The sequence below is a fragment of the Luteibacter yeojuensis genome (assembly GCF_011742875.1).
In the GTDB taxonomy this organism is placed as follows: domain Bacteria; phylum Pseudomonadota; class Gammaproteobacteria; order Xanthomonadales; family Rhodanobacteraceae; genus Luteibacter; species Luteibacter yeojuensis.
The window spans coordinates 2,102,106-2,159,776 of record NZ_JAAQTL010000001.1; the positions used below are offsets into that span (position 1 = coordinate 2,102,106).

49 protein-coding genes (2 of these 49 cut by a window edge) are annotated in these 57,671 nt (G+C 67.0%); 32 read left to right on the forward strand and 17 right to left on the reverse strand.

From position 1 onward, the window contains the following. The 3 genes in view from minD to HBF32_RS09640 are tightly spaced (at most 16 nt apart) and all read left to right on the forward strand, a layout consistent with a single transcriptional unit that may run on beyond the window. Positions 1-367, forward strand: partial view of a septum site-determining protein MinD gene (minD, locus tag HBF32_RS09630; RefSeq protein ID WP_166699419.1) — the final stretch only. The gene continues 446 nt to the left of window position 1, outside the view; only the last 367 of its 813 coding nucleotides appear in the window; the start codon falls outside the window, past its left edge; it ends in the stop codon at positions 365-367. A gap of 2 nt (positions 368-369) precedes the next feature. Then, complete coding sequence (gene minE, locus HBF32_RS09635; RefSeq protein WP_166699420.1) at positions 370-642, forward strand: cell division topological specificity factor MinE; 273 nt, start codon at positions 370-372, stop codon at positions 640-642. Positions 643-658: 16 nt separating this feature from the next. Further along, on the forward strand, positions 659-1,168 hold the full coding sequence (locus tag HBF32_RS09640; protein ID WP_425482193.1) for a hypothetical protein: 510 nt from the start codon (positions 659-661) through the stop codon (positions 1,166-1,168). Between the two features lie 33 nt (positions 1,169-1,201). On the opposite strand, the gene HBF32_RS09645 is transcribed toward HBF32_RS09640, so the two are convergent. Further along, positions 1,202-2,470: a multidrug effflux MFS transporter gene (locus HBF32_RS09645; protein ID WP_166699421.1), complete on the reverse strand. Its 1,269-nt coding sequence runs from the start codon at positions 2,468-2,470 to the stop codon at positions 1,202-1,204. A gap of 112 nt (positions 2,471-2,582) precedes the next feature. On the opposite strand from HBF32_RS09645, the gene crcB reads away from it, so the two are divergent. The 4 genes from crcB to HBF32_RS09665 all read left to right on the forward strand — a co-directional run bounded on the left by crcB (position 2,583) and on the right by HBF32_RS09665 (position 5,644). Continuing rightward, positions 2,583-2,972: a fluoride efflux transporter CrcB gene (crcB, locus tag HBF32_RS09650; RefSeq protein ID WP_166699422.1), complete on the forward strand. Its 390-nt coding sequence runs from the start codon at positions 2,583-2,585 to the stop codon at positions 2,970-2,972. Between the two features lie 53 nt (positions 2,973-3,025). Next, on the forward strand, positions 3,026-4,150 hold the full coding sequence (gene cfa / locus HBF32_RS09655) for a cyclopropane fatty acyl phospholipid synthase (RefSeq protein ID WP_166699423.1): 1,125 nt from the start codon (positions 3,026-3,028) through the stop codon (positions 4,148-4,150). 48 nt (positions 4,151-4,198) lie between these two features. Further along, complete coding sequence (locus tag HBF32_RS09660; protein ID WP_166699424.1) at positions 4,199-5,353, forward strand: MFS transporter; 1,155 nt, start codon at positions 4,199-4,201, stop codon at positions 5,351-5,353. An 81-nt stretch (positions 5,354-5,434) separates the two neighbouring features. After that, positions 5,435-5,644 carry a hypothetical protein gene (locus HBF32_RS09665; protein ID WP_166699425.1) on the forward strand — a complete coding sequence of 70 codons (210 nt, stop codon included), beginning with the start codon at positions 5,435-5,437 and terminating at the stop codon, positions 5,642-5,644. On the opposite strand, the gene HBF32_RS09670 is transcribed toward HBF32_RS09665, so the two are convergent. The 7 genes from HBF32_RS09670 to HBF32_RS09700 all read right to left on the reverse strand — a co-directional run bounded on the left by HBF32_RS09670 (position 5,625) and on the right by HBF32_RS09700 (position 19,370). Then, a complete protein-coding gene (locus tag HBF32_RS09670; RefSeq protein WP_166699426.1) occupies positions 5,625-6,053 on the reverse strand; it encodes a hypothetical protein in 429 nt (142 codons plus the stop codon). The genes HBF32_RS09665 and HBF32_RS09670 overlap by 20 nt on opposite strands. 87 nt (positions 6,054-6,140) lie before the next feature. Next, the gene (locus HBF32_RS09675; protein WP_166699427.1) at positions 6,141-8,576 is read right to left on the reverse strand and encodes a GH92 family glycosyl hydrolase; all 2,436 of its coding nucleotides are present in this window, start codon (positions 8,574-8,576) and stop codon (positions 6,141-6,143) included. Positions 8,577-8,589: 13 nt separating this feature from the next. Next, positions 8,590-9,957 (reverse strand): glycoside hydrolase family 125 protein, encoded by a 1,368-nt coding sequence (locus HBF32_RS09680; RefSeq protein WP_166700495.1) that lies wholly within the window; start codon positions 9,955-9,957, stop codon positions 8,590-8,592. A gap of 53 nt (positions 9,958-10,010) precedes the next feature. Next, positions 10,011-12,638, reverse strand: a complete 2,628-nt coding sequence (locus HBF32_RS09685) for a beta-mannosidase (protein ID WP_166699428.1) — start codon at positions 12,636-12,638, stop codon at positions 10,011-10,013. Then, the gene (locus HBF32_RS09690) at positions 12,638-15,247 is read right to left on the reverse strand and encodes a TonB-dependent receptor (protein WP_193570462.1); all 2,610 of its coding nucleotides are present in this window, start codon (positions 15,245-15,247) and stop codon (positions 12,638-12,640) included. The genes HBF32_RS09685 and HBF32_RS09690 overlap by 1 nt, the downstream gene beginning before the upstream one ends. Before the next feature lie 745 nt (positions 15,248-15,992). Next, positions 15,993-18,464, reverse strand: coding sequence for an acyl-CoA dehydrogenase (locus HBF32_RS09695; RefSeq protein ID WP_166699430.1), 2,472 nt, complete (start codon positions 18,462-18,464; stop codon positions 15,993-15,995). A gap of 24 nt (positions 18,465-18,488) precedes the next feature. Then, a complete protein-coding gene (locus tag HBF32_RS09700; protein WP_166699431.1) occupies positions 18,489-19,370 on the reverse strand; it encodes an alpha/beta hydrolase in 882 nt (293 codons plus the stop codon). Positions 19,371-19,510: 140 nt separating this feature from the next. Between HBF32_RS09700 and HBF32_RS09705 the strand changes: the two genes are divergently transcribed. From HBF32_RS09705 to HBF32_RS09725, 5 genes are all read left to right on the forward strand, one after another. Beyond that, positions 19,511-20,101: a TetR/AcrR family transcriptional regulator gene (locus HBF32_RS09705; RefSeq protein ID WP_166699432.1), complete on the forward strand. Its 591-nt coding sequence runs from the start codon at positions 19,511-19,513 to the stop codon at positions 20,099-20,101. A gap of 87 nt (positions 20,102-20,188) precedes the next feature. Then, positions 20,189-21,979 (forward strand): phosphoenolpyruvate carboxykinase (GTP), encoded by a 1,791-nt coding sequence (locus tag HBF32_RS09710; protein WP_166699433.1) that lies wholly within the window; start codon positions 20,189-20,191, stop codon positions 21,977-21,979. Positions 21,980-22,187: 208 nt separating this feature from the next. Then, positions 22,188-22,742, forward strand: a complete 555-nt coding sequence (locus tag HBF32_RS09715) for an RNA polymerase sigma factor (protein WP_240147949.1) — start codon at positions 22,188-22,190, stop codon at positions 22,740-22,742. After that, entirely contained in the window at positions 22,739-23,155 is a 417-nt protein-coding gene (locus tag HBF32_RS09720) for a hypothetical protein (protein ID WP_166699435.1), read from the forward strand. Before HBF32_RS09715 ends, HBF32_RS09720 begins: the two co-directional genes overlap by 4 nt. Positions 23,156-23,179: 24 nt before the next feature. Further along, the gene (locus HBF32_RS09725; RefSeq protein ID WP_166699436.1) at positions 23,180-24,088 is read left to right on the forward strand and encodes a DUF4097 family beta strand repeat-containing protein; all 909 of its coding nucleotides are present in this window, start codon (positions 23,180-23,182) and stop codon (positions 24,086-24,088) included. A gap of 124 nt (positions 24,089-24,212) precedes the next feature. Here the strand turns inward: HBF32_RS09725 and HBF32_RS09730 are convergent, their stop codons facing one another. Further along, positions 24,213-25,133: a hypothetical protein gene (locus HBF32_RS09730; RefSeq protein ID WP_240147811.1), complete on the reverse strand. Its 921-nt coding sequence runs from the start codon at positions 25,131-25,133 to the stop codon at positions 24,213-24,215. 288 nt (positions 25,134-25,421) lie between these two features. On the opposite strand from HBF32_RS09730, the gene HBF32_RS09735 reads away from it, so the two are divergent. Beyond that, positions 25,422-28,316: an EAL domain-containing protein gene (locus tag HBF32_RS09735; RefSeq protein WP_166699438.1), complete on the forward strand. Its 2,895-nt coding sequence runs from the start codon at positions 25,422-25,424 to the stop codon at positions 28,314-28,316. Between the two features lie 120 nt (positions 28,317-28,436). Here the strand turns inward: HBF32_RS09735 and hslO are convergent, their stop codons facing one another. Further along, a complete protein-coding gene (gene hslO, locus HBF32_RS09740; protein WP_338039756.1) occupies positions 28,437-29,357 on the reverse strand; it encodes an Hsp33 family molecular chaperone HslO in 921 nt (306 codons plus the stop codon). Positions 29,358-29,463: 106 nt separating this feature from the next. Here hslO and mtgA point away from each other — a divergent pair, with 106 nt between their 5' ends. Genes mtgA through HBF32_RS09765 form a run of 5 tightly spaced genes read left to right on the forward strand, consistent with a single transcriptional unit; the run spans position 29,464 to position 33,331 of the window. Continuing rightward, positions 29,464-30,204 (forward strand): monofunctional biosynthetic peptidoglycan transglycosylase, encoded by a 741-nt coding sequence (gene mtgA / locus HBF32_RS09745; RefSeq protein WP_166699439.1) that lies wholly within the window; start codon positions 29,464-29,466, stop codon positions 30,202-30,204. A 10-nt stretch (positions 30,205-30,214) separates the two neighbouring features. Beyond that, complete coding sequence (locus HBF32_RS09750; RefSeq protein ID WP_166699440.1) at positions 30,215-31,186, forward strand: glycosyltransferase family 2 protein; 972 nt, start codon at positions 30,215-30,217, stop codon at positions 31,184-31,186. 53 nt (positions 31,187-31,239) lie between these two features. After that, complete coding sequence (locus HBF32_RS09755) at positions 31,240-32,043, forward strand: formyltransferase family protein (protein ID WP_166699441.1); 804 nt, start codon at positions 31,240-31,242, stop codon at positions 32,041-32,043. After that, positions 32,040-32,855, forward strand: a complete 816-nt coding sequence (locus HBF32_RS09760; protein ID WP_166699442.1) for a polysaccharide deacetylase family protein — start codon at positions 32,040-32,042, stop codon at positions 32,853-32,855. The genes HBF32_RS09755 and HBF32_RS09760 overlap by 4 nt, the downstream gene beginning before the upstream one ends. 47 nt (positions 32,856-32,902) lie before the next feature. Continuing rightward, complete coding sequence (locus tag HBF32_RS09765) at positions 32,903-33,331, forward strand: CBS domain-containing protein (protein ID WP_166699443.1); 429 nt, start codon at positions 32,903-32,905, stop codon at positions 33,329-33,331. Here the strand turns inward: HBF32_RS09765 and HBF32_RS09770 are convergent. Beyond that, positions 33,316-34,617: an NTP/NDP exchange transporter gene (locus HBF32_RS09770; protein WP_338039757.1), complete on the reverse strand. Its 1,302-nt coding sequence runs from the start codon at positions 34,615-34,617 to the stop codon at positions 33,316-33,318. The two genes, HBF32_RS09765 and HBF32_RS09770, sit on opposite strands and share 16 nt — an antisense overlap. Before the next feature lie 159 nt (positions 34,618-34,776). Here HBF32_RS09770 and HBF32_RS09775 point away from each other — a divergent pair, with 159 nt between their 5' ends. Continuing rightward, on the forward strand, positions 34,777-36,120 hold the full coding sequence (locus HBF32_RS09775; protein ID WP_166699444.1) for a serine hydrolase domain-containing protein: 1,344 nt from the start codon (positions 34,777-34,779) through the stop codon (positions 36,118-36,120). A 146-nt stretch (positions 36,121-36,266) separates the two neighbouring features. On the opposite strand, the gene HBF32_RS09780 is transcribed toward HBF32_RS09775, so the two are convergent. Both HBF32_RS09780 and metJ read right to left on the reverse strand, forming a co-directional pair. Further along, positions 36,267-37,289: an energy transducer TonB gene (locus HBF32_RS09780; RefSeq protein ID WP_166699445.1), complete on the reverse strand. Its 1,023-nt coding sequence runs from the start codon at positions 37,287-37,289 to the stop codon at positions 36,267-36,269. Between the two features lie 256 nt (positions 37,290-37,545). Beyond that, positions 37,546-38,130, reverse strand: a complete 585-nt coding sequence (gene metJ, locus HBF32_RS19480) for a met regulon transcriptional regulator MetJ (protein ID WP_166699446.1) — start codon at positions 38,128-38,130, stop codon at positions 37,546-37,548. Between the two features lie 126 nt (positions 38,131-38,256). Between metJ and HBF32_RS09790 the strand changes: the two genes are divergently transcribed. Further along, positions 38,257-38,568 carry a hypothetical protein gene (locus tag HBF32_RS09790; RefSeq protein ID WP_166699447.1) on the forward strand — a complete coding sequence of 104 codons (312 nt, stop codon included), beginning with the start codon at positions 38,257-38,259 and terminating at the stop codon, positions 38,566-38,568. Here HBF32_RS09790 and gcvH read toward each other — a convergent pair. After that, the gene (gcvH, locus tag HBF32_RS09795) at positions 38,562-38,957 is read right to left on the reverse strand and encodes a glycine cleavage system protein GcvH (RefSeq protein ID WP_166699448.1); all 396 of its coding nucleotides are present in this window, start codon (positions 38,955-38,957) and stop codon (positions 38,562-38,564) included. The genes HBF32_RS09790 and gcvH overlap by 7 nt on opposite strands. Before the next feature lie 282 nt (positions 38,958-39,239). Between gcvH and HBF32_RS09800 the strand changes: the two genes are divergently transcribed. Continuing rightward, the gene (locus tag HBF32_RS09800) at positions 39,240-40,445 is read left to right on the forward strand and encodes a DUF3103 family protein (protein ID WP_166699449.1); all 1,206 of its coding nucleotides are present in this window, start codon (positions 39,240-39,242) and stop codon (positions 40,443-40,445) included. 58 nt (positions 40,446-40,503) lie between these two features. Here the strand turns inward: HBF32_RS09800 and gcvT are convergent, their stop codons facing one another. After that, positions 40,504-41,610, reverse strand: coding sequence for a glycine cleavage system aminomethyltransferase GcvT (gcvT, locus tag HBF32_RS09805; protein ID WP_166699450.1), 1,107 nt, complete (start codon positions 41,608-41,610; stop codon positions 40,504-40,506). A 118-nt stretch (positions 41,611-41,728) separates the two neighbouring features. On the opposite strand from gcvT, the gene HBF32_RS09810 reads away from it, so the two are divergent. The 4 genes from HBF32_RS09810 to HBF32_RS09825 are packed head-to-tail and all read left to right on the forward strand — an operon-like array spanning position 41,729 to position 45,193. Then, positions 41,729-42,871: an MlaE family ABC transporter permease gene (locus HBF32_RS09810; protein WP_166699451.1), complete on the forward strand. Its 1,143-nt coding sequence runs from the start codon at positions 41,729-41,731 to the stop codon at positions 42,869-42,871. Continuing rightward, positions 42,868-43,647, forward strand: a complete 780-nt coding sequence (locus tag HBF32_RS09815) for an ABC transporter ATP-binding protein (RefSeq protein ID WP_338039758.1) — start codon at positions 42,868-42,870, stop codon at positions 43,645-43,647. The genes HBF32_RS09810 and HBF32_RS09815 overlap by 4 nt, the downstream gene beginning before the upstream one ends. Before the next feature lie 5 nt (positions 43,648-43,652). Further along, positions 43,653-44,591: an MlaD family protein gene (locus HBF32_RS09820; protein ID WP_166699452.1), complete on the forward strand. Its 939-nt coding sequence runs from the start codon at positions 43,653-43,655 to the stop codon at positions 44,589-44,591. Then, on the forward strand, positions 44,588-45,193 hold the full coding sequence (locus HBF32_RS09825; protein ID WP_166699453.1) for an ABC-type transport auxiliary lipoprotein family protein: 606 nt from the start codon (positions 44,588-44,590) through the stop codon (positions 45,191-45,193). Before HBF32_RS09820 ends, HBF32_RS09825 begins: the two co-directional genes overlap by 4 nt. 95 nt (positions 45,194-45,288) lie before the next feature. Here the strand turns inward: HBF32_RS09825 and HBF32_RS09830 are convergent, their stop codons facing one another. Then, complete coding sequence (locus HBF32_RS09830; protein ID WP_338039759.1) at positions 45,289-45,837, reverse strand: alpha-ketoglutarate-dependent dioxygenase AlkB family protein; 549 nt, start codon at positions 45,835-45,837, stop codon at positions 45,289-45,291. A 38-nt stretch (positions 45,838-45,875) separates the two neighbouring features. Then, the gene (locus HBF32_RS09835; RefSeq protein ID WP_166699454.1) at positions 45,876-47,276 is read right to left on the reverse strand and encodes an amidase; all 1,401 of its coding nucleotides are present in this window, start codon (positions 47,274-47,276) and stop codon (positions 45,876-45,878) included. Between the two features lie 160 nt (positions 47,277-47,436). Between HBF32_RS09835 and HBF32_RS09840 the strand changes: the two genes are divergently transcribed. The 7 genes from HBF32_RS09840 to HBF32_RS09870 form a co-directional block, all read left to right on the forward strand. After that, entirely contained in the window at positions 47,437-49,044 is a 1,608-nt protein-coding gene (locus HBF32_RS09840; protein ID WP_166699455.1) for an electron transfer flavoprotein-ubiquinone oxidoreductase, read from the forward strand. Positions 49,045-49,046: 2 nt separating this feature from the next. Beyond that, positions 49,047-51,203 carry a hypothetical protein gene (locus HBF32_RS09845; protein WP_166699456.1) on the forward strand — a complete coding sequence of 719 codons (2,157 nt, stop codon included), beginning with the start codon at positions 49,047-49,049 and terminating at the stop codon, positions 51,201-51,203. A 6-nt stretch (positions 51,204-51,209) separates the two neighbouring features. Further along, a complete protein-coding gene (locus HBF32_RS09850; protein WP_338039760.1) occupies positions 51,210-53,291 on the forward strand; it encodes a glycosyltransferase in 2,082 nt (693 codons plus the stop codon). A 2-nt stretch (positions 53,292-53,293) separates the two neighbouring features. Then, positions 53,294-55,324 carry a glycoside hydrolase family 99-like domain-containing protein gene (locus HBF32_RS09855; RefSeq protein ID WP_166699457.1) on the forward strand — a complete coding sequence of 677 codons (2,031 nt, stop codon included), beginning with the start codon at positions 53,294-53,296 and terminating at the stop codon, positions 55,322-55,324. A 65-nt stretch (positions 55,325-55,389) separates the two neighbouring features. Next, the gene (locus HBF32_RS09860) at positions 55,390-56,136 is read left to right on the forward strand and encodes an electron transfer flavoprotein subunit beta/FixA family protein (RefSeq protein ID WP_166699458.1); all 747 of its coding nucleotides are present in this window, start codon (positions 55,390-55,392) and stop codon (positions 56,134-56,136) included. Between the two features lie 22 nt (positions 56,137-56,158). Continuing rightward, entirely contained in the window at positions 56,159-57,097 is a 939-nt protein-coding gene (locus HBF32_RS09865; protein WP_166699459.1) for an electron transfer flavoprotein subunit alpha/FixB family protein, read from the forward strand. Positions 57,098-57,435: 338 nt separating this feature from the next. After that, on the forward strand, positions 57,436-57,671 hold the beginning of the coding sequence (locus HBF32_RS09870; RefSeq protein ID WP_166699460.1) for an acyltransferase family protein. The gene runs 823 nt beyond the window's last position; the window shows 236 of its 1,059 coding nt (coding positions 1-236); it begins with the start codon at positions 57,436-57,438; its stop codon lies off the right edge, out of view.

The window sequence follows — 57,671 nt, forward strand, 5'->3', positions numbered from 1 at the left end:
CGTGCGCGACTCCGACCGCATCCTCGGCCTGCTCGCGAGCAAGACCCGCCGCGCCGAGAAGGGCGAGGGTCCGGTGCAACAGCACCTGCTGCTCACGCGCTACAACCCGAATCGCGTCGAAGCCGGCGAGATGCTCAGCGTGAAGGACGTCGAGGAAATCCTCGGCATCTCCGTCGTCGGCGTCATTCCGGAATCGGAAAACGTGCTCGCCGCATCGAATGCCGGCGTGCCGGTGATCCTCGACGACGACTCGAACGCCGGCGCGGCGTACAAGGACACCGTGGCCCGCATCCTCGGCGAAGAGCGCCCCCTGCGCTTCCTCGAGCCGGTCAAGAAGGGCTTCCTCAAGCGCGTCTTCGGAGGTTGAGCATGGGTATCCTCGATTTCCTGAAGCGCAAGCCCGAGCCGAGCGCCGGCGTCGCCAAGGAGCGCCTGCGCATCATCGTCGCCCAGGAGCGCTCGACGCGCGGCGGCCCCGACTACCTGCCGCTGCTGCGCAACGAGCTGCTGGAAGTCATCCGCAAGTACGTCAACGTCGACGTCGAGGCCGTGAACATCAACCTCGAGCGCGATAGCGGCCACGAGGTGCTGGAGCTGTCCGTCGCCCTGCCCGACGGCAAGCCGGCCGCCTCGGCGGGTTGAATCCGTGGGCGGGAGCGTGAGTCACTGGGTCCCTGACGTCGCGGGGACGACGACGGCTTCCGGCGATCCCGCCGACGCGGTGCTGCGCGTCGGCGGGATCGGCTTCGATGGGCCGCGCGCGCTGCTCGCCCGGCACGGCCTGATGCTCGTGCCCGTCGCCGACGGCGAGGCCATTCCCGGCAGCTTCTGGGGCGACACCGAGGCCGGCATCATCGGTACGACGGTCTATGCACGGGCCGACACCCCGGTGCATTCCCTTCTGCACGAGGCCTGTCACCTCATCGTGCTGCCTGCGGAAAAACGCGCGCTCGTGCATACCGACGCCACCGATTCCATCGAGGAAGAGGACGCCACCTGCTACCTGCAGATCGTCCTGGCCGACCAGTTGCCTGGCGTCGGCTCCGCCCGACTGATGGAAGACATGGACCGCTGGGGCTACACCTACCGCCTCGGCTCGACGCGCGCATGGTTCGAGCAGGATGCGAGCGAAGCGCGGGCTTTCCTGCGCGCCCGCGGCCTGCTTTAGGAAAAAACCGCCCGCGGAAGGCCCGGAACCGGATCAACCGGGCTCGTTGCGCTCGATCTGCGCGACCACGTTCGTCGCCGCCGCGGCCTTCGCCGAGGCCAGCCGGCGGCGCTCCAGGTAGATATACCAGCCCCAGCCACCCAAGCCGATGGCGCACATCGCGGTGGCGCCCAGGGCGAGCGTCAGCATGCTGCCCGACAGCGCCGGCGACAGCACGCCCGCCACCAGGGCCGTGACCAACAGGCTGAAGAACGCCTGCACCGAGGACACGCCGCCGCGTTGTTCGGGGAATCGATCCAGCAAAAGCAGGGTCAGCGTGGGAAAGGCGAGCTGCACGCCGCAACCATAGAGCGCCAGCGGCAGCGTGGACCATGGCACGCGCGGCGTATCCATCGTCATCGACAGGACCAGGCTGATGGCGCAGGACGAGAGCATCGCCACGTAACCCCAGGTCACCGTGTTCGCCGCGCTGACCCGTCCCGCCACGCGGCCCGAGATGAACGCCCCCGAGACCATGCCGGTCACCACCGGCACGAACAGCCAGGGGAAACCGTCCACGCCCAGGTGCAGGTGGTTGCGGATCACCTGCGGCGCCGAGGCCACATAAAGGAACAACCCGGAGAAATTGACCGAGCTGGAGATCGCCAGTGGCCAGAACGGCAGGTCGCGGCCGATGCGCAGGTAACCGGCAAGCAGCGGGCGCGGCCGGAACACGGTGCGCTTCTCCACCGGATGCGATTCCATCAGGAAAGTCCACACGCTGAAGGTCAGCAACAGCGTGAAGCCCGACAATGCCCAGAAAATGCCGCGCCAGCCGTCGATGCCGAGCAGCCAGGCGCCGACGATGGGGGCGATGGCCGGCGCGACGCCGAAGATCATCATCACCTTGGACATCATCCGCTGGGCTTCTTCGCCGTGCATGGTGTCGCGTACCACCGCGCGGCCGACCACGATGCCCGCGCCGCCGCAGAGCCCTTGCAGCACGCGGCATCCCAGCAGGAACGCGAAGCTCGGCGCCATGGCCGCCCCCAGGGAGGCCACGGTGTAGAGCGCCATCGCGATCACGATGACGGGTTTGCGCCCGTAGGCGTCGGACAGCGCGCCGTGGAAGAGGCTCATCGCCGCGTAGGCCAGCAGGTACACGCTGAGCAGCTGCTGCAAGGCGACGTCGCCCACGCTGAATTCGCGGCCGATGTCCGGAAAGCCAGGAAAGATCGCGTCGATCGAGAACGGCCCGATCATCGACAGCGCCGCGAGCAACAGGGGAAGATGGCGACGCGGGTCGCGGGTCGCTGGCGACATGGTGCGGCAGTGCCCTACGGGGAAGAGCGCAAAGTATAACCGCAGGGTCTTGCGCTCGCGGTCCGGCGGCCATCGGTTCATAATCGGTCCAACGATCCTTCGCGGGGGTAACGTGGGTTACACGGGGTTCCTGGCCGTCGGCATAGGCGGCATGCTGGGTTGTTGGCTGCGCTGGTGGCTCGCGGTCGCCTTCAACCCCCTCTTTCCGACGCTGCCGCTCGGCACCCTCGCGGCCAATCTCACGGGTGGCCTGCTCATGGGCATCGCCCTGGGTGTCTTCGATCACTTCCAGACACTGCCGGTCGAGGCACGCCTGCTCGTCGCCACCGGCTTCCTCGGCGGCCTCACCACCTTCTCCACCTTCTCGGCCGAAGCCTCCGCGCTGCTGCTGCGCCAGCAGTACGCGTGGTTCGCCGCGCATGCGGGGCTGAACCTGGCGGGATCCATCGCCATGACGATCGCCGGCCTGGCGATCACGCGCGGAGTACTCCGGCACTTCTAGTCATACGACGCCGCGCGGTGCGGCAACGAGGGTCACAAGGAATCATCGACGCCATGAACCACGATTCTTCTTCTCTCCGGACACGCGCGCAGGAATTGCTGGAACACGCCGGCGTCACCATCGGCGGCGACCGCCCCACCGACCTCGTGGTGCACGACGAGCGCACCTACGCCCGCGTCTTCGCGCATGGTTCCCTTGGCCTCGGCGAGGCCTATATGGACGGCTGGTGGGACGTGGCCGACATGCCCGGCTTCTTTGCCCGCGTGCTCTCGTCGCACCTCGACGAGTCGCTGCGCACGCTGGACACGCTGATCGCGCACCTCAAGGCCCGCTTCCTCAACATGCAGCGCGGCGAGAACGCCTGGGAGGTGGGCCGCCAGCATTACGACCTCGGCAACGACCTCTTCGAGGCGATGCTGGGCAAGCGCCTGGTCTACTCCTGCGGCTACTGGGCCCAGGCGGACAACCTGGACGACGCGCAGGAAGCCAAACTGGACCTCATCTGCCGCAAGCTCCAACTGACACCCGGCCAGCGCATCCTCGACATCGGCTGCGGCTGGGGCGAGGCGCTGAAGTTTGCCGCGGAGCGTTATGGGGTGAGCGGCGTGGGCGTCACCATCTCCCGGGAACAGGCGGCTTTCGCGCGCGACCTGTGCAAGGGACTGCCGATCGAGATCCGGCTGCAGGACTACCACGAGCTCGACGAGCGCTTCGACGCCATCCTCTCGGTCGGCATGTTCGAACACGTCGGCGGCAAGAACCATCGCAGCTGGTTCGAGGTGGCCCGGCGATGCCTGCGGCCGGGCGGCCTCGCCCTGCTCCACACCATCGGCAGCAACGGTGCGCCGGGCCGGCCCGATCCGTGGATCGAAAAATACATCTTCCCCAATTCGGTCATTCCCGCCATGAGCCAGGTCGCCGCGGCCCTGGAAGGCCTGTTCGTGGTGGAGGACTGGCACAACTTCGGCGCCGACTACGACCGCACGCTGATGGCCTGGCGGGAGAATGTCGACGCCGCATGGCCGCGCCTCTCGGCGAGCTACGATGAGCGGTTCCGGCGCATGTGGCACTTCTACCTCGGCTGTTCGGCGGGCGTGTTCCGCAGCCGGCGCGACCAGTTGTGGCAGCTCACGCTCTCGGCGGAAGGCGTGCCCGGCGGCTATCGCGTGCCGCGCTGACGGAGCGAGCCGGACCTGCCGGCGATCCCACGGCATTGACGGAAGCGTATGAACGAACTCGTCGAAACGGACGTCCCTGCACGGCTCGACCGGCTGCGCTGGGGACGCTTCCACACCCTGGTCGCCACCGCGCTCGGCATCACCTGGGTGCTCGACGGCCTCGAGGTCACCATCACCGGCGCCATCGCCGGGGCGCTCAAGTCGAGCCCCGTACTCCACTTGAGCGATACCCAGGTGGGCCTCGCGGGCAGCCTCTACCTCGTCGGCGCCGTCGCCGGCGCGCTGGGCGCGGTGGTCCTGCTCGATACCGGATGGCTGCCGCCGGAGATCGGCTGGCGATTCACCTTCGGGCTCGGCGCCGTGCTTGGCCTGGGCATCCTCGTCCTGCGCCGCTGGATTCCGGAAAGCCCGCGCTGGCTCATGCTGCACGGACGCATCGGCGAAGCCGAGGCCATCGTCCGCCAGATCGAAGACCGCCTCGGCGCCGCGCCGCCGGACCGGCCGCTGCCGCGCCTCCGCCTTCGGCCGCGCGGCCTCACGATGGCCGACGTGGCCTCCACGCTGTTCCGGCTGTATCCGAAACGCACGCTGCTCGGCCTGGTGCTGATGGCGACCCAGGCCTTCTTCTACAACGCGATCTTCTTCACTTACGCCCTGGTTCTCGGGCGCTTCTATGGCGTGGCCGATGCCGATGTCGGGCTTTATCTCCTGCCCTTCGCGGCAGGCAACTTCCTTGGCCCGCTGCTGCTCGGCAGGTTGTTCGACAGTGTGGGCCGACGGCCGATGATCGCGGCGACCTATGCCCTGTCCGGTTTGCTCCTGTTCGCCACGGCGTGGCTGTTCGTCAACGGCTGGCTCGATGCGCGCATGCAGACGCTCGCCTGGAGCGCGGTGTTCTTCTTCGCCTCGGCAGCCGCAAGCTCGGCCTACCTCACGGTAAGCGAAAGCTTTCCCCTGGAACTTCGGGCCCTGGCCATCGCCCTGTTTTATGCCTTCGGCACGGCGCTTGGTGGCGTCGCGGGGCCGTGGCTGTTCGGCACACTCATCGGTACCGGCGAACGCGGCGCCATCGGCGGCGGGTACGCGCTGGGCGCCTCGCTCATGCTCGTCGGCGCCGTGGCGGCCTGGTGGCTGGGGCTCGCCGCCGAACGCCGGCCGCTCGAGGACGTCGCCACGCCGCTCGCTCACGCCGAGAATCCATAAGTGCGGACCACTCCTACAGCACTTTCTTTCGTGTCCCGCTAAACTGCGCCCACCTCAGCAGTTCACCAGGGAATCCAGGGCGTGCAGCAACGTAATTTCGCCGTATCGGTGGTCCAGCCCGGCGGCAAGGTCGCCATCGAGATCGAGTTCAACGAGAAGGTCCACGGCCTGTCCGGCGACACCGTGTGGCTGTCGCTCGAGGACGACGCCAGCCTCGAAGACGCCGAAGCCCTGCGCGCCCTGCTCGAGCGCATCGGTCACCGCATCACGGTCACGAACGTACGCTCCTGACCTGCGCGGCGGTGTCCTTCACGGCCACCGCAAGCGGCACGACGCGCGGCGCGAGCCGATGGTGGTTCACGCCGTGCACTTTCCCGCATCCGAGGCAATGCCGGGTCCGGCCCAGTCCGTGTCGCGCCGCGCGCGGCGGCCCGAGCAGACAACCGCACACATAGCAGCCGGCGATCGCACCGCGGTCCCATAGCCGGAGCTTCAGGGTCTGGATAGCGACCAGGACCAGGCCGATCGCCAGGCCGGCGGCGAACGTCCACGCCGGCAGGTTCGAATACAGGGAAAGGGTGCCGAGATCGCCCGGCATCCCTTGCGTCGCCTTCAGCGCGGCCGCCCCCAGGGTTCCGCCGGCAACCGCGAGCCCGGCGGGCAGGTACAACCGAAAAACCATGCGTCCCACGTACGACATGCGTATGCCCCCTTCTCCCTGCCGGATCCTCCCGGCGAGGGCAGATTGTCGGTAAGGGGGTCTATCGATTGTGAACGGCGGGAGGCATCAGGCTTTCGCGGGGCTCCCGAACGACGGCGGGCGGTCGGCGGCGGACTTGCCGAACGATTCGTTCGGCGTGTCGCCCATGACGAACGACAGCGTGCCGCCTGCCGTGAGCTCCTTGTGCGAAATCCAGCTCTTCGTCCACGGCTGGCCGTTCCAGGTCACCGACTGGATGTACGCGCGACCCGGCCCATTGTCCTTCGTCTCGATCACCAGCGTCCGGCCACCGCCGACCTTCAGTTCCGCGCGGTCCAGGATCGGGCTGCCGAACACGTAGTTCGTGCTCACTGGGTCCACCGCATACAGGCCCATCGCGCTCATCACGTACCAGGCGCTCATCTGGCCGCAGTCCTCGTTGCCGGGAAGGCCGTCGGGTTCGGGCAGGTACATCGTCTCGAGCAGCATGCGGACGCGCGCCTGCGTCTTGTGATGCGTGCCGCTGTATGCGTAGAGGTAGGGCATGTGGTGCCCCGGCTCGTTGCCGAAAGCGTACTGGCCCACCAGGCCGGCGATATCCGGCGGCGCATTGTCCGGCAGCGTCGGGTCGGCATTGAACAGCGCATCGAGTTTCTTCTCGAACGCCTGCTCGCCACCGAACAGTGCCATGTAGTTGTAGACGTCGTGCTGGTTGAGGAAGGTGGCCTGCCAGGCGTTCGACTCGGTAAAGTCGCGCCAGCGCTTCGAATGCCCGATGGAGACCGGGTCGAACGGCTCGATCCAGCTGCCGTCCTCCGCGCGCGGACGCACAAACTGCTTTTCCTTGTCGAAGACATTGGCGTAGTTCTTCGACTGCTTGCGCAGCAGCTCGGCATCCTCGGCATGCCCTAGCGCGTCGGCCATGTGCGCCACCGCCCAGTCGTCGTATGCGTATTCGAGCGTCTTGCTGACCGCCTCGCCTTCCTTGTCGCTGGGGATGTAACCGAGCTTGCGGTAATAGGTCAGGCCGAAATAATCGTCCTGCATCGCACGCCGGCGGAACACCGGCCAGGCCTTCGCGTAATCGATGCCGGTGAAGCCCTTGGCCTGCGCTTCGGCGAGCACGACGGCGGAGTGGTAGCCGATCATGCACACCGTCTCGATACCCTGCAGCGGCCACACCGGTGCGCCGCTGGGGCTTTCCACCGCGTTGCGGACGATGCCGTCGACGAGGTCGGGCACGCGCTCGGATTGGTAAAGCGTGAGCAGCGGATGCTCTGCGCGATAGGTGTCCCACAGCGAATAGGTGCTGTAATTGTGCCGCCCCTCGGGCAGCGTGTGCACCGCCTTGTCCATGCCGCGGTAGCGGCCGTCGATGTCGCTGAAGACCGTGGGCGCGAGCATCGTGTGGTAAAGCGAGCTGTAGAAGGTACGCTTGATCTTGTCGGACGACGAGTCGATATGGATCTTCGAGAGCTCTCCTTCCCACTCGGCCTCGGCCGAGGCGCGCACCGCCTCGAAGTCCCAGCCGGGAATCTCGCCGTCGAGGTTGCGCATGGCGCCGTCGATGTCGACGCCGGAAATGCCGACCTTGACCAGCAGCGGCGCCGACGACGCCTTGTCGAAGTGCAGCGCGGCCTTCAGGTGGTCGCCCTTCGCGGCCGCCGTGCCGGCGGGCAGTGCCTTGTCGTCCTTGTAGAGCGTGACGCTCGCGACCGGACGGGACAGCTTCATCGCGAAATAGATGACACGCCCGCTCGCCCACTGCCACACGCGACGACCGCCCACGAGGGTATCGTTGCCGACCAGCGTCAGCTCGGCATCCGTGACGTTCGTCGGCTTGTCCATCGCGTCCGCGAAGCCATGGGTCAGGTCGACGAGCAGGTGGGCATCGCCTTCCTTGCCGAAGGTGTAACGGTGCATGCCCGCGCGCAGCGTGGCGGTCAGCTCGGCGAGAATGTCGAAACGCGTGAGCTTGGCGCGGTAGTAACCCGGATGCGCCTGCTCGCCCGTGTAATGCGAGCGATAACCCTTCACGCCGCTCTTGTAGCCCTTCGGCGCCTTGTCGCCGCTGACCTTCTTCGCATCGAAGCGCGACACGTAGTTCACACCGTCGTAGTCGCGGTCGCCCGGCTGCAGCAGGACGGGTCCCATCGACGGCATGACGAGGAAGTCGAGCATGTCGCTCGCACCCGTGCCGGACAGGTGGGTATGCGAGAAACCCATGATCGAGCCGTCGCCCTGGTGGTAACCGGACGAGCCGTCCCACTGCGCGTTATACGTATCGGGACTCAGCTGGACCATGCCGAACGGCCGGGTCGCACCGGGAAACGTGTGACCGTGGCCGCCCGTGCCGACGAAGACGTCGACGTAACGCAGGACGCCCTCTCCGGCGGTGCCGCCGCCGGTAGAGGGCGCTTTCAGGCCTTCCTGCACGCCATCGGCCAGCGCGGTGAGGGAACCGAGCTGACCGATGGCCGTGACGGCAGCCATCCCTTGCAGAAAACGTCGACGGGTGACCATGCATTTGCTCCAGTTACAGGGTATCGGGGTGCTTGTCGGCGAGGTGGACCACCAGTTCGCCGAACAGCGTGTTGGCCCAGGCGAACCACGAACGCGTGAACGTCTTCGGGTCGTCCTGGTCGAAGGCCTCATGCATGAAGCCGGTGCCGGCGTGGGTGGTCTTCAGCCAGTGCAGGCACTGGCGGATCTCCGCCGCGTCGTCGGTGGTGAAGGCCTTCATCATGATCGACATGGGCCAGATCATGCGCAGACCTTCGTGCGGGCCGCCGATGCCTTCGCCGGCGCTGCCCTTGAAGAAATACGGGTTGTCCATGCTCCACACCTTCGCGCGGGTGCGCGCGTAACGCGCGTCGCGCGGCGTGCATTCAAGGTACGGCAACGCCAGGAGGCTCGGCACGTTGGCATCGTCCATGAACAGGCGATTGCCGTAGCCGTCCACTTCGTACGCCCAGTACTCGCCGGCCGGGTCCGGGATGGTGCCGTACTGCTCCACCGCGGCGGCAACCTCGTCGGCCATGGCGTTGCATTCCTTCGCGAAACCCTGGTCGCCATAGAACGTGGCGTGCATCTGTGCCAGGCGGCGCAGGGTGACGACGGCGAAGAGGTTTCCGGGGATGTTGAACGCGTACACCGTCGCGTCGTCCGACGGACGGAACATCTCGTGGATCATGCCCACCGGGCGCGTCGGCTGTCCGTAACCCTTCAGGAACTGGCTCTCGGTCGGGTTGGGCGACGGCCGCTGGAAATGGTACGGACCCGGGCCGTCCTTTCGCTGCTGTTCGCAGAAGGTGGTGAGGATCCGTCGCGTCGCCGCGCGCCAGGATTCGTCGAACGGTTCGCGGTCGCCCGTGGCCTGCCAGTAGCCGTGCGCGAGGCGCACCGGATAGCAGAGCGAGTCGATCTCCCACTTGCGCTCCGCCACGCCGGGGAGCATGGGCAGATCGGCCTGGGCCCAGTCGAGCTTGCTCGTGCCCTTCGGATCCGGCAGGAAGGCATTGGCGTACGGATCGATCGCAATGCAGCGGGCCTGACGGCGGATAAGGCCGCGAAACAGCTTGCGCAGCGCCTCGTCCTTGGCCACGAGCGGCAGGTACGGCCACACCTGGGCGGAGGAATCGCGCAGCCACATCGCATCGATGTCGCCGGTGACCACGAAGGTGTCCTCGTAGCCGTCGAGGCGGCCGACTTCCACCGTGGTGTCCAGCGTGTTCGGGAAGCAGTTCTCGAACAGCCAGGCCAGCTCGGGATCCCCGATCTTCTTCTTCGTCTTCGCGATCAGCGCTTCGACGGCTTTGCTGGTGAACTTGCGCTTGTCCACCGGCGGACGCTTGCTCGGGAAGCGCGAAGCGGCCACGGCGCTCATGCTGACGCCTCCGAGCATCGCCGCTCCCGGCACGAGCGAGAGCCACTTGACGAGGTTGCGGCGGCTTGGATTCACGGCGTGGTCTCCTTCAGGGCATCGACAAGGGAACGTACGTTCACGACACGACGGAGCGCATCGACGTCTACCTTACCCTCGATCGCGATGTCGATGCTCTCGCCCGGCAGCAGATCGAACGCGTTCTGCGCCAGGCGCACGTCGAGGTCACCCGTGTCGACCCACACGGCGCGCGCGAGACGCTTCGCGGTTACCGTGAGGACCAGACCGTGCCCGTCGTCGCGCAGCGAGGTGGACAGTTCCGGCTTCGGCAACGCGAGGGTGCGCGCCGCGCCGAAATACAGCAGATGGTGGGCCACGACCTTGCCCTGCTCGAGCAGGTCGAAGGACGCGACCGTCCGGCGCGGATCGGCCCCCTTCAGCAGCGTCGCGTCGTCCACCGTCACGGCCTTCGTGCTCGAAAGCGCGGCGGCACGGACCGGGCGGCTCGTCTCGCGCAGCAGCTTTCCGCGCATGTCGTACACGCGGGTGCGCAGCGTGGCCTCGAAATCCGCGGTGCGATCGGATACGGCGAACACGTCGGTCTTCCCGTCGCGGCGCAGCGGTACCACGTCCACCGGCGCGTAGAAGCGCTTCGCATGGAACTGCAGGGCCTTCCAGCGGTTGAAGTAGTCGACGCTGGCCCACGAGGCACCGGGCCACACGTCGTTCAATTGCCAGTAGAGCGAACCCATGCTGCGCGGACGGGCGCTGCGCAGGTGTTCGGCCGCAAGCTCGATGCCTTCGGCCTGCATCACCTGGCTCAGGTACACGAAGGACGGGAAATCCTTCGGTTCGCCGTATTCCTGGCGGATGTAGAGCAGCAGGCGCTGGTTGCCGTCGCCATTGGCGAACTTCTGGTGGGCGCGCATCACCTTCGATTCGGGCTGCATGTCGTCCTCCTTCGCGAAGGCCTTGATCGTGGCCATCACGGGGAACGACTGCAGGCCGTATTCGGACTGGAAGCGCGGCGTCATGTCGAGGTAGTGCGAGATCGGTTCGGAGCCGGACCAGACCTTCCAGTAGTGGTAGTCGCCGTCGTTCTCGACGTTGGCGGGCCCCTCGTAGTCGGTGCTCGGGGAGCTCGCCCAATACGGCACCTGCGGGGAAAGATCTGCCACCACCTTGCGCAATGTCTTGCCGAACAGCTCGCGCATGCCTTCGTCGATGCGCTTCACCTCGTCGGCGTTCACGAACTTGCGGAAGTCCTGCCGGTCCGGCCAGTCGTCCCAGCCGGTCTGCACTTCGTTGTTGCCGGCCCAGAGCACGATCGACGGGTGGTCGCGCAGGCGAGTGACCTGCTCGACGGCCTCGATGCGGGCGTTCTCGCGAAAGGCGGGGTCGTACGGTGTGATGGCACCGCCGTACATGAAGTCCTGCCAGATCATGATCCCGAGGCGATCGGCCGCCGCATAGAACGCGTCGTCCTGGTAGGTACCGCCGCCCCACATGCGCAACATGTTCATGTTGGCATCCTTCGCGGAACGAAGGACGGCCTCCATCCGCTCGGGCGTCACGCGCGAGGGAAAGCTGTCGAACGGGATGAGGTTCGCGCCCTTGGCGAAGATCGGCACGCCGTTCACGACGAAGGCGAAACTCCGTCCCCACTGGTCTTTCTCGCGGCGCAGTTCCACCGTCCGCAGGCCGGTGTCCTTGTCGACGCGAGCGATCGTGGCACCGTCGGCGGAGACCTCGGCATGGAAGCGGTAAAGGTTCGGCTCGCCATAGCCCACGGGCCACCAGCGCTGCGGATGCGCGATGGCGACTGGCAGCGACACATGGTTTTCGCCCTTGGCGAGCGCCACGCTGCGCTCCTCGTGGCCGTGGCTGCCATCGGGCGCCGTCCAGTCCACCTTGAGCATCACGGGGCCGCTCTTGTCCGCGCGCAGGTCGAACTGCGCATCGAGACGGGCGCTATCCGCGTCCACGTGCTGCTGGGCGACATGGAAGTCCGCGAGGCGCGTGGTGTCCCAGCTCTCCAGGCGCACCGGACGCCAGATGCCGAGGGTGACATAGCGCGGGCCCCAGTCCCATCCGTACTGGTAGTTCGCCTTGCGGACGTAGTTGGACGTCTGTTTGCCCTTCGGCTCGTCGCCGAAGGCGGAATCGAATTCGCCCGGAAGCGAATAAGGCTGCTTCATCAGCCAGGGGAGCAGCCGCGCGATGGGCGAGCGGAGGTGAACCTCCAGCACGTTGCCGCTCTTGCGCAGTACATCCCTCACCGGTACGCGCCAGCGACGGAACATGTTGTCCGTGACGAGCAGCTTCCTGCCATTGAGGGAGACGTCGGCGAAGGTGTCGAGGCCGTCGAAAACGAGATCGACGTGACCGCGCGCCAGGGTGGCCGCGTCCACGTCGAAGTCCAGCCGGTAGTCCCAGTCGGAAAGGCCGATCCATTGCAGGCCGGCCTCGTTGTCGCGCCAGAACGGATCCTGGATCCGCTTCAGCGCCAGCAAATCGGTCTGGACGGCTCCCGGCACATGGGCCGGGAGCCAGTCCTTCTTCAGTTCCTCGTGCGCATCCGCTTCCGTCCCTTGGGCGAGACGGAAGCGCCACCCGGAGGAGAGATCCCTCTCCCCCGGCGGGCTGGCGCTGGCCGCCCCGGCAAGAAGCCAGAACGCCAGGGCCAGCGACGCGCGGCGCATCACAGCTTGAAGCCCAACGTCAGCGTGTACGTGCGGCCGTTCTTGTACGAGTAGAGCGGCTGGCTCGGGCGATCGTCGTAGACCTGGTAGGTCTCGTCGAGCAGGTTGGTGCCGTCAAGCGAGATGCGCATGTGGTCGTTCACCTGGTAGCCGACGGAAGCGTCGAGTTCCCTGAAGATACCCGTGATCTGCTGCGTCTGCAGCGCGGCGATCGAGGTGAAGTACGACGAACGCCAGCTGTAGGTCACGCGGGCGCTCCACGGGCCCTGCTCGAAGAACGGCGAGAGGTTGAACGAGTTCTTCGAGTTGTACGGCAGCGGGAAGTCGTTGCTGGTGTCCGCGTCCGAGTAGGTGTAGTTCGCCAGCATACCGAAGCCGAGGCCGAAGTTCTGCTGGTAGGTCAGCGAGGCACCCTTCACCTTCGCCACGCCGGCGTTGATCGGCACCTGCATCTGGTACACGTCGTCGCGGGCGTTGGTCAGGTTGTAGTGCGTCTCCAGCACCTGGGTGTTGAGGATGTAACCCGAGATGCGGCGGAAGAACAGTTCGGCGGCCAGCACGCTGTTCTCGGAGAAGTACCACTCGGCCGAGAAGTCGTAGTTGGTCGACTTGTACGGACCCAGCTCGGTATTGCCGCGCGAGCCGGTGAGGCTGCGGTCGTCGAGGGCCACGTACGGGGTCATCTGCTGGTAGCGCGGGCGGGCGATGGTCTGCGCGTACGCGAAGCGCAGCGTGAGGTCCTGCGCCACGTCATAGGCGATGTTCAGCGACGGCAGCCAGTTGTGGTACGCGCTGCGCTTGTTCACCGGCGCGTACGTGTCCGTGCCGACCGCGTTGAAGCCGTCCACCGTGTCGCGCGTGCGGAAGTAACGGACGCCGAGGTTGCCGCGGTAGTTGTCGCCGGCGAAATCGCCCTGGATGTAGAACGCGCGGTTCTGTTCCTGGATGGCGTAGGTGGCCTTCGGATCGATCGGCGCGCCGTACTGGTCGACGAGGGCGTTCACGCCGTCCTTCAGCGCGCCCTTGCCGATGGTGGTCCAGTTGGCCATGCTCGGCGTCGAGTTCAGGCCGCCGAGGAAGCCGTCCGGGGTCTGGCCACCGGCAATGTTGGCGAGCGTGACGTCGCCGAGGCCGAGATCGGCGACCGACGGGAAGCGCGAAGCATAGGCGTCCTGGCCGTTGTAGTGGTTGGTCGCCTTGACGCCCACTTCGATCTGGTTGAGCGGACCCCAGGCGACGTCGTGAGCGAAGTCGGCCTGGAAGTAGCGCTCGCGGTCGTACGTCGGCGCACGGCTATAGCCGACGCCGTTGAGGACGGCCTGGGACGGATCGTTCGGGAAGTGGTAGTTGATCTGCGGATGCTGGCCGACGAGGTTCCAGTCGTAACCGCCCAGGGTCTTCACCTGCGCGTTCCAGATGCCTTCGGAGCCGCCGGTCGAACCGGTGTAGCCGACCTGGCTCGACGCGGTCCAGCCATCGCCGTACCAGTCGGCACGCAGCTGCGCCGCACCGGTGTTCACCTTCGACTCGCGCTCGTAGCCGTCGAGGTAGGTCGGCGCGTTCGGGCCGTAGTTGGCGCTGGTGATCACGCCGTCGTTGACCGTGGCCGAGGTGGCGTAAGGCGCCGAACCCGACCAGTCGCCGTAGCGGCTCTGGTTGAAGTTGTCGAACTTCTCCGTGACGTACAGGCCGGTGAAGTTCAGCTCGAAGGCGTTGTTCGGCTTCCACTGGAGGCCCGTGGACACGCCGTCGCGCTTGCGCTTCTGCTGGAACCACGCGCTGTTGATGGCGGTCGGGTACACCGGCTGCTGGTCGGCCGGCACGACGCCCGGTGCGAACTGGTGGTCCGGATTGGTGTCGGTCGGGTCGTTCGCGCGCTGGTAGCCGAAGATCTCGGTGCCCTGGCGGTCGATGATGCGCTCGGAATGCATCAGCGAGCCGAGCACGCCGAAGGTGTTGTCCTTGTTCTTCCAGCTGTAGAACACCGAGGCGTTCGGCTTGCCGGTGTCGGCGCGGTCGTTGTAGCCGTAGCTGACGTTGCCGGTGAGCGTGTTCGCCTTCAGGTCCAGCGGACGGCGCGTGTTGACGATGACGGTGCCGCCGATCGAACCCTCGTCGATGTTCGCCTGCGGGGTCTTGTAGACCTGGGCGTTACCGATGATTTCCGAGGTGAGCAGGCTGTAGTCGAACGAGCGGCTGTCCGGGTTGTTCGGGTCCGACGTCCAGTTGGTCGACGCGAGGGTCTGGCCGTTCAGGAGCAGGCGGTTCAGCGCCGGGTCCGTGCCCAGGATGCTGACCTTGTCGCCTTCGCCGAAGTTGCGGTCCACGCTGATGCCCGGCAGGTGCGAGAGCGACTCTGCCACATTGGTGTCCGGGAACTTGCCGACGTCTTCGGCCGAGATGGCGTCGACGATCGAGTCCGAGTTGCGCTTCAGGTCGAGCGACTTCTGCAGGCTCGCCCGGATACCCGTGACGGTGATGCCCTCGAGGCTTGCCGCGTCCTGGGTGCTGGCCTTGGCGTTGTCGTTCTTCTTCGCGGTGCTCGCGGCCGGTGCGGGCGTCGCCGCATCCTGAGCCATCGCGCTACCCGTGGCGAACAGCCCGGCCATGATGGCAAGGGAAAGTGCGCTAATACGGTGGTTCACTTCGATCTCCTGGGGAAGGGGGTTCGTTTTTCGCGGAACGAACGCCGCCGCGCAGGCCGGAGCCCGCGTTCGCTTCGTTTCGTTCCGTTTGCTGCGTTCTGGCCCTGCGTCTTGCCGCGGCCGCCCTGCCTTGCCGGCACGGCCCCACCGCGATCCGCTCGTTGCAGTGGTATTACCGGGTTGATTCTCCGAGCCAGCTGACAACGTTGTCAACTGATTTTTTAACTCGATCTAAAGTCCATGTGAACACTTTAGATGATTGATTACTTTGACATTTTCCGAAATTGCGAAATACTGCATTGCGGAAATTCTCAGGGGTGATTTGGATCGATCCACGCCAGGAGTCATTTTTACAAGAAGCCGCGTAAGCGGTTCTCCCCCGGGGAGTTTTCCAGGCCGTCCACACCGATCCGGAAGCGGATCGATCAACAATGCGTGAATGTTGCAGTGCAGCGAAAACGACCGCGATCTTCGCTTGGCCATGCGTGTCGTCCCCGTCGCCGATGGCCTCGGCTGCCGTAGGAGCCGCCATCCCGGCGAGAAGCGTACGGAGCGACGAAGCCGTGACGCAGGCCCCCTCGCCGCTATAGCGGCTCCTACGGCAGGCGCGGGCAATGCGGCAAGCCGATTGAAATGGGCCGCGCTGGCGGGCCGCAGGCAAAAAAAGCCGCGATCGCTCGCGGCCTTTTCGTGTCGCCTGTCGCGATGCTTACGCGGCGCGAACCGCCTTCGTCGCCTCGGCGTTGCGCACCACGTTCGCGCGCAGTTCCTCGCTGTCGAAGTCGTCGACCGAGATGAACTCGGCGACACCGTCGCGTACACGCTGCAGGAGCTCGCGCTCGGCGGCGGTGATGGCGCCGAGCTTCTCGGCTTCCACCAACTGCTCGTTGTACGTGTGCGCGCGCAGCTGGCCGCCCTTGAACGCCTTGAGGAACTTGCGCTCCACCGGCTCCGCCGCGATCACGTCCGGGAGGATCCGGTTCATGCGACCCACGGTGTTGTTCGCCGTCGGGGTGAGGTAGCTCCACGTGGTCAGCCGGTCGCGAGCCTCGCTCGGGGCGGTGATCAGCGCGGCCACGCGACGGCCGAGACGGTCCGACGGCGGCACCTCGCGGCGACCGAACGGGAACACCAGCGCGCGCAGGAGCCACGCGACCGGACGGACCGGGAAGTTGCGGATCACACCGTCCAGCGCCATCTGCATCTTCCACACACACTCGTGGAAGGCCCAGGCCAGCAGCGGACGATCCGCCTCGGGGCGGCCGGTGTCCTCGTAGCGTTTCAGCATGGCGCTGGCGATGTACAGGTACGAAAGGGTATCGCCGAGACGGGCCGACAGCTTCTCCTTGAACTTCAGCTTGCCGCCGAGGACGCCCATCGACACGTCGGCACACAAGGCCAGCGCGGCCGAATAACGGTTGAGCTTGCGGTAATAACGGCGCGTGTAGGCGTCGCCGGCCGTGTCGCCGATCTTCGCCGCCGTGACGCCGAGCACGAAGCTGCGCACCGCGTTGGAGACGCCGAAGCCGATATGTCCGAACAGGGCGTCATCGAAGGTCTTCAGGCGCTCGCGGTAATCCGCGATGTTCAGCGCCTGCATTTCCCTGAGGACGTAAGGATGGCAGCGAATCGCGCCCTGGCCGAAGATCATGAGGCTGCGCGTCATGATGTTCGCGCCTTCCACGGTGATGGCGATCGGCACGCTCTGCCAGCCGCGGCCCATGTAGTTCTTCGGGCCGAGGATCACGCCCTTGCCGCCGTGCACGTCCATCGCGTCGGACGCGATCTGGCGGCACCATTCGGTGGCGTGGTATTTCGCGATGGCGGAGGGTACGGCCGGCTTCTCGCCGCGATCCACCGCCGCGGCCGTAGCGCGCGACAGCGCCTGCGTGGCATAGGTGAGGCCGCCGATGCGGGCAAGCGCTTCCTCCACGCCCTCGAAGCGGCCGATGGCCAGGCCGAACTGCTTGCGCATGCGCGCATAGGCGCCGGTAGCGGCGACCGCCATGCGCGAGGCGCCCGTGGCGTTCGACGGCAACGAGATGGCGCGGCCCACGGAGAGGCATTCGACCAGCATGCGCCAGCCCTGCCCCGCCATGTGCGGGCCGCCGATCAGCACGGACAGCGGGACGAACATGTCCTTCGCGTGGATGGGGCCATTCTGGAACGGGGTGTTGAGCGGGAAGTGACGGCGTCCGATTTCCATTCCCGGCGTTTCGCGCGGAAGGAGGGCGAGCGTGATGCCGAGGTCTTCCTTGTCGCCCAGCAGCTTGTCCGGGTCGTACATGCGGAAGGCCAGGCCGACGATCGTCGCGACCGGCGCGAGCGTGATGTAGCGCTTGTCGAAGGTGAGGCGGATGCCGACGGTTTCCTCGCCGTTCCACATGCCTTTCGTGACGATGCCGAAGTCCGGGATCGAGGTGGCATCGGAACCCGCGTAGGGACCGGTCAGCGCGAAGCACGGGATCTCGCGGCCGTCGGCGAGACGCGGCAGGTAGTGGTTCTTCTGCTCGTCGCTGCCGTAATGCATCAGCAACTCGCCCGGGCCGAGCGAATTCGGCACCGCGACGGTGGAAGCCAGCGTCTGCGACATGCTGGAGAGCTTCTGCAGCACGGCGGAGTGGGCGAGCGCGGAGAAGCCGAGGCCACCGTAGCTCTTCGGGATGATCATGCCGAAGAACTTGTTCTTCTTGATGAACTCCCAGACGTTCGGCGGCAGGTCGGCCAGCTCGTGGGTGATCTGCCAGTCGTCGATCATGCCGCAGAGTTCTTCCACGGGGCCGTCGAGGAAGGCCTGCTCTTCCGTGGACAGCTCCGGCTTCGGCTGGCGCAGCAGTTCCGACCAGTCCGGCTTGCCCGAGAACAGCTGCCCCTCGAAACCGACTGTGCCGGCTTCGAGCGCGGTCTGCTCGGTGTCGGAGAGCTTCGGCGTCACCTTGGCGAACATCGACAGCAACGGGGCGCTGATCTTCTTCCGGCGGAAGTCGACCATCAGCAGCGGCACCGCGACCAGGCCCAGGAGGACCAGGAGCACGACGGAGGTGACCGGCGCGCCGGCGAGGAAGCCCACGACGACGATCGTCGCCGCGGTCGCGATGGCCCACGTCTTCAGGGACGTGCGGTGGTAGGCACAGGCACCGGAGGCGATGAGCGCCGCCAGCACAACCAGGATCGCAGACATCGGTATCACCTCGTTACAGTCGGATTAGCCAAGGGTATTCATGAAACCCGCGATCTCGCGCGTGAACGCGTCGTTCGCGTCGCCGGCCACCATGTGGGTGGCATCGGCAAGGGCCACGTGCCGCGCGTGCGGCACGAGGCGGAGGAACTCGTCGACGGTGTGGCTCGAAACCACGTCGCTGCGCGTGCCGGAGAGGAGCAGCACCGGTACCTTCACCCGCTCGGCGGCGGCGAACAGGCGCGGCTGGTAGCGCTCGCTTTCCTGGACCAGCCCGTCGAGCAACGCGGGATCCCAGTGCCAGCGGAGGCGTCCATCGGCATCCTGGCGCAGCAACGGCTTGAGCTGCGCCTCCGTCTTGCGCTCGCGGCGGTGCGGCAGGTACGCCTCGATCGCCGAAGCCGCCTCGTCGTAGCTCGCGAAACCTTGCGGATGGGCGCGCATGAAGCCGAGGATACGTTCCACGCCGGCGGTTTCCCACCGCGGCGTGATGTCGACCAGGATCAGTGCCGAGAACGGCGCCCTGCCCTCCTCCGCCTCGCCGGCGGCGACCAGGCCGAGCAGCCCGCCCATCGACGCGCCGACCAGGACCGGCGGCCGCCCGTCCACGGAACGCGCCTCGGCACCCACGGCCAGCAGGTCGCCCACGAACTGTTCCATGTGGTAGTCGCCACGCGGCATGCGCTCGCTTTCGCCATGGCCGCGGGCGTCGAACGTCGTGGCGTCGAAACCTTGCGCGGCGAGGGCCCTGGCCGCGCCGTTCCAGGCGTGGCGTGTCTGCCCGAAGCCGTGCGCGAACAGCAGCGACGGCGAACGTTCGCCCTGCCAGCGCTGGGTGGCCAGGGCGAGCCCGTCCAGCGAGACCAGGCTCGTGCGGGCGGAGCGGACATGAATGGGATCGGCAACCATACGGCCGAGTATGTGATGCCGGGAGGGGTGCGTCAATACGCTGGCGTACGGTCTGGTAAGCGCAGCCAAGTCAAGGTCTTATGCAGCAACCGCGATGCGACCCGGATTGCAAAGCCTCCCGTCTCGGCTACCATGCGCCGATGAACGATGGTGCTAAGAACGAACGAGCCCGCCTTTCCGCCGAGGACTGGGAAGATGGCGCCCTGGCCCTCATCGCCGAGCAAGGGGTCGGCGCACTCGCCGTCGAGGCCCTGGCACGACGGCTCGGGGTCACGAAAGGCAGCTTCTACTGGCACTTCCGTACCCGCGAAGCGCTGCTCCAGGCGGCGCTTGAGCGCTGGGAGGAATATGGCGAACGCGAGGTGCTCGCCGAGATCGAGCGCATCCCCGATCCGCGCAAACGCCTGCCGGAGCTGTTCCGCCGGGTCGCCCACGAACTGCAGCCGCACCGTGTCTATGCCGCGCTGCTGAAGGCCCTCGACCATCCGCAGGTGGTGCCGGTGATGTCGCGCGTGTCCCAGCGGCGCATCGACTTCCTTACCCGCATGTACACGGAAGCCGGCCTGGCGCCCGTCGTGGCCCTGCATCGGGCACGGCTCACTTATGCGGCGTACGTCGGGTTCCTCCAGCTGAATTTCACCCTGGGGCTGCCGCGGCTTTCCCACGAGGAATTCGACGCCTATGTGGAACACATGATCGCGACGCTGACGCCCGAGAAATCAAACGATTGATCCTGAACGGTTGTTGCGCCGTACCTTGCCAATACCAGGACTCGCAAACTACTGTCTCCGCTTGCGTTTAACTGGAGACCACCACGGATGCGTTCGCACGGCAGTTCACTGGAAGCATTGAATCGATGGGTCGACGACGTCGCCCGCCTCACCGAGCCCGCCGCCATTCATTGGTGCGATGGCTCGGATGCGGAGTACGCGGCGCTCGTCGAGACGATGCTGGCCAGCGGCGACCTCCTCCCGCTCGATCCCGAGAAGCACCCGCGCAGCTACCTGCATCGTTCGAGCCCTTCGGACGTGGCGCGCGTGGAGCACCTCACCTTCGTCTGTACGCCGGAGCAGGAAGACGCCGGTCCGAACAACCACTGGATGGCCCCGGCCGAGGCGCACGCGAAGATCGACGCCCTGTTCGCGGGCGCGATGCGCGGCCGCACGATGTATGTCATCCCCTACTGCATGGGTCCCATCGATTCGCCGATCGCGCGCTGCGGTGTCGAGATCACCGACAGCCCCTACGTGGTCGCCAACATGCGGATCATGACCCGCATGGGCGCGCAGGCGCTCGCGCGCATCGAGCGCGACGGCGTCTTCGTGAAGGGCCTGCATTCCACCGGCGACCTCGATCCGGAGCGCCGCTTCATCATGCATTTCCCCGAGGAACTTTCGATCAAGTCGATCGGCTCGGGTTACGGCGGCAACGCGCTGCTGGGCAAGAAGTGCCACGCCCTGCGCATCGCCAGCCACCAGGCGCGCCGCGAGGGCTGGCTGGCGGAGCACATGCTCATCGTCGGCATCGAGAACCCGAAGGGCGAGAAGCACTACATCGCCGCCGCGTTCCCGTCGGCCTGCGGCAAGACCAACCTCGCCATGCTCATTCCGACCGAGGGCTACCGCCAGGCCGGCTGGAAGGTCTGGACGGTCGGCGACGACATCTGCTGGATGACCCCCGGGGAGGATGGCCGCCTGTGGGCGATCAACCCGGAAGCCGGCTATTTCGGCGTGGCGCCGGGTACCAGCGCCAAGACGAATCCTTCGGCGCTCGCCACCCTCGGCCACGACGCGATCTTCACCAACGTCGCCGTCACCGCCGACAACCGCGCCTGGTGGGAAGGCCTGGGCGAAGGCGAGCCGGCGACCGACTGGCAGGGCCGTGCGTACGACCCGGCCAACGGCCCCGCCGCGCATCCGAACGCACGCTTCACGGTGAGCGCGAAGCAATGCCCGAGCTGGGCGCCGGAATCCGAAGCGCCTACGGGCGTGCCGATCTCCGCGATCGTCTTCGGCGGCCGCCGCCCGTCGCTGGTGCCGCTGGTATTCGAGGCGAAGGACTGGGCGCACGGCGTACTGGTCGGTGCCGCGATGGGTTCGGAAACCACGGCCGCCGCCACGGGTGCGGTCGGCGTGCTCCGCCGCGATTCGATGGCGATGAAGCCGTTCTGCGGATACAACTTCGCCGACTATTTCGCGCACTGGCTGTCGTTCGACAAGCCGGGTGCGAAGCTGCCGCGCATCTTCCACGTGAACTGGTTCCGCAAGGACGACGAAGGCCGGTTCATGTGGCCGGGCTACGGCGACAACCTGCGCGTGCTCGACTGGATGATCCAGCGTGTGGAAGGTCTTGCGAAGGGCACCGAGACGCCCATCGGCATCCTCCCGGCGAGGGACGAACTCAACGTCGAAGGCCTCGACATGCCCCCCGGCGCGCTGGACGAACTGCTCCGCGTGGACGTGGAAGGCTGGCAGGAGGAACTCAGCGCCATCGGCCTGTACCTCGAGGGTTTCGGCGAGCGCATGCCGGAACGGCTGAAGGCCGAGCGCCTGCGCGTCAGCAAGGCGCTGGACGCGGCCGTGGCCCGGCCCAAGGCCAGCGTGGCCTGATCGTCGCGCCCCTCCTGTAGGAGCCGCTATAGCGGCGAGGGAACCTGCCTCGCCGCTTCATCGCTCCGTGGGGCTTCTCGCCGCTATAGCGGCTCCCATACGGACTGGACCGGCCCCGCAAGGGTCCTGCCCTTCCTTAAACCGTTTGTCCCCTGCCGGCATCCAAGCTGGCAAGATGAACGCCCTATGCCTCGCCGCCACTTCCTTCATGCAGCCTGAGCTGCCCGCCGTCTCGTCGGACGACGACATCGTGCGCGCGGCAGTGGCCGGCGATCGCAAGGCCTTCGAAACCCTCTACCGGCGGCACGCCGACCGCGTCTACGGTGCCGTGCTGCGACTGGCCGCGTTCGACCACGCCCGGGCCGAGGACCTCACCCAGGAAGCCTTCGTGCGTGCCTGGCAGAAACTGGAAGGCTTCCGCTTCGAGAGCGCCTTCGGCACCTGGGTCTACCGCCTCGCGGTGAACGTGGCGCTCATGTCCATACGCGCCCGCAACGCGGATCCGGTGACCATCGTCGGCGACGAACAGCTTCCCGACATCACCGATACCGACAATCCCGTCCGCGCGTTCGAGCGCGAGGAACTGGAACAGGCCATCGCGGCATTGCCGCCGCGGGCTCGTGCCGTCCTCGTGCTGCACGACGTGGAAGGATGGAAACACGAGGAGATCGCCGTCGAACTGTCGATGGCGGTCGGTTCCTCGAAAGCGCAGTTGCATCGCGCGCGCGGCCTGCTCCGCCGCGCGCTGGGAGACAAGCCATGAACGAACTCGACTACCTGCGCCAGATGCGCTCCCTCAACCGCCCGGTCTCGCCGCGCCGCGACCTCTGGGCCGGCGTCGAGGCGCGCCTGGACGAATCCTCCGCCGCCTCGTCGCGCCGGCACCGGGCACGCCCCTGGCTGATGGCCGCGGCCATCGCCGGCGTGGCGGTGCTGGGCGGCGGCATCGGCCTGCACCTGACGGCACCCGGCGGCGGCGAGAACGTCGCCGCCGGGACGCCGTGGAAACCCTCCGACCCGCGCCTCACCGGTGCGGCGGTGGAACTCGACGCCGCGCGCATGGAGCTGACCCAGGCCATGCAGGATTCCCCCGATTCGGCCGCGCTGCAGCGCCTGCTGCTCCGTACCGAACGCCAGCGCGACCGTCTGCGCAACCTCGACAAGCAAGCCAGCTAATCGCGAACAGCCAGGAAATTCCCCATGAAGACGCTCTATCTCACTCCCCTGCTGCTGGCGCTGTCGATCGGCGAGGCCTTCGCCTCCACGCCGATCAACCTGTCGAAAGACATCCGTCCCAACGCCCGGATAAGCATCCAGAACGTCAAGGGCGAAGTCACCGTCACCGCCTGGGACAAGAACCAGATCCAGGTCTCCGGCACCCTCGGCGACGGCGCCCGCCCGCTGGAACTCGAAGGCGACGAGCGCAATGTCGATATCCGCGTGGAAGGCGACGAGAAGAAGGGCCGCTGGTTCAGCTGGGGCAACGACTCGAGCATGCAGCCCACCATCCTGAACGTGCGCGTCCCCAAGAGCGTCGAGGTGGACATCAACGTGGTGAGCGCCCCCGTCAGCATCGACGGCCTCGACGGCGGACGGATCGACGTGGAATCGGTCAGCGGCCGCGTCCGCGCCAACCTGCGCTCGCCGAACGTGAGCATGCAGACGGTCAGCGGCACTATCGACCTTGCCGGCCATGTCGGCCGCGCCGACCTGCAGACCGTCTCCGGCGACATCACCGCCCCCGGCGTGGGCGACAAGGTCGATGCGCAGACCGTGTCCGGCCGGATGACGATCGGCGGCGGTCCGTGGAAGGAAGCGAACTTCAGCACGGTCTCGGGCGATACCCAGGTCAACGGCGGCATCGTCGACGGCGGCAAGATCGACGTCGACTCGATGAGCGGCGACGTGCAGATCCAGCTGCCCGCCAGCACCTCCGCACGCCTCGAAGCATCCACCTTCAGCGGCGACCTGCGCAGCGACTGGGGCAACGCTTCGAGTGGCGAGGACGGCCCGGGCAAGGAACTGAAAACGACGATCGGCGGCGGCGAAGGCAACATCCACGTCGAATCGTTCAGCGGGGATGTGCGGGTCCGCAACATGAGCCGCTGAGGCCAACTAAATTGTGGGAGCCGCAGTAACCCTGTAGGAGCCGCTATAGCGGCGAGAGGAATTTACCTCGCCGCTTCATCACTCCATGGGCTTCTCGCCGCTATAGCGGCTCCTACAAGGTAGGTCAGAGGTCCTGGTGATATTGCACATAGGGCGTACGCGACTGGTCCGGCTCGGGAAGCGCGGGACTGCTCGGCGCGTTGCCGGAAGACCATACGTTCTGCGCGCCGACCGACAGTTCGCCGCGCCAGGGCAGGCGCCAGGTGACGCCGAGGTCGATCGCGCTCCACCGGCGGTCGGGATTCAGCCCGTTCACCGTGGTGGCTTCGGGCTGCATCGTGCGGCCCGTGATCGAACCGGACAGCGGACCGCGGTCGACGCCGAAGCTCAACGCCTTCTGGTCGACCGAGCCGATGCCGAGAAGGTTGCCTGGAAGGAGACGGATACGGCCGATGCTGGCACCGAGGTCGATGCCGCTGCGCGCGCCCAGGTCGACGCGGCCATGGGCGTTGAGTTCGGTGCTGGACGACAATGCGCCGATCGGCAGGCCGGACGCGGTAGCCAGGCCTGGCAGCACGCGCGGCAAGGCGGCACCCGTACCGGACGGGCGGCTGGAACCGACGCCGACGCCCACGCTGTAGCCGGTGCCGCGGAACGTTGCGCCCACTTCGCTGCCGACGATACGCGGCGGCGCACCCGGCGAACTGCAACGGTCGCTCTTGATCGCCGAGGCCCCGCACGATTCCACCGAATTGATCCAGCCCTGGCCGCTGACGCTGGCATGGGCCTGGACACGCGGACCCAGGTCGTACTGGAGACCGCTGGAAAGGAAGGGACCGGCCCCGACCGGGTTGAGCGCCAACGGGCGGGCCTGGTCGGCACGGTCGTCGGCCTGGAGGCCGAGCGTGCGGCCGTCCCGGACCTGGCTGGCGCTATCCTTCTGGCCGCCCACATCCGCGTAGGCGCCCAGGAAGGGCGACGACGACGCGTCCGAATCCACCGGCACGACCTGTCCCACCGCGGTCAGCGGCAAGAAAAGAAGCATGGTGAGTAAGGATCTGCGCATGGATAGTCTGTCGGCAGCGGCTGATATTCCCCGAGGCCCCGCCCTCAGCCTGCATCGGGGACGGCCAGGAGTGTATCCCATTTTACTTTTTACTAACACCCCTGGGAGGGCCTCTTCAGGAATCCAAACAGCTGCCGTTGACCACCGTTAAGGGGCGACACGCCGTTTAGGCGCAGAGGTCCTGAGACCGGGCGTTCCGCGCCCCATCGCGCGGCCGCGACAACGCATATAGACTCAGCCAAAACACGACCGGAACCTCGTCAGGCGATGACCTTCGCTCCATCCCAAAGCCCGACTCTGCAGGCGCCCGGTCACGGCGAGGTAGAGCCGTTGCAGGATGCGCTCGAACGGCTGCTCCGTGCCGCGGACGCCGAGTCGGTGCGCATCGAATGCGAGGCCTTCGTCCATTGCCTGCTCGCCGACGCGCAGGTGACGTGGCGCGCGGATGCCGAAGCGACCCCGGCGCGACCCGGCCTGCTCGAACTGGCGGTGGATCCGCAGAACGAACGCTGCCTCGAAGTCGCCGTGTCCGACGCCGATCTCGCCACCTGCGCCGACATGCTCTCGTGGCTCGGCCGCCTGGCCTCCGCGCGGCTGCGCCAGCTCGCCGAGACCGCAAACCTTTACGAAGCCATCTCGCGCCTCGCCCTCGCCGAGCGGCTCCAGCGCGCGCTCTACGCCATCGCCGAACAGGCGGGCGCCGAGCACAACATGAAGGACATGATGAGCGCGCTCCACGGCATCGTGGGCAGCCTCATGTATGCCGAGAACTTCTTCATCGTCCTTTACGACGCGCAGAACCGCACGGTGCGCTTCCCGTATTTCGTGGATACCGAGGACCAGGACATCCCGGACCCGGAAGGCATCCGCGCCATCGAGGCGATCGAGAACACCCTGACCTGGCACGTGCTGCAGAGCGGACGCTCGATGATGGGCGCCAGCAGCGAGCTGGAAAAGAACCTCCCGGGCCCGCGCGTGAATATCGGCCCGCCCAGCGACGACTGGCTCGGCGTGCCGATGAAGCGCGGAGAAGACGTGGTGGGCGCGCTGGTGGTGCAGAGCTACCGCGACGACACGCGCTACACCGAGAACGACCGCGACCTGCTCACCTACGTGGCCCAGCACGTGCAGACGGCGCTGGAACGGCGCCAGGCGCACGAGGAACTGGAACGCCGCGTCACCACGCGCACGGCCGCGCTGCGCGAGGCCAACCGCGTGCTGCGCCAGCAGGTGCTGCAGCGCCAGCGCGGCGAACGCCTGCAGGCCGCCCTCTTCCGCATCGCGGAACTCGCCAACACCTCCGACAGCATCGAGAACTTCTACGCGGCGGTGCATCGCGTGATCGGCGGGCTCCTGTACGCGCGCAACTTCTACATCGCGCTGCTCTCCGAGGACCAGAACAAGCTCACCTTCCCGTATTCGGTGGACGAACTGGACGGCGTGCGCGAACCGCGCGAACTCGGCCGCGGCCTCACCGAATACGTGCTGCGCAACGGCAAGGCGCTGCTCGCCGACCGCGACGAGATCGACCGGCTCAACCGCGACCAGGTGCTTTCCACCAGCGGCGCGCGATCGCTGCACTGGCTGGGCGTACCCCTGATCTGGAACGAGAAGTCGATGGGCGTGCTCGCCGTGCAGAGCTACACGCCCGAACACACCTACAGCGCGCGCGACCAGGAACTGCTGACCTTCGTCAGCTACCACATCGCCAACGCGCTGCAGCGCAAGTACACCACCGAGTCGCTGAAGCAGGCCTACGCCAGCCTGGAGCGACGCGTCACCGAGCGTACGCGCGCGCTGGCCCTCGCCAACCGCGACCTGCGCGAGCAGATCGCCGAACGCGAACGCGTGGAACGCCGGCTCAAGTACGAGACCCTGCACGACTCGCTCACCGGTCTGCCGAACCGCACCCTGTTGCTGCAACGGCTGGAGCAGGCGCTGAACCACTACCGCGAGAACCCCGGCGAACTGTTCGCCGTGCTGTTCATCGACCTGGACCGCTTCAAGGTCATCAACGATTCCGTCGGCCACCTGGTGGGCGACGACCTGCTGTTCCAGGTAGGCGGCCGTATCCGCGCCTGCCTGAAGACGCGCGACGTAGTGGCCCGCCTGGGCGGCGACGAGTTCGCGGTGCTGGTCGAGGGCATCGTCGATCCGCACGCGGCCACCCATATCGCCGAGCGCATCATCGCCCAGCTGCAGACACCGTTCCGCCTGGGCGCGAAGGAAATCTTCACCTCCGCATCGATCGGTATCGCGCTGCCCACCCAGGACTACACACGGCCCGAGGAACTGCTGCGCGATGCGGACTCGGCCATGTACCGGGCGAAGGACGAGGGCCGCCACCGGGCCGCCGTGTTCGACGACCGCCTGCGCCGCGAGGCGCTGTCGCTGCTGGAACTGGAAGGCGACCTGCGCCGCGCGCTCACGCGCAACGAGTTCGTGCCGTTCTACCAGCCCATCGTCGAGCTGGAGAACGGACGCGTCGTGGGCTACGAGGCGCTGCTCCGCTGGCGCCATCCCGAGCGCGGGCTGCTGCCGCCGGGCGACTTCCTCGCCGTGGCCGAGGACACCGGCTGCTCGGAGGCGATCGACTGGCAGATCTTCGAACAGGTGACACGCCAGGCGCGCGCGCTCGTGGGTGACGACGGCTTCATCAGCATCAACGTCTCGGGCAGCCATTTCCGCTCGCCGGACCTCGACCAGCGCCTCCTCGACCTCCTGGCGGAGCACAAGGTGCCCGCGCGCTCGATCCGCGTGGAGGTGACGGAGCGGGCGCTGCTGGAGAATCCGGCGCAGGTCAAACGCATCCTCGAGAACCTGCGCGGGCACGGCGTGGGCATCGCGCTGGACGACTTCGGCACGGGCTATTCGTCGCTGAGCTATCTGCACCAGTACCCGATCGAGACGCTGAAGATCGACCGCTCGTTCGTGATCGAACTGCCGGCCGAGGACAGCGAGGCGCACAGCACCGCCGTGGTCCGCGCCATCCAGGCCCTGGCCGATTCGCTGCGCATGCAGGTGATCGCCGAGGGCATCGAGACCGAATCGCAGATGCGGGCACTTCGCCGCATCGGCTGCCGCTTCGGCCAGGGCTTCCTCTTCGCGCAGCCGGCTCCGGCCAGCAAGTGGCTTGGCTCGCCGTTGTCGCTGGACGCCTAGTCGCCGCGGAACCGCCGGATTTCTGCAGGAGCCGCTATAGCGGCGAGGAAACCTCCCTCATCCGCTTCATGGCTTCGTAGGCTTCTCGCCGCTATAGCGGCCCCTACAGGCAAGGGCGTCTTACTGCAGGGTGGAGGGCGCCGGCGGCGTCTCGACCTGGGTCAGCAGGCGCTCCGCGTCCACGCGGTCGAAGGTGTAGCGCATCGCGCAGAATTCGCAGATGACCTCGATCTCGCCCTCGCGATCGTTCAGCGTGGCCTCCACTTCCTTGCGGCCCAGCGCGCGCAGCATGCCTTCCACCCGCTCCTGCGAGCATGTGCACCCGAAAGCGAGCGGCTTCGGCTCGTAGAGCCGCACCGTCTCCTCGTGATAGAGGCGATAGAGGAGTTCCTCGGGGCGCGTGGAGAGCATCTCGCTGGCGCTCAGCGTCGCGGTGAGATGGCCGACGCGGGTCCAGGCATCGTCATCGTCCTCGGCGGCGCTGTGTCCGCCCTCGCCCGGCACCGGCTGGAGCATCAGCCCCACCGCGTGCTCGCCGTCCGCGGCGAGCAGGATGCGCGCGGGCAACTGCTCGGAGCGCTCGAAGTAGTTCTCCAGCGCCTGTCCGATCGACGCGGTGTCGTCGAGCTGCACCACGCCCTGGTAACGGCCGCGCTCCGCATGGCCGATGGTGATGGCGAGCATCGCGTCCGGCAGGCTCGCGAGTTCCACGCGCGGCGGCAGCGCCTGCGCGTCGTAGCGGGCAAGGCCGCGAAGGCGTCCCTTGTCCGTGCACTCGGTGAACAGCAGGCGCAACGCTCCCTGGCTCTTGAACTCGAGGGACAGCGCGCCTTCGAACTTGATATTGCCCGTGAGCAGCGCGCTCGCGGCCACGGCCTGTCCCAGCGTGTCGCGCAGGGTGGCCGGATAGTCGGCGCGCGAGGCGATCTCGTGCCAGCTGGCGCCGAGGCGCACCAGCACGCCGCGCACACCCGCTTTCTCGAGCATGAAGCGGTGCAGCACGTCTTCGGACGCAAGGGTTTCGACGATCGAATCAATCACGGCGGTCTCCTGGTGATCCGACGGAAGATGGGGACGCCCACGGGCACCGACAAGCCTGCCGCCGTCCTGGCCCTTATACTGCGCCTTCCTTCGTCATCGCGCCGCCATGACTCCGACGCTCCGCTCGCCGCTACGCCGGATCGCCCGCCTGCTGGGCTTGCTGCTGCTCGCGTGGCTGGCGCTCTCCTGCCTTGTCGTGATCGCGCTGCGCTTCGTACCGCCCTGGACCAGCGCGACGATGATGGAGCGCCGCATGGAAGCGCTCGTGAGCGGTGAGCGCGGCTTCGCCTTCCATCACCGCTGGGTGCCATGGGAGCGCATCTCGCCACAGGTGGGCATCGCGATGATCGCGGGCGAGGATCAGAAATTCCCATACCACCACGGGTTCGACATCGATGCGATCCAGGACGCCATCGACGCGGCCGACGAAGGCAAGCGCCTGCGCGGGGCGAGCACGATCAGCCAGCAGGTGGCCAAGAACCTCTTCCTCTGGAACGGGCGCAGCTTCGTCCGCAAGGGCCTGGAAGCCTGGTTCACCGTCTTGATCGAGACGTTCTGGACGAAGCGGCGCATCCTCGAGGTCTACATGAACATCGTGGAGCTGGGCGATGGCGTCTACGGCGTAGGCGCGGCCAGCGAGGTCTTCTTCCACACCACGCCCGACCGCCTCGACATCGGCCAGGCCGCGCGTCTCGCGGCCGTGCTGCCCAATCCGCGCCGCTTCCGCGTCGACGCGCCCAGCCCCTACGTGCAGCGCCGCGCCGCCTGGATCGCCCGGCAGGCCGCGCAACTCGGCGGCCCTTCCTACCTCTTCCGTCCGGCGCCCGTCGCCGGCCGCATTCGCTGAGCCTTTGCCCATGTCGTTCTCCCTCGCCATCGTCGTCCCCGCGTATAACGAGGCCCAGGTGATCGGCAGCTTCCACGCCCGCCTTGGCGCGGTGCTCGACGGCATCGACGCATCGGCGCGAGTCGTCTACATCGACGACGGCAGCAGCGACGACACCTGGCCGATGCTCGGCGCGATCGCGGCGCAGGACGCGCGGGTGGAGGCACTGCGCCTCTCGCGCAATTTCGGGAAGGAGGCGGCCATGACCGCCGGACTGGACGCGGTCGATGCGGACGCGGTCGTCGTCATCGACGCGGACCTGCAGGACCCGCCCGAGCTCATCCCGGAACTCATTGCGCGCTGGCTCGACGGCCATGACGTGGTCTATGCGACGCGTGCCGAGCGCGCCGGCGAAACGCGGACGAAGAAAATCACCTCCGCGGCCTTCTATCGCCTCATGGAACGGCTGTCGGATACGCCGCTGCCGCGCGACACCGGCGACTTCCGGCTACTTTCCCGCCGCGCCGTGGAAGCCCTGCGCGGACTGCGCGAACGACAGCGCTTCATGAAGGGACTGTTCGCCTGGATCGGCTACCGCCAGACGGCCGTGACCTACTATCGCGACGCCCGCTACGCCGGAACCACGAAATGGAATTACTGGCGGCTGACCAATCTCGCGGTGGAAGGCATCACGTCGTTCTCGACCGCGCCGTTGCGCGCGGCCACCTGGCTCGGCGTTTCCGCCGCGGCCCTGGCCTTCCTCTATGGCGTCTGGGTCCTGCTCAAGGCCCTCGTCTGGGGCGACCCGGTGCGCGGCTATCCCACCCTGATGGTGGTGATCCTCTTCCTCGGGGGCGCGCAGCTGCTGGCGCTCGGCGTCATCGGCGAATACGTGGGACGGACCTACGCCGAATCCAAGCGCCGCCCGCTGTACTACATCGAATCGCGCCACGGCGGCCTATTGCGTTCGGCTGATCGCGCCCCTCCCCGTACCCCGGATTAAACTACGGTCGACGCGCGGTGGGGGCCGCCAGCCTGACCGGGGAACAGCGATCCATGCGCACCGTCCTGATGTGCCACGCGGAAGACGCTTTCGACCGCCGGGGTCTCGCCGCGTGGCTGGCCTCGTTCTCGGACCTCGCCGGCATCGTGCTGATCGAGGAAACCGGCACACAGAAGCGCGCGCGCGTCCGCCGCGAGTTCCGCCGCGTTGGCCCGTTGCGCTTCCTGGACGTGCTCGCGATGCGCCTGTACTACACGCTCCGGCTCGCGGCCGCCGACCGCGCCTGGCTGGACGAAAGCCTGGCGACTCTCCGCACCCGTTTCGGCGAAGCACCCGGTGTGCCCGAGCTTCGCGTGTCCAGCGCGAACGCCCCCGAGGTCGCCGCGTTCCTGAAAGACCGCGCGCCCGATGTGATGATCGCCCGGAGCAAGCAGCTCCTGACGCGCCGGATCTACCGCATACCGCGACACGGCAGCCTGGTCATGCACCCCGGCATCTGCCCGGAGTACCGGAATGCCCACGGCTGTTTCTGGGCCCTGGCGGAGCGGGACCTCGACCGCGTGGGGCTCACCCTGCTGCGCATCGACGCCGGCGTCGACACGGGGCCGATCTATGGCTATTTCACGTACCCCTTCGACGAGGCGCGCGAATCGCATGTGCGGGTGCAATACCGCATGGTCCTCGAAAACCTCGACGCGCTGGCTCAGCGTATCCGGGAGGTCGCCGGCGGGCGCGCCCGGCCCGTGGATCTGACCGGACGGCGCAGCGGCGCGTGGGGCCAGCCCTGGCTCACTCGCTACCTCCGCTGGAAACGATCCGTCGCGGCGGCGCGGCCCGCCGCGGAGCCGGCGCCATGAGCCTGGCCACGCTCATGTACCACGACGTGGTGTCCGGCGGCCGCTGGGACGAGAGCGGCTTTGCCGGCAGCGCGGCGGCCCATTACAAGCTCGATGCCGCGAACTTCCACGCTCACCTGGACGCCCTGCTCGCGGCCGGCGTGGCATTCGCCGAACCCGACGCCGTGGCGGCGGGAGGCCGCGAAGGCTGCCTGCTGACCTTCGACGACGGCGGCGCGAGCGCTTCCGCCGTCGGCAAGATCATGTCGCGGAGGGGTGTCCGCGGCTGTTTCTTCATCACTACGAGCCGCATCGGCACGCCCGGATTCGTCGGCGCGCGGGACCTGCTCGAGCTGCGCCGGGACGGCCACCTGATAGGCAGCCACTCGCACACGCATCCCGCGAACATCGCCCGACTCGACGCCCGTGCGCTGCACGAGGAGTGGCGGCGCAGCGTCGACATCCTCGAGCAGCTGCTCGGCGAGCCGGTGCACGCCGCCTCGGTCCCCGGCGGCTTCATGTCCCCCTCGGTGCGGAGCGCCGCCGAGGCCGCGGGCATACGCACCCTGTTCACCTCGGAACCCACCACGCGCGCATGGCACACCGGCTCGTGCGCGATCCTGGGACGGTACGCGCTGCTCCGCGAATCGGCGCCGGGGACGGCGGTGGCGCTCGCCGCCGGGGGCGGTGCCCGGCTGCGGCAGTGGGCGGCGTGGAACGTCAAGAAACCGCTCAAGCGCTGGGCCGGCCCGGTTTACCGCTTCACCCGCGCGCAATGGTTGCACGGTCGCCTTTCATCTCATCGTGACCCCACCGCCGCGCCGCGAGAGTAGACTGATCCCACCGCGGCGGCGGGCCGCGCCCATCCCGGGAGTCGAGCATGCAGCAGGTCAAGCATCTCCTTGCAGCCAAGGGCAGTGCCGTCTATGCGGTCGCACCCGACGCGGCGGTCTACGAGGCCCTCGAGCAGATGGCCGAGAAGAACGTCGGCGCCCTGGCCGTGATCCGCGGCGACCAACTGGTCGGCATCATTTCCGAGCGCGATTACGCCCGCAAGGTGATCCTCAAGGATCGCACGTCGCGGGACACGCCGGTTGCGGAGATCATGACGGACAGCGTCGTCACGATCGCGCCCGATGCCACTGTGGACGAATGCATGCGGCTGTGCACCGACAACCGCCTGCGCCACCTGCCCGTGCTCGATGGCGGGCGTGTCGTCGGCATCGTCTCGATCGGCGACCTCGTGAAAGCGACGATCTCCGAGCAGAAGGAAACGATCAGCCAGCTCGAGAGCTACATCGTCGGCTGATCGTCGCCCGCGGCATCCTTCGATTCCGGCGCAAGATCCGGCGACGTGGCGGCGCGCCTCGCCACCTCGATGGCGAGGGCCGCGAGCCCCGCGCAGATCAGGCCGATGCCGGCAATGCCCACACCGACGGCACGCAGGCCCTGCAGGCCACCGGTGACCAGCAGGTCGCCGAAACGCCATACCGCCGTCTCGATGAAGTTCTTGCCCTTGTAGCGCGCCTCGCGCGGCATACGCGTGTACAGCGCGTCGACGGCGGGCTTGGACATACCGAAGGTCAGGCCGCGCGTGGCCACCTGCACGATGGCGATCAGGGGCACCGCGACGCCGAACAGCACCGCATCGCCGGGTCCGTGCGCCGCCAGCCAGACCAGCAGCGCGAGGTTCACCACCGACGGAAGCACCAGCGCCCACAGGGTGCCGAGGCCGCGCATCAGGAGCGGCGTCAAGGTCAGCTGCAGGAACGCCCCGAGGCCGTTGATCCACAGGTCGAGGTTGGCATAGAAGGCGGTGCGCGCGGCGTTGTCCACGAAATGGGTCTTCGTGTAATCGGCCATCAGTGCATACGCCATGGTAGCGATGCCGTCGCTCAGCAGCATCAGCAGGGTCATGTAGCGCAGGAACGGCTGCGCGAATGCCGCCTTCGCGCCCTCGACGATCGAACCGCCCAAGGGAGCGGCGCCACCGCCATCCCTTGCGTCCTCCTGCGTGAACAACGCCAGCAGAGCGCCGAGCGCCAGCAACAGGGCGATCGCCGACACCACGAGCATCGCCGGCACGCCGAGACGCACGACGAGCAACCGGGTGAGCAACGGGCCGACCAGCGCGCCCGCCATGCCGCCGAAGGCGATGAAGGGGAACACGAGCCGGGCCTGCGCGCTGCGGTACACGTCCGCCATGAAGCTCCAGAAGAGCGACACCACGAACAGGTTGAAGACGCTCACCCAGACGAAGAACACCCGCCCGAGGGCGACCGCCCCGATCCGGTCCTGCGCCACGAAGGCCGGCACGAACGCGACCAGGCAGACGACGAAGGAAAGGTAGCTGCCCGTGAGCACCTTCCTGCGCGGGAAGCGCGCCACCAACCAACCGAACACCGGGGTCAGCGCCAGCATCACCACGAAGACGATGGCGTAGAACATCGGCAGCGACGACGATCCGGCGGCGCCGACGAGCTGGTCGCGCACGGGCCGCAGGACGTAATAGGAGGTCAATATCAGGAAAAAGGAGATGACGGACAGCGCGAGGGTCGTTCCCCGGCTGCGGGCAGCGTTCGATCGCAGGTTCACGATGGCCGGATGTCCGGTGGGGGCGGCGTGCGAAGCCTAGCATGGCGTCGCATTCCGTTCAGGGTCGTCAAGACGCCTCCGTTGTCGCGAGGCGGGAAGTAAAAGACAATGCCTGAAACCGGGGGGTTTCCGGTGCATCCCAATCCGTGGCGTCTGCTCATGTCGTTTCGTTCCACGTCCCTGCTTGTCTGCTCGCTCGCGTGCGCCATCGCCGCTGCCCCGGCGCTCGCCGTCGCCCCACAGAACAATCCACAGAAACCGCCCGTCGTCCACGTCGATCCGAGCGCGGCCAGGCTGCCCGCCGCACGGGTGAAGGAAACCGTCGAGAACTACAAGCGCTGGCTCGACGCCATCGAGGCGCGCGATGCCGCGCCGGCCGTCGTCACCGCCATCGTCGTCGACGACAAGGTCGTGTACGAGCGCGCCATCGGCTACGCCAACGCGAAGACGAAGGAGCCCGCGACGCCGGAGACGGTGTTCCGCCTGGCCTCCCTGTCGAAGGCGTTCGCCACCGGCGTCACCGCCGTGCTCGTGCGCGCCGGGTTCCTCAGCTGGGACACCAGGCTGATCGACACCATTCCCTACTTCAAGCTCAAGGACATGCAGGCGGCCCAGCAGGCCACCGTGCGCGACATCCTGGGTCAGCGCCTCGGCCTGCCGCGCAACACGTACGACGCCCTGCTCGAAGCCGACGCCCCGTACGAAGAGCTGGTGCGCAAACTCGACGAAGTCGACATGTCGTGCAAGGTCGGCGCCTGCTACGGCTACCAGAACGTCGCCTTCAGCATGATCGGCGACGTGATCTTCGCCGAGACCGGCGACTATTTCTTCCGCCAGGTGGAGCGTCGCATCTTCACGCCGCTGGGCATGACCACCGCGAGCTACGGCCGCGACGCCCTCGAGTCGAGCAAGAGCTGGGCGCGGCCGCACCGCGGCAGTCCGCACCACTGGATTCCCTACGAGCCCAACGACAGCTACTACCGCGTTGCCCCCGCGGCCGGCGTGAACGCGAGCCTGCGCGACATGGAACAGTGGTTGATGGCGCAGATGGGCGGACGCCCCGACGTGCTGCCCACGCCCCTGCTCGACGTGCTGCACGCGCCGGAGGTGGCGACACCCTCGGAGGAACGCTCGCAGCCGTGGCGGCGCGCGCGCCTCACCGATGCGCATTACGCGCTGGGCTGGCGCGTGTTCAAGTACGCCAACGAAGACCTGATCTACCACGCCGGCGCGGTGTCGGGTTACCGCACCATGATCGGGTTCTTCCCCAAGTACCACGCCGGCGTGGTGACGATGTGGAACGCCGCCGGGCCCATGCCCGCCGGGCTGATGCCGATGGTGTTCGACAGCCTCCTGGGCCTGCCGCATGTCGACTGGGCGGGGGTGGACGGGTCGGCGCGCTCCGCGCCGGTGGCGAAGGCGAAGTCCGCTCCCATGAAGAAGGCCAAGGGCAAGGCGGCGACCCAGAAGAAGACCGCCTCGAAGAAAACGAAGAAACCCTGACCGGCCTCACCTCTGGGAGCCGCTTCAGCGGCGATGGGTGCCCGCGGAAGATTGCCCGCTGCCGCGGGATCGCCGGCATAGCCGGCTCCCACAGTGCCTCGCGCAGCACTGGAAAAGAAACGGCCCCTTGCGGGGCCGTTGTCGTCTTACCTGCCGAGGTTGAACTGCAACCGTCGCCGCAGGGTCACCGCCATGGGTTCGCCGTTGCGCGTGGCCGGCTTGTATTCCCAACGGCTGACGGCGTCGATCGCGGAGCGGTCGAAGACATGCTTGGGCTGCGAATCGACCACCGTCACGTTCCCCACCGTGCCGTCGGTGCCCACGGTGAGTTCCACGTCCACCCAGCCTTCCTGGTTCGCGCGCATCGCCGCGGTCGGATAGCGAGGGCTGACCTGGCGGATGAGCACCGCGTCGCTGATCGCATCGGCCTGCGGAGCCGCCTGCCGGGCCGCGGGCGCCGCGGGACGTTCGGCTGCCGCGGCCGGCTGCTGGGCAGCGCCTGCAGGCGCCGCCTGTTCCTTCGCCGCCTGCAGGCGCTGCGCCTCGGCAGCCTGCTCTGCCTGCTGCTTCGCTGCCGCCGCCGCGTTCTGCTGTGCGAGCTGCTGGGCCTTCTGCGCGTCCAGCGCCTGCTGCTGTTCGCGATCCAGGGTCTTGCGCTGCGCGTCGAGCTTCGAGCGCAGGATGGTCAGCGTGTAGTTTTCCGGATCCGCCTTGGCGAGCAGGTCGATCTCGCGCTGTGCCTCGGTGAACTCACGCTGGTTGATCGTCTGCTCCGTGGCGGCCGCGCCATAGGAGAACGTCTCGCGAAGGGCGTCGGCGGCCACCTGGTTGCCCGGCTGCTTCTGCAACACCTTCATGTAGAACTCGAAGGCGTTGTTGCCGGCCGGCGCGACCAGGCGCTGGTCGTTCATCGCGGTGCGCGCCTCGGCCAGCAGCTGGTCGACGCTGAGGGCATCGACGTTGGCCGGCGGGGCCTCGCGCGACGCGGTGGCCTTCTGCGCCGATGGGGTTCCGGGTGTCATCCCGGCGGCCGCGTCGCGGTAAGGCTTGAAGATCAGGAACCACGCCGCGATGGCGAGAGCCACCACGATGACGACGACGGCGAGGGTCACGGGATTGACGGCGCCACGCTCAAGGCAGCGCGAAGAAAGGCGATGACGGTTATCCATGGCGGTTCGGAACGGACTCCGCTGGCGCGCGCCCCCAGATGGCTTGACGCGGAAGACCCCCCGTCCCCCGCAGCGCGATGTGGCGACAAGGTAACCGTAATGGCCGCGTGAATCCAGTTCGCCGCCCTAGGAGCTTTTCCCGCCCCCGAAACGAACGACCCCGGCAAGGCCGGGGTCAAGTCTTCGAAGTGACTCCCCGCGCTGGGCACCGCGGGGAGCTAATTCGCAAAACGTACTTTCTTATTGGAGGTGACGCTTACTTGGCCTTGGCGGCCTTGGTCGCGCGAACCACCTTGGCGGCGGCGACCTTCTTCGAAGCAGCCTTGCGCGGCGAAGCCTTGCGCGCGGTCTTCTTGGCGGGGGCCTTACGGACGGCCTTCTTCACCGCCTTCTTGGCGGCGACCTTACGGGTGGAAGCCTTGCGGACGCTCTTCTTCGCGGCAGCCTTCTTCGCCGGCGACTTGCGGGTAGCGGCCTTGCGGGTAGCGACCTTGCGGGTCGATGCCTTCTTGGCCGGCGACTTGCGGGCGGCCGTCTTCTTCACGGTCGACTTCTTGGACGCCTTGCGGGCGGATTTCTTGGCAGTGGATTTCTTGGCAGTGGCCATGGTTCGTCTCAGCTCCTCATCAGTTGGCAGTGGTTGCCCAGTAAAAGCGTGGAGGAACGCTTCGACCAGCAGGTCGCTGTTCGTAGCGTGCCTCAAATTGTTCACCTGGCGGCGAGTACGTTCATCGGAAAGCAGGCGGAGCACATGCAGCGGAATCGAGACTGTGATCTTGCGAACCGACCCTGCTTTGGAACCATGCTCCACATACGGCCTGATGAATTTTCCTGTTTCCATTCCGGGTTCCCCGTCAATTGACGCAAAAGCTATTCCTGAACATTTCCGCTGTCAATAAATTTTGGCACTAAATTGAAGACCTTGCGGACAGCGAGCGACGGATTCGACGGACCTCGGGAGGGATGTTTGAACGCATTCGCGACCAAGCCCGCACCGTTTCCGGTGTCGCGACAAAATACAGGCGACCGTCGAATGGGTTCAGTAAACATCATAAATAAAGGCATTTTTCGTTCCCGAAAAAAAACGAACGCGACGCGCGCCGACGCGCGCCGCCACATCTCGATCGCAGGCCGGGAGGCACCGAAGGAGGTCGATCCGGGGATGAACGAAGTTCGACTGAGGGGCAAAAAAAATTTCCCTCCCCACCCCCTCCGGGCAAAAAAAATGCCGGTCGAGGACGACCGGCATCGGTTGAAGCTTGCCGAAGGGGATCAGTGATCTTCGTTTTCGACGACCTCGGCGTACCCGTCGGGCGAGAGCAGATTCTCGAGTTCGGTCTTGTCGGAGATCTTCAGCTTGAAGATCCAGCCGTCGCCATAAGCGTCCTCGTTGATCGTTTCCGGTTTGTCGTTGAGCTGTTCGTTCACCGCGATCACCTCGCCCGAAACCGGCGCATAGATATCCGAGGCAGCCTTCACGGACTCGACGACGGCGGTGCCGTTGCCGGCCTGCACCGAGCTGCCCACTTCCGGCAGTTCGACGTAGACCAGGTCGCCCAGCGACGACTGCGCGTGATCGGAGATGCCGACGGTGGCGGTGCCGTCGTCCTCGACGCGGACCCACTCGTGGGACTTAGCAAATTTCAGATCGCCGGGGATGTTGCTCATGGGTCGGGCCTCGTTGTCTCGGTACGGGATGCAAGGATGGACCGATTGTACCGGTAAGCGCGCCATGGAGAAGCCTCCGTGGCGAATGGGCGGACGGCGGCCCACCTGGTTCGCCGGCCAGGCATCGTGCGATTTCCCCACACGAACATGCGCATGCGCCTGCTGCGCGTCTCGGGCGCTGCTTCTAACTTGATGACGCGGCTTCGGTTCGATCCCGCATCCAGGGCAAGCCTTCCCCCCTAGAGACCTGCCCGGTACCCACACCCCATCAAGGAACATCACATGAAACGGATCCTCACGATCACACTGATCGGCGCCGCCCTGGCGGCCGCCTTCGCCTCCCCGCTGATGGCCGCGGACGTCGCCTCGGTCGCCGAAGCCCGTCGGGAGATCGCGCGAAACGTCGCCTCCCTCGTCAACGACCCGGGCTTCGACAAGGCACTGCGCGGGCAGCTGAGCAAGAACAAGGCCATGCTCAACGACGTACTGGTCGAGTACACCTCGGGCAACGCGAAGGCCAGGCAGGATGTCAGCGACACGCTCCACGACCTCGACAGGCAGGCCATCCACCTGCGTGGCCTCGACGGTGCCCTCGACGCGCTGGTCGACCTGCGCGTGTCGGGCCCGGGCGACCGGCCGCCGGCAAGCATCCGCCAAACCTGGACCGGCACGTTCGTGAAGAACGAGGCGACCGGTCAGAAGGATCTCGTGGCCTACGATCCATCCGGCACCGAGCATCGTTACCCGGCCGACGCGGCACCCGACGTGCCGATGCTCCTCGTGGAGTCGAAGAACAACGCGGCGACGGGTGCGGGCGTGCGGGTCATGAACGATGCCATGCGCCGCGAAGGCTTCCAGTCGGGCACACGGCGGGCGACGGCCAAAGGCGCGGACGGCCAGGAGGACCTCACGATCCTCACGGACATCTACCTCACCGACGACCGCGAGCCGATCACGGCGCTCGACGCCGATATCTTCGCCGTCGTCTCCGGCGTGGGCCCCGAGGGCAAGGCCGAGATCGTCAGCGTCGACCTGCCCTGGCTGGACCACGACAAGCGTTGGTACAACCCGCGCCAGGACCTGATCACCTGGCGGAACTTCGGTGCCAACTATGTCAACGTCCAGCTCTTCGAGGACGATGGCGACACCAACTTCAAGGAGATGGTCACCACCGTCGTCGGCGCGGTCGGGGATCTGTCGCTGCTCGTCGCGCCGACGGCACCGCCCGCGCTCATCGTTGCCGGAGTCACCAAGATCGCGAACGAGATCATCAAGGTCCTGCCCGGAAAATGGTTCGAGAACTCGGCGGACTACATCGACTCCTTCTACGTGATCGAACGCGGCAGCCACTTCACCCGCGAGAACCCCCTGGTCGGTGCGCGTGGCTGGGCGCAGATCGGCATCAGGCCCTACGTCGCCGCAGGCGGCTCCTTCAAGACGTTCGTGGACAAGACCGAAACCGGGAAGGTCGCCGCGAAGAATCCCTGACGCAAAAAGGAGGGGGCGGCCCGAGCCGCCCCTTTTCACGCCGAATGAAATGTCTTCGTCAGTCGACGATGCCCGGCATCGGCTCGCCGTCGCGGACGAAGGGGAACTTCACCACGCGCACCGGCACTTCGCGGCCACGGATGTCCACGCGAACCTCGCCCAGTTCTCCGGCGGGCACGCGCGCGAAAGCGATCGATTTACCCAGCGTGGGCGCGAAGCCGCCGGACAGGATCTCGCCGTCGCCGGCGGCCGTGATCACCTTCTGGCCATGGCGCAGCACGCCCTTGTCGTCCATCACCAGGCCGACCATGGACCGCGGTACACCCGACGCCTTCTGCTTCTCGAGCGCCGCGCGCCCGATGAAATCGCGCCCCTCGTCGAGGGAGATCGTCCAGGCGAGCGCGGCTTCCCATGGGGTGACCGTCTCGTCCATGTCCTGGCCATAGAGGTTCATGCCGGCCTCGAGGCGCAGCGTGTCGCGCGCGCCCAGCCCAGCCGGCGCCACGCCCGCGGCGTGGAGCAGGTTCCACAGTTCCACCACGCGGGCGTTGGGCACCACCACCTCGAAACCGTCTTCGCCGGTATAGCCGGTACGGGCCAGGAACAGCGGCATGCCGTTCGGGCCTTCGACCTCGATGGCGGCGAACTTGCCCAGCTTGCGCGCCTTCTCGCGTACGTCCTCGGGAAGCAGGCCGATCAGCTTCTCGCGTGCGTTGGGGCCCTGCACGGCGATCATGCCGAACTCCGGGCGCTCGCGGACGGCGACGCCGAAGGCGGCGGCCTGCTTTGCGATCCAGGCCAGGTCCTTCGCCCGCGTGGCGGCGTTCACGACCAGCCGGAAGAAGTCCTCGCGGAGGAAGTAGACGATGAGGTCGTCGACCACACCGCCGTTCTCGTCGAGCATGCAGGTGTAGAGGGCCTTGCCCGGCTTCACGAGCTTGTCGACGTTGTTGGCGACCAGCTTGCGGAGGAACTCCCGCGTGCGCGCGCCGTCGAGGTCCACCACGGTCATGTGCGACACGTCGAACATGCCGGCGTCCTTGCGAACGGCGTGGTGCTCCTCGATCTGCGAACCGTAGGCGATCGGCATGTCCCAGCCCCCGAAATCGACCATGCGGGCACCCAGCTCGCGGTGGGTGGCGTTGAGTTCGGTCTTGTCGGTCATCGGCGTACCTTGCTTGGGGTGGGCGGCGGGAACAGCCTCCCATTATCGGGCCGCGGGGCCCGGAAGGCCAACGTGGGCCAAGACAAGGCGGCACCGAGTCCTGCTAGCCTTCCCCTCCATGGCGACGGCTTCCCTCCCCGGCTCGGCAACCTTGACCCGCGACGCGGCCGGCGCACGGCTGGCGCTGGCCGGCGACTGGACGCTGCCCCATTACCCGGCGCTGCAGCGGCGGGCTCTCGAACTGGCCGGCTCGATCGACGCCGCCGTCGCGATCGACATCGAGCGGCTCGGGGCGATGGACACCTCGGGCGCCTTCGTCATCGCCGAGCTGCTGGGAAGTTCGCGCACCCAGGCCCTTGCCCAGGACGAAGCGTTGCCGCCGGCCCGGCGGGCCCTCCTGAAAACGGTGGGCGACGCGATCGATACCTACTGCACCGGCGTGAAGCGTCCCCGGGACGCCGGGTTCGTCGTCCTGCTCGAGCGTATCGGCAAGGCCATGGCATCGTTCTGGAAACAGACGGCGAAGCTCCTGGCCTTCATCGGCATCACCCTGCAGGGATTCATGACGACGGCCTGGCGGCCCAACCGCTGGCGGGTGACCTCGCTGGTGTCGCACATCGAGCAGACCGGCCTCGACGCCGTGCCGATCCTCGCGCTGCTCTCCTTCATGGTCGGCTGCGTGGTGGCCTTCCTCGGTTCCACCGCGCTGGCGAGCTACGGTGCCAGCCTGTTCACGGTGGACCTGATCGGCTTCGCCTTCCTTCGCGAGTTCGGCGTGCTGCTCACCGCCATCCTCCTGGCCGGACGCACGGCCAGCGCCTTCACGGCACAGATCGGCTCGATGAAGTCGCGCGAGGAAATCGACGCCATCCGCACGCTGGGCCTGGACCCGGTGGAACTGCTGGTGCTGCCCCGCGTGCTCGCCCTGCTGATCGCCCTGCCCCTGCTCACCTTCCTGGCGATGATCGCCGGCATCGTCGGCGGGGCGGTGGTCTGCATGGCGGTGCTCAAGATGTCGCCGTCGATGTTCCTCGCGATGTTCCAGGCCGACATGTCGCTTACCCAGTTCCTCGTCGGCATGGCGAAGGCGCCGGTGTTCGCTTTCATGATCGCGGTGATCGGCTGCATGGAGGGCTTCAAGGTCTCGGGCAGCGCGCAATCCGTGGGCGAGCACACCACCTCGGCGGTGGTGCAGTCGATCTTCGTGGTGATCCTGCTCGACGCGCTCGCCGCCCTCTTCTATATGGAGATGGGCTGGTGACCGAACGCGAGACCGTCATCGAAGTGCGCGGCCTGGTCAACCGTTTCGGCACCCAGACCGTCCACGACAACCTGGACCTCGACGTCTACCGCGGCGAGATCATCGGCATCGTCGGCGGCTCGGGCACCGGCAAGTCGGTGCTGCTGCGGACCATCGTCGGGCTGGTGCGGCCCCTCGCGGGCGAGGTGCGCGTGTTCGGGGAGAATCTGCTTTCCCTGCCCGCCGAACGCCGCTCCCGGGTGGAGCGCCGTTTCGGCGTGCTCTTCCAGAGCGGCGCGCTGTTCTCCTCGCTGACGGTGGCCGAGAACGTGGCCTTGCCGCTGGTGGAGCACGCCGGCCTGCCCCGCATGGACGCGCAACGGCTGGCAGGCGTGAAACTGGCGCTGGCGGGCCTGCCGGTGGATGCCGGCCGCAAGCCGCCTTCGCAGCTGTCCGGCGGCATGATCAAGCGCGCGGCGCTGGCCCGCGCGCTCGCACTGGACCCGGAAATCCTGTTCCTCGACGAGCCCACCGCCGGCCTTGATCCGATCAGCGCCGCCGCGTTCGACAGCCTCATCGTCACCCTGCGCAACGCGCTGGGCCTCACCGTGTTCCTCGTGACCCACGACCTCGACACCTTGTACTCCACCTGCGATCGCGTCGCCGTCCTCTCGCAGCATCGCGTGCTCGCCGCCGCGCCCATCGACGAGGTGGCGCGTACGGACGATCCGTGGGTGCAGGCTTATTTCAACGGACCGCGCGGCCGCGCGGCCACCCTCGCCGCCCACCGAGGCTGAAGACCATGGAAACGCGCGCCCATCACATCCTCATAGGACTGTTCACCGTCCTCGTCGTGCTCTTTGGCCTCGGCTTCGGCGTGTGGCTCGCCAAGGCGCATTCCGACCAGGAATGGAACTACTACGACGTGGTGTTCAACGAGGCCGTCACCGGCCTCTCCCGCGGCGGCGCGGTGCAGTACAACGGCATCCGCCTCGGCGACGTGATGCAACTGCGCCTGGACCCCGAAGACCCGCGGCGCGTGCTCGCCCGCATCCGTGTGGAGGGAGACACGCCGCTGCGCAAGGACACCCACGCCAAGCTCGCGCTCACCGGCGTGACGGGCGTGGCCATCATCCAGCTCTCCGGCGGCTCGCCCGGCAGCGCGCTACTCGTCGGCCGCGACGGGGAGGTGCCGGTGATCGTCGCCGACCCGTCCCCCCTCTCGCGCATCCTGTCCAACGGCGAGGACCTCATCACCAACATCAACCAGGCCGCGGCAAGGGCCAGCCAGCTGTTGTCGAAAGAGAACGTGCACGCCATCGAACGCACGCTCGACCACCTGGAGAAGACCACCGGCGTGATCGCCGACGAGCGCGAGGATATCCGTTCGCTGATCAAGGAGCTGGCCACGACCACGCGGCAGGCGAACGAAACCCTCGCCGAGAGCCGCGCGCTCGTGCACAACGCGAACGGCCTCGTCGAGGGCCAGGGCAAGGCCACGCTCGAAAGCGCGCAGCGGGCCATGGCCTCGCTGGAACATTCCATGGCGACGATCGACCGCCTGCTGAACGACAACAACGATGCGATCAGCGGCGGCGCCGCCAGCCTCGGGCAGCTCGGACCGGCCCTGCACGAACTGCGCGACACGCTCGGTTCCCTGCGCTCGATCACCCGCCGGCTCGACGAGAATCCCAGCGGCTACCTGTTCGGCCGAGAAAACACCAAGGAGTTCACCCCATGAGCCGCGCCCGCCTCGCCGCCCCGCTCTTCCTCGCGCTGCTGTCGGCATGCTCCATCCTGCCGAAGGCGGAGACGCCGCGCATTTATACGTTGCCCGCGGCACCGGGCGCGCGCCCCAGGGCGGCGGCTCCCGTGAACTGGGCCTTGCGTGTGGCCGCACCGAACGCGCCGCGCGCCCTGGAGAACTCGCGTATCGCCGTGGTGCCGGAGGCGAACACCATCACGGTCTACGCCGGCGCCCGCTGGGCCGACACGATGCCGAAGTTGTTTCGAGACCGGCTGGCCGACGGCTTCCGCGACAGCGGACGCGTGTCCGCGCTCAGCACCGACGACAGCGACCTCGCGGCAGATTACGAACTGGGCGGCAAGCTCGGCGCCTTCCAGACCGAATACGTCGCAGGCAAGCCGGAGGTGGTCGTTCGCTACGACGCCGTCCTCGCCGATACGCACAAGCACCGCATCGTCGGCAGCCGCCGCTTCGAGGTGCACGAGGCCGTGGATGGCAAGGAAGTGCCGCAGGTGGTGGAGGCGTTCGGACGGGCGATGGACAAGGTGACAACCGAGGTCGTGGGGTGGACGGTGCAGACCGCTCCCGCGCGTTGATCTGCGAAGTGCAGGAGCCGCTACAGCGGCGAAGGCAATCTTGCGACACCGTCGCGAGGTTTCCTCGCCGCTGTAGCGGCTCCTGCAGGATGCGATCAGACCGTGATCCTCCGGAAGGTCAGGTTGATGCGTGGCCCGCTTACGCGCTTCCTCGCCGGCAGTTCGTGCTTGTAAAGACGCTGTGTCGCGCCGGCCATGCGCAGCAGGCTGCCGTGCCCCAGCTCGACTGCCACCGGCTCTCCTCCCGCTTTCGCGCGGAACCGGAACGTGCGTTCCGCACCGAGGCTCAAGGAAGCTATCAGCGGCTCCGGCCCCAGCTCCGCCTCGTCGTCGCTATGCCAGCCCATGCGATCGGTACCGTCGCGATAGAGGTTCGCGAGTACGCTGTTGAACGCGACGCCACAGGCGTCGGCCACGCGATCGCGCAGCGCCAGCAGTACGGTCGTCCATGGATGCGGCACGAAGCGCGTGCCCGAATAGCGATACGCCGCGTCCTCGTCGCCTATCCATGCACTGAGCCGGGGCGAATCCACCAGGCGGCCGAACATCCGGATGCGATGGACTTCCCACGGCAAGCCATCGCGCAGATCCGCCAGCAGGCGGTCGGCTTCCCCGCGCTCCAGCCAGTGCGGCGCGAAGGTCACGTCCGCACCGGGAAGGTCGATCCGGGACCAGTCGCCGCTCAGACGGGCTCCACCGGATAGGCGGGTTCGGCGTCGAGCGACGACGCACAGACGCCGGCGAGTTCGAGAAGGCGCAGGTCCGACCCGCGGGCGCCGACCAGCTGCAAGCCGATGGGCATGCCGTTGGGCAGCGTTCCCATCGGGATGCTGACGGCCGGGCAACCGGCAAGGCTGGCGAAGCCGCATAGATCCGCCTGCGACGACGGCACCGGGCCATCCAGGGGGAACGCGCCCTGCGGCGTCGTCGGGAGGACCAGCACGTCCACCTGTGCGAAGAGGCGACGCATCTTCAAGGTGGCCGCATCGAGGACCAGATCGGCGGCGGCGTAATCGGCCGCCGATTTCCTGCTCGCGAAATCGACCATGTGGCGGAATCCGGGGGAAACCGGATACGCCTCGTCGGCAAGTTCGGCGGCGAACGTGTTGAGCATCTCCGCTTCCATCAGCAGCAGGCCGGCGCGGCGGGTCCGGGCGAAGTCCCAATCGGAAAAATCGACCGTGCGGCGCTCGCCCAATTCACCCTTCAGCTTCGACAGGGCGTCCTCGAATACGTCGATGACGTCCTTCTCCACGCCCACCGCCGCCAGGTCGGGCAGGAAGCCGGCACGGAGATTGCCGGGCTCCCAGTCCGGTGGCGAGAAGGCAACGCGGCGGCGGCGCGAACGCGCGTCGTCCGCGTCGTAGCCGGCTAGCGTCTGCAGCAGGACGGTGAGATCGTCCACGCCGCGCGCCAGCAATCCCACCGCGTCGAGGCGCCGCGCCGCGGGGACGAGCCCGCGGGCCGAGATCTCGCCGTGCGTGGGTTTCAGCGCATAGACGCCGCAATAGCTCGCCGGCACGCGTACCGAGCCCAGCGTATCCGAACCGATGGCAGCCACGGCGAGGCCGGCGGCGACGGCCGCCGCCGCGCCACCCGACGAACCGCCCGCGGTGTAACCGAGGCGGTGCGGATTGTGCGTTGCGCCATGGAACGGATTGTTCGTGGCGAGGCCGAGCGCGCCTTCGTCCATGTTCGTCTTGCCCAGCAACACGGCACCCGAGGCACGCAGCCGGGCGACGACGTGGGCGTCCTGTTCAGGAACGATCGTGCGCCGACGCATGCCGGCGCGCGTGGGTACGCCGGCCACGTCGAAATTGTCCTTGATGGCCAGCGGCATGCCATCCAGGCGGCCGATCACGCCATCGCGGCGCCTGCGGTCCGCGGCCAGCGCCTGCTCCTGGATCAGCGAGACGCTGAAATCCACATAGGCGTTGAGCCGCGGGTTGAGGCGCTCCATGGCGCCCTGGTACACGTCCGAAAGGGACTGGGGCTGGACCCGTCCTATGGCAAGCCAGTGCAGGATCTGCAGCAGGGTGGCGCGGCGCATGTCGACATCGGCGACCGGCGGCATTGTGTTCATGAACTCTCCTTGCGCTTGGGCCGATTATGAACGCGACAGGTGAAGATCGCGCAACCCTTGACGGGGCCTCGCGCACGTTTCAAACACCCATTTGCCCCGTTACCGGCGAAACCGGACAATACAGGGTTGATTCCGCAGCCAGCCGATGAGTGAGCCAGCCATGAGCGAACGCGAAACCATGGAATACGACCTCGTCGTCGTCGGGGCGGGCCCCGCCGGCCTCGCGTTCGCGATCCGCACGAAACAGCTCAATCCCGAGGTGTCGGTCTGCGTGATCGAGAAGGCATCCACGATCGGCGCGCAGATCCTTTCCGGGGCGGTGATCGAGCCGGCGCCGCTCGACCGCCTGCTCCCGGGCTGGCGCGACAATCCGCCGCCGATCTGCCAGCCGGTGACGAAGGACGAGTTCTGGTACCTGACCGATCACACGTCAGGCATCAAGAGCCCGGTCACGCCGCCGCAGATGAACAACCACGGCAACTTCGTCGTGAGCCTCGGCGCGCTCTGCGCGTGGCTGGCACCGCAGGCCGAAGCGCTGGGCGTGGACGTGTTCCCCGGCTACGCTGCCGCCGAGGCACTGTTCGACGAGAACGGTGCCGTCGCCGGCGTGCGCATCGGCGACATGGGCATCGCGCGCGACGGCACGCACAAGCCGGGGTACACCGAAGGCATCGACATCCGTGCGAAGGTGACCGTGCTGTCCGAGGGCTGCCGCGGCCACATCAGCAAGGCGCTCATCAAGAAGTTCGACCTGGACGCCGACAGCGACCCGCAGACCTACGGCATCGGCCTCAAGGAGCTCTGGCAGCTTCCGCCCGGCCGCGGCACGCCGGGCAAGGTGGTCCACACGGTGGGCTGGCCGCTGCCTGGCGATGTCTACGGCGGCAGCTTCCTGTACCACCTCGACAAGGACCGCGTGGCGGTGGGCTTCGTGGTGGGACTCGACTACCCCGACCCGAACTTCTCGCCGTTCGAGGCGTTCCAGCAGTTCAAGCACCATCCGAACGTGAAGGGCCTGCTCGAGGGCGGCACCATCGTGTCCGCGGGTTCGCGCGCCATCATCGAGGGCGGCTACCAGTCCCTGCCGAAGGTGGAGATGCCGGGCGCGATCCTGATCGGCGATGCCGCCGGTCTCGTCAACGTGCCGAAGATCAAGGGCACCCACCAGGCCATCGCCTCCGCGATGCTCGCCGCCGAGCACCTGATGGCGACGAACTTCGATCCGGCGGGGTGGGATGCGAAGTTGCGCGGCTCCGCGGTCATGCAGGAACTGAAGAAGGTGCGCAACATCCGCCCCGGCTTCAACAAGGGCCTGTGGCGGGGCCTGGCCAACGCCGCATGGGAAACCGTCACCTTCGGCCGCTCGCCGTGGACGCTGAAGAACCATGCGGACTGGTCCGCGCTGGAGAAGCTCGACCGCTACGAGGCACCCACGAAGGACTACGTGGACCGCGCCCTCGCGCCGCGCGACCGCCTCGCCAGTGTCTACTTCGCCGCGACCGAGCACGACGAAGACCAGCCGGTACACCTGAAGGTGGCCGACACGAGCATCTGCATCGACCGCTGCACCACGGAATACGGAAACCCCTGCCAGCGCTTCTGCCCGGCGGGGGTCTATGAGATCGTGCAGGACGAGGCAGGGCGCCGGCTACAGATCAACGCGGCGAACTGCGTGCACTGCAAGACGTGCGATATCAAGGATCCGTACCAGATCATTACCTGGGTGACGCCGGAAGGCGGGTCCGGGCCGAATTATCAGAATCTTTGAGCATGCGCATTCGCCTGGGATGGCTCGGCTGGTTGGTCATGGTGGCGGTCTGCATATGGCTGCCGTGGCATGCGCTTTTCGAAGGTAGCGGTCCGTTCGTTCGCCAGTTGTCGCGCTCACTGGCGTGGAAGAGCATCGCCGAGTGCCTGCTTTTGCTGGGCACCGTGTACGGAAGCCTCCGCCTGCGCAGGGGCGGGATCGTGCTGGCGGTGCTCTGCGCCGAGGTCTACGCGCGGCGGCACGGAGTGGACATCACGGTGCTGCTGCTCGCGGCGTATCTTGCCGGCCTTGCCGGACTGGGATGGTGCGCGGCCGCCGTCCTCCGCATGCCGCGTGTGCCCAGGCTCGACGCCCTGCTGCGTAACACCTTACTGGGCCTGGTTCTCTGGTCGGCGGCGATCTGGATCGCATCCTTGGCTGGCGCGGGCGGCCTGCCGGCCCTGCGGATGCTGGCAGTCTTCCTGCTCGGCGGCTCCGTCGCCATCGCGTTCTGGCGTTGGCGGAAACATATGCCGTTGCCGCGACCTCCCGCCGCGCGTGCCGACGCCTTCTTCGTCGCGCTCGTCGTGACGACGGTACTCATGCTCGCCGCGAAAGCGGCCGTGGCGGTCGACAGTGACGCCCTGTGGTATGGCCTCAACGCCGACCGGGTGCTCTTCGGCGACGGCGGGCTGTTCCACTCCCAGGGGCTGGTCGCCCACGTGCACTACTATCCGAAGCTGACCGAGGCGCTGCAGGCACCGTTCCTGGGGCTCGGGAGCGCCAGCCTCGTGACCGGTCTCAGCCTCGTCTGCTGGGTGCTCCTCGCGATCACCGCACGGCGGGTGCTCGAGGAATTGGACGTGAAGGGCCTCAGCGCCTGGTTCGGTGCCTTCTTCGCCTGCGCCGTTCCCGCTGTCGCCGCGTCGGCGGCCACTCCCAAGGGAGAGATCCTCGCCGCGTGGTTGTGCATCCTGGGATTGCTGGCGGCCCTGCGTCTTCGCCACGGAGACGCGGAGCGTCACTGGCTCGGCATTGGACTGGCTGCGGTGCTGCTCGCACCGCTGGCTCGCCTGACGGTGGTCCCCTATGCCGCCGCCCTCTTCCTTTTCATCGTGGCGATCGCCTTGAGGCGACGCACGAGGCCTGACTGGCGCATCGGCCTCCCTGTCCTTTTCGCCCTGGCGGTTGCCTTCCTGGTCTGCCTGCGCACGTTCCGGCAGGCGGGTGTCGCCCTCGTCTCGCCCGACGTGCTGGTGAATCTGCAAGGCCTGTTGGGCTGGCATCTGCACGACGACATCGGACGCTACGAGCCGATCTTCCGTACCCCGTTCCCCGATGGCCTCCTCGACTCGCTCTTCGGACCCGCCGCGTACATCCACCAGGCGCTTTTCTGGATGGGCAACGGTTGGCTTCCATTGCTCGTCGCGGCCATCACGCTGCGTGGATGGCGCTGGATGCTGAAGCCGGCGCTGCCGTTCGTCCTTCTGCTCGGACTGTCGATGTACGTGCTGCTGTACGCCTATCGCTATGGTAACGACGGGGCCGACGGCAACTATTTCATCGTCCCGATCGTCCTCCTTCATCTTGCAGCCTGGGTGGGCGTTTTCGGCACCGGTGAGGCGGAGCGGCCTTCCCGCGCCTTCGTCGCGGGTGTGGCTGCGATGACCGCTTTCTGCCTTTTCATGGTGGTGACGACCGCCAACTGGTTCCCCGGCACGGGGCGCCTCGACGCGCGGTTCGACAGGACGCCATTCGAGGAGCTGCGGACACTCGCCGCGGCCCGCTTCCGCCACAGCCATATGGAATCCTTGACCGGGGTCCTGTCGCAATGGCCGGCGGGCACGCGCATGCTCGGCGACATGCCAGCGGACGACGGCGGCTATTTTCCTGTTCGTTACGAATCGCTGGGTACGATCTCGTGGGCCCGCCCGCCTCTGATGGTGGACGAGGAGGCTATCGTCGGCCTTTTTCGCGATCACGACATCCGCCTGGTGGCGCTGAGCCACAATCCCGCGGCCGCCGTCGACGAGAAGGTGCGACCGGTGCTGGAAGACTTGGTCCGGCGCGGCCGGGCCCGTAAGCTGAACGTTGCCGGCGGTGTCGCCGACCTCTGGCAGCTGGGACCAGCCCCCGCAGCGGGCGAGCCCGGTAACATGGGCGGCCGGCCCCGGAGGTAAGTTCACGTGTCGACCCCGATTTCCTGGCGCTACAAGCGCCTGATGAGCATGGCGCGACGCGTGCGTGCCAGTATCGCGCTGCGTGGATGGCGCGGGACGATCGGGCGGATTTCGCAGGATTTCGGGCGGCGGCCGGATGTGGACGATTCGTTGAGTCTGTTGCCGCTGGAGGCGGCGTTCTCGTCGCTGTCCCTGCCGACATCGAACACGCCCCGGGTGTCGATCGTCATTCCGGTGCATGGGAAGATCGAATACACCCTGGCCTGCCTGAGGTCGATAGCCAACTTCCCGCCGACCGATCCATTCGAAGTGATCGTGGTGGACGACGCCTCGCCGGACAACACCCCGGCCGTGCTGGCCGAAGTATCCGGCTTACGCTTGCTGAGCAACGAACACAACCTGGGATTCGTCGGCAGTTGCAATGCCGGTGCGGCGGCGGCGCGCGGCGAGTACCTCGTTTTCCTCAATAACGACACTCAGGTCACCGCAGGTTGGACGGAAGCCTTGCTCCGATGCTTCGAGCTACATCCAGAAGCCGGTATCGCGGGAAGCCAGCTCGTATACCCCGACGGTCGACTGCAGGAAGCCGGTGCCTGGGTGTTCTCCGATGCGTCGGCCTGGAATATCGGCCGCTTTTCCTCGCGGAAGGATCCTTCGTTGCGTTATGCGCGCACCGTGGATTATGTCTCCGGAGCCTCGCTGGCCATACCGCGCGACTTCTTCCTGTCGCTGGGCGGCTTCGACATGCGTTACGCGCCGGGCTATTACGAGGATACCGACCTGGCGTTTGCCGCGAGGGCGGCGGGCCGCTCGGTCTGGTACGTGCCCGACAGCCTCGTGATCCATGCGGAAGGTGTCAGTTCTGCCGGAATCGTCGAAACGGGAATGAAGCGCTTCCAGGCCATCAACCAGGCGAAGTTCGCGGAGAAGTGGCGCGAGGCGCTGCGTCTGCAACCGGCTCCGGGAACGTCGCTGGAAATCGTGGACAGGCGACGGCGGCGAGGCACCGTGCTCGTCGCCGATACAGTGGCACCGGATGCTTCCCGCGATTCCGGGTCGCTCCGGCTCATCGGCATGATGAAATTGCTGCTGGACGATGGCTGGCACGTTGTCTTCGCACCGGACGACGGACATGCCGACGAGCAGGTCATTCGCGAACTCGGCGGACTGGGCATCGAACTGCTCATCAAACCTTGGGTAAGCAGCCTTCCGTCATGGCTGGCCGCCAACGGCAAGGACCTGCGCGCCGCCATCCTCTGCCGTCATACGGTAGCGGGGCAGTACGCGAGTTTCGTTCGACGTCACGCGCCGGAAGCGAAGCTGGTCTTCGACACAGTCGACCTGCACTTCCTGCGCGAGGAACGCGCCGCGGAACGAAGCGGCAACGGCGCGCTCGCCCGTCAGGCGGACGCCACCCGTCGCCATGAATTCGATCTTATCGAGAACGCGGACACGACGTTCGTCGTAAGCGACTACGAGCGCGAACTGCTGGCTCGACTGCTGCCGACGGCACGCGTGCAATTGCTGTCCAACATCCACGAAGTGTACGGACGCGAGGCCGGTTTTGCCGGGCGACGCGACCTGCTCTTCGTGGGCGGCTATGGCCACCCGCCCAATGCCGACGCCATGCGCTGGATGGCGCAGGAAATCCTGCCCGCCCTGCGCCGGGTCGATACCGACGTACGGATCCTCGTCGCCGGCGACGTGCCGGACAGCGAAAGCCGGGCATTATCGGAGGCGGGTCTGGACATACTCGGGCGGGTGCCCGACCTTGCGCCGCTCATGAATTCGGTACTGGCCTCGATCGCTCCGCTGCGTTTTGGCGCTGGTGTCAAAGGCAAGGTGAACATGGCGATGAGTCACGGCCTACCGGTCATCGGCACCACCATCGCTGTGGAAGGTATGCGCCTCGCCCACGACACGGACGTGCTGGTCGCGGATACGCCCGATGCGTTCGCGGATGCTTATCGACGACTTCGCGACGACGAGGCACTCTGGCTGCGCGTCTCCGAAGACGGCCTCGAGAACGTACGCACGCACTTCTCCGCGGAGGCGGCGAGGGAAGCCCTGCGGGGAGCCATCGCCTGAGCATGCCCGTGAACGAAACGATCCGCTCCCTGGTTTTCCGCAGCCTGCGCATGGGCTTCCGCCTCGCCCCGCTATCGCCGGCGACGCGCGACCGTTGGCGCCGGAAGTTCCTTGAGCGCCATGCCGATCTTGTTCCCGACGGACCGCGTGGAAGGAGTGGCGGGGCGTCGGCGCATCGTGCCTTCGATCATGCCGGACATCGGGCCATCGATTACATGGCGCCACAACCCGGCGTACTGCCGCGCGTACTGCCCGCTACCGTCGTCGCCTTCTACCTGCCCCAGTTCCATCCGATCCCGGAGAACGACCTGTGGTGGGGTACGGGCTTCACCGAATGGAAGAACGTGGCACGCGCCTTGCCGCAGTTCGAAGGACACCTGCAGCCCCGCTTGCCGGGCGAACTCGGGTTCTACGACCTGCGTCTGGCCCAGACGATGCGGGACCAGATGACGCTCGCCCGCGAGCACGGCATCTCCGCGTTTTGTACTTACTTCTATTGGTTCGCGGGCAAGACCCTGCTCGAAGCGCCGCTGCGTGCGTGGCTCGCCGACCCTTCGATGGAACTGCCGATCTGCCTCTGCTGGGCGAACGAGAACTGGTCGCGCCGCTGGGACGGACGGTCGGAGGAAATCCTGATCGGCCAGGATCATGGTCCAGAGGACGATCTGGCTTTCATCGCGCATGTCGCCGATTACCTGCGCGACCCGCGCTATCTACGCGTCGAAGGCAAGCCCGTATTGCTCGTGTACCGACCGGGCCTGTTGCCGGACGCGGCTGCCACTGCGGCACGCTGGCGCGCATGGTGCCGTGACGCGGGTATCGGCGAGATTCATCTCGCCTACGTGCAGAGTTTCGACAACGTCGATCCTCGCGATATCGGTTTCGACGCGGCCGTTTCGTTCCCGCCGAACAATACGTCTCTCGAACCCGTGACCGCCCGGCGAACACTGATCAACCCGGACTACGCCGGGCAAGTCCTCGACTGGCGCGAACTTGCCGTTATCGGTCCCGATCCTGCCTACCGCCTCTATCCCGGCGTGAACCCGGGGTGGGACAACGAGGCGCGGCGCAGCGGACGAGGCCGCACGTACGTGCATGCGAGTCCGGCGCGTTATTCGACGTGGCTGCGCGAGAGCGTGGATGTCGCACGCCGGCGATCGCCCGATGCACCATTGGTCTTCGTTAATGCCTGGAACGAATGGGCGGAAGGTGCGGTGCTGGAGCCTGATGCGCTGCGTGGCCACGCGTGGCTGCAGGCCACGCGCGCCGCACTTGCTCCCCTGCCGTCCGATCCGGCGCCCTGCGCCGTGGTGCATGCATGGCACGTGGACCTGCTTGCCGAGATCGTCGGTGCATTACGCGACACGGGCATCGCATGGCGCATCGTCGTGACCACGGTGCCGGAGCGCGAACGGGCTGTCGGGGCCGAACTTGCGCGGCTTGGGGTCGATGCCGAGGTCGTCGTACTGCCCAACCGGGGACGAGACGTGCTGCCCTTCCTGAAGGTCCTGGCACGCCTGTCGCTCGACGGCACGCGGATCGTACTGAAGCTGCACACCAAGCGAACCGAACATCGCGCCGACGGTGATCGCTGGCGTCGCGAACTCCTGGCGACGCTGACGGCACCCGATCGAGCAACGCGCCTCCTCGAAGCCTTCCAGCGAGACACCGGCCTGGGGGCCATCGCGCCGGACGCGCACGCCCTGAAGCTGGCCGGCTACGTCGGAGCGAACGCGGCCTGGATGGCCCGGCTGGACGACCGCATGGGCCGCAAGGAACGCCGCGAAGACCGCTTCATCGCCGGGAGCATGTTCTGGGCACGCGTCGACGCCCTCCGTCCCCTGCTCGAGATGGACCTGTGCGACTGGGAGTTCGAGGAAGAGGCCGGCCAGGTCGACGGCAGCCTGGCCCATGCGCTGGAGCGCATGGTCGCCCTGGCGGTCTCCGAGCGTGGCTTGCGCACGGTGGAAGCCAACGACGTGCTGGGTGAGCCGGCATCCATCCAGTTCAGGTACGCGGAACCCTCGCCTTGATCCCCGAGGAGCCCCGACCCGCTAGAATGGCGGGTCGCAATACCTAATTCATGTGAGGACCTTCGATGAAGATTCTGGTCGGCTACAAGCGCGTCGTGGACTACAACGTCCGCATCCAGGTGAAGCCCGACGGCACCGGCGTGGTCACGGACGGCGTGAAGCTCTCCGCCAACCCGTTCGACGACATCGCCCTCGAAGAGGCCCTGCGCCTGCGCGAGAAGGGCGTGGCTGAAGAAGTGGTGGTGGTGGGCATCGGTCCCGCGGACCTGACCGCCCATCTGCGCAACGGCCTGGCCATGGGCGCCAACCGCGCCATCCATGTGCAGAGCACCGATGCCGTGTCGTCCCTGACCGCCGCGCGAACCTTCCTCAAGCTGGTCGAGAAGGAACAGCCGGGCCTGGTGATCCTGGGCAAGCAGGCCATCGACGACGACGCCAACCAGACAGGCCAGATGCTTGCAGCCTTATGGGACCGCCCGCAGGCCACGTTCGCCAGCAAGGTCGAGATCGCCGACGGCAAAGCCACGGTGACCCGCGAGGTGGACGCCGGCCTGGAGACGATCGAGGCCGACCTTCCCGCCGTGATCACGACGGACCTGCGTCTGAACGAGCCGCGCTTCATCAAGCTGCCCGACATCATGAAAGCCAAGTCGAAACCCATCGACGTCATTGAGTTGGGTTCGCTGGGTGTCGACGCCGCCGACCACATCAAGACCACCCATTACACCGCTCCCGCCAAGCGCAGCAAGGGCGTGATGGTGAAAGACGCCGCCGAGCTCGTCGCGGCCCTCAAGCAAAAGGGCCTGCTGTAAGGCAGCCGACCGGAGAATCGACATGACCAAGATCCTCGTTATCGCCGAACACCTGGACGGCAAGCTCAATGCCTCGACCGCTCGCGCCGTTAGCGCCGCCGCCGCCGTCAAGCCGGAAGCCATCGACGTCATCGTGTTGTCCGATGCACCCGAGGCCATCGCCAACGAAGCCGCGAAGATCGACGGTGTGGCCAGGGTGCTCACCGTCGCGCGCGCGGAGAACGCGCATCCGTTGGCCGCCGTTCTCGCCCCGCAAATCGCCAAGGCTTCCGCGGGTTACAGCCATGTGTTCGCTCCCTCCACCACGTTCGGCAAGGACATCGCCCCGCGCGTCGCCGCCCTGCTCGGCGTGTCCCAGGTCAGCGATGTCATGACCGTAGAGGGCCCGCACAGCTTCACGCGCCCGATCTACGCCGGCAACGCCATTGTGACGGTGGAGGTGGATGCATCGTCCACGGTCGTCGCGACGATCCGCACGGCTTCCTGGCCGGCGGCCGCCATGAACGGTTCGGCCGCGGTCGAGGCGCTTGCCCTCGACGTCGCCTTACCTTCGTACACGCGCTTCGTGGGTCTGCAGCAAGGCAAGAGCGACCGGCCCGACCTGCAGGGCGCCCCGAGGGTCGTCTCCGGTGGCCGCGGCGTGGGTTCGAAGGAGAACTTCGAGATCATCTACAAGTTCGCGGACAAGATCGGTGCCGCCGTCGGCGCCTCCCGCGCCGCCGTCGATGCGGGCTACGTACCGAACGAGATGCAGGTGGGCCAGACCGGAAAGATCATTGCCCCCGAGCTTTACATCGCCGTAGGCATCTCGGGCGCGATCCAGCATCTCACCGGGATCAAGGATGCCGGGACGATCGTGGCGATCAACAAGGACGGCGAAGCGCCTATTTTTGAGATTGCGGATATCGGTCTGGTTGGGGATCTGTTCAAGATACTGCCCGAATTGGAAGCTTCGCTCTAACCTTGCCGCTTGCACCGGGTGGCCACCTGATGTGGATTTCCTGCATGAGGCATCCAGGGTGGCGGAATCAGCTGATTCCCGCCTCTTGGTCGCCACCCGGTCTCACCAACGGCGAGAATAGAACTCCCCCGTATGCTGCTTCGCCGCCCGACGAGAATGGCTTGCTGCGCAAGCCCGCTACGATCCGTGCAAGCAAGCCAGAGCGGCCGAACCGAACGGGACCAGCCGATGGCGCGACGAGGATTGCCTGTCGAGAAGCCGATTAGCCGACAAATTAGCTGGTAGAATCGAGGGTTAACCAGCTGCTGCCAAACTGGCGCTCGCCGAAGGAACCGCTCATGCACCGGGAAAACAACTTTGACGCCGTCAGGCTTCTAGCGGCGGCGACTGTAATCTTCGGTCATGCCCATCCACTGAGCCAGACTGCAGGCCCCGCGCTTTTGGGGAATTCCGTGCAGGCCCTCGCTGTGAAGATATTCTTTGTCATCAGTGGCTACCTGATCTGCACGAGCTGGATACTTGATCCACGACCGACTCACTATCTTAGAAAGCGGGCGCTGCGAATTTTCCCCGC

Bases quoted from the DNA above. Each gene is read 5' to 3' on its own strand.
- minE (WP_166699420.1), top strand. From the start codon at position 370: ATGGGTATCCTCGATTTCCTGAAGCGCAAGCCCGAGCCGAGCGCCGGC.
- HBF32_RS09645 (WP_166699421.1), bottom strand. From the start codon at position 2,470: ATGTCGCCAGCGACCCGCGACCCGCGTCGCCATCTTCCCCTGTTGCTC.
- cfa (WP_166699423.1), top strand. From the start codon at position 3,026: ATGAACCACGATTCTTCTTCTCTCCGGACACGCGCGCAGGAATTGCTG.
- HBF32_RS09660 (WP_166699424.1), top strand. From the start codon at position 4,199: ATGAACGAACTCGTCGAAACGGACGTCCCTGCACGGCTCGACCGGCTG.
- HBF32_RS09670 (WP_166699426.1), bottom strand. From the start codon at position 6,053: ATGTCGTACGTGGGACGCATGGTTTTTCGGTTGTACCTGCCCGCCGGG.
- HBF32_RS09675 (WP_166699427.1), bottom strand. From the start codon at position 8,576: ATGGTCACCCGTCGACGTTTTCTGCAAGGGATGGCTGCCGTCACGGCC.
- HBF32_RS09680 (WP_166700495.1), bottom strand. From the start codon at position 9,957: ATGCTCGGAGGCGTCAGCATGAGCGCCGTGGCCGCTTCGCGCTTCCCG.
- HBF32_RS09685 (WP_166699428.1), bottom strand. From the start codon at position 12,638: ATGCGCCGCGCGTCGCTGGCCCTGGCGTTCTGGCTTCTTGCCGGGGCG.
- HBF32_RS09690 (WP_193570462.1), bottom strand. From the start codon at position 15,247: ATGGCCGGGCTGTTCGCCACGGGTAGCGCGATGGCTCAGGATGCGGCG.
- HBF32_RS09695 (WP_166699430.1), bottom strand. From the start codon at position 18,464: ATGTCTGCGATCCTGGTTGTGCTGGCGGCGCTCATCGCCTCCGGTGCC.
- HBF32_RS09700 (WP_166699431.1), bottom strand. From the start codon at position 19,370: ATGGTTGCCGATCCCATTCATGTCCGCTCCGCCCGCACGAGCCTGGTC.
- HBF32_RS09705 (WP_166699432.1), top strand. From the start codon at position 19,511: ATGAACGATGGTGCTAAGAACGAACGAGCCCGCCTTTCCGCCGAGGAC.
- HBF32_RS09710 (WP_166699433.1), top strand. From the start codon at position 20,189: ATGCGTTCGCACGGCAGTTCACTGGAAGCATTGAATCGATGGGTCGAC.
- HBF32_RS09715 (WP_240147949.1), top strand. From the start codon at position 22,188: ATGCAGCCTGAGCTGCCCGCCGTCTCGTCGGACGACGACATCGTGCGC.
- HBF32_RS09720 (WP_166699435.1), top strand. From the start codon at position 22,739: ATGAACGAACTCGACTACCTGCGCCAGATGCGCTCCCTCAACCGCCCG.
- HBF32_RS09725 (WP_166699436.1), top strand. From the start codon at position 23,180: ATGAAGACGCTCTATCTCACTCCCCTGCTGCTGGCGCTGTCGATCGGC.
- HBF32_RS09730 (WP_240147811.1), bottom strand. From the start codon at position 25,133: ATGCTTCTTTTCTTGCCGCTGACCGCGGTGGGACAGGTCGTGCCGGTG.
- HBF32_RS09735 (WP_166699438.1), top strand. From the start codon at position 25,422: ATGACCTTCGCTCCATCCCAAAGCCCGACTCTGCAGGCGCCCGGTCAC.
- mtgA (WP_166699439.1), top strand. From the start codon at position 29,464: ATGACTCCGACGCTCCGCTCGCCGCTACGCCGGATCGCCCGCCTGCTG.
- HBF32_RS09750 (WP_166699440.1), top strand. From the start codon at position 30,215: ATGTCGTTCTCCCTCGCCATCGTCGTCCCCGCGTATAACGAGGCCCAG.
- HBF32_RS09755 (WP_166699441.1), top strand. From the start codon at position 31,240: ATGCGCACCGTCCTGATGTGCCACGCGGAAGACGCTTTCGACCGCCGG.
- HBF32_RS09760 (WP_166699442.1), top strand. From the start codon at position 32,040: ATGAGCCTGGCCACGCTCATGTACCACGACGTGGTGTCCGGCGGCCGC.
- HBF32_RS09765 (WP_166699443.1), top strand. From the start codon at position 32,903: ATGCAGCAGGTCAAGCATCTCCTTGCAGCCAAGGGCAGTGCCGTCTAT.
- HBF32_RS09775 (WP_166699444.1), top strand. From the start codon at position 34,777: ATGTCGTTTCGTTCCACGTCCCTGCTTGTCTGCTCGCTCGCGTGCGCC.
- HBF32_RS09780 (WP_166699445.1), bottom strand. From the start codon at position 37,289: ATGGATAACCGTCATCGCCTTTCTTCGCGCTGCCTTGAGCGTGGCGCC.
- metJ (WP_166699446.1), bottom strand. From the start codon at position 38,130: ATGGAAACAGGAAAATTCATCAGGCCGTATGTGGAGCATGGTTCCAAA.
- gcvH (WP_166699448.1), bottom strand. From the start codon at position 38,957: ATGAGCAACATCCCCGGCGATCTGAAATTTGCTAAGTCCCACGAGTGG.
- HBF32_RS09800 (WP_166699449.1), top strand. From the start codon at position 39,240: ATGAAACGGATCCTCACGATCACACTGATCGGCGCCGCCCTGGCGGCC.
- gcvT (WP_166699450.1), bottom strand. From the start codon at position 41,610: ATGACCGACAAGACCGAACTCAACGCCACCCACCGCGAGCTGGGTGCC.
- HBF32_RS09810 (WP_166699451.1), top strand. From the start codon at position 41,729: ATGGCGACGGCTTCCCTCCCCGGCTCGGCAACCTTGACCCGCGACGCG.
- HBF32_RS09820 (WP_166699452.1), top strand. From the start codon at position 43,653: ATGGAAACGCGCGCCCATCACATCCTCATAGGACTGTTCACCGTCCTC.
- HBF32_RS09825 (WP_166699453.1), top strand. From the start codon at position 44,588: ATGAGCCGCGCCCGCCTCGCCGCCCCGCTCTTCCTCGCGCTGCTGTCG.
- HBF32_RS09835 (WP_166699454.1), bottom strand. From the start codon at position 47,276: ATGAACACAATGCCGCCGGTCGCCGATGTCGACATGCGCCGCGCCACC.
- HBF32_RS09840 (WP_166699455.1), top strand. From the start codon at position 47,437: ATGAGCGAACGCGAAACCATGGAATACGACCTCGTCGTCGTCGGGGCG.
- HBF32_RS09845 (WP_166699456.1), top strand. From the start codon at position 49,047: ATGCGCATTCGCCTGGGATGGCTCGGCTGGTTGGTCATGGTGGCGGTC.
- HBF32_RS09855 (WP_166699457.1), top strand. From the start codon at position 53,294: ATGCCCGTGAACGAAACGATCCGCTCCCTGGTTTTCCGCAGCCTGCGC.
- HBF32_RS09860 (WP_166699458.1), top strand. From the start codon at position 55,390: ATGAAGATTCTGGTCGGCTACAAGCGCGTCGTGGACTACAACGTCCGC.
- HBF32_RS09865 (WP_166699459.1), top strand. From the start codon at position 56,159: ATGACCAAGATCCTCGTTATCGCCGAACACCTGGACGGCAAGCTCAAT.